The organism is Amycolatopsis sp. NPDC043887 (assembly GCF_056435665.1).
On sequence record NZ_JBWKEB010000012.1, the window covers coordinates 88853 to 132929 of the forward strand.

The 44077-nt window shown below is 68.9% G+C and carries 48 protein-coding genes; 27 read left to right on the forward strand and 21 right to left on the reverse strand.

Going from position 1 to position 44077, the window contains the following annotated elements; translation table 11 throughout:
• Positions 1–389: 389 nt before the first annotated feature.
• Complete coding sequence (locus AC069H_RS29230) at positions 390–1064, reverse strand: lysophospholipid acyltransferase family protein (protein WP_478234475.1); 675 nt, start codon at positions 1062–1064, stop codon at positions 390–392.
• Between the two features lie 51 nt (positions 1065–1115).
• Here AC069H_RS29230 and AC069H_RS29235 point away from each other — a divergent pair, with 51 nt between their 5' ends.
• Complete coding sequence (locus tag AC069H_RS29235; protein WP_478234476.1) at positions 1116–2018, forward strand: glucosyl-3-phosphoglycerate synthase; 903 nt, start codon at positions 1116–1118, stop codon at positions 2016–2018.
• Here AC069H_RS29235 and cydC read toward each other — a convergent pair.
• Genes cydC through AC069H_RS29255 form a run of 4 tightly spaced genes read right to left on the reverse strand, consistent with a single transcriptional unit; the run spans position 2007 to position 7297 of the window.
• Positions 2007–3557, reverse strand: coding sequence for a thiol reductant ABC exporter subunit CydC (gene cydC, locus AC069H_RS29240; protein WP_478234477.1), 1551 nt, complete (start codon positions 3555–3557; stop codon positions 2007–2009). The two genes, AC069H_RS29235 and cydC, sit on opposite strands and share 12 nt — an antisense overlap.
• A complete protein-coding gene (gene cydD / locus AC069H_RS29245) occupies positions 3554–5113 on the reverse strand; it encodes a thiol reductant ABC exporter subunit CydD (RefSeq protein ID WP_478234478.1) in 1560 nt (519 codons plus the stop codon). Before cydD ends, cydC begins: the two co-directional genes overlap by 4 nt.
• 9 nt (positions 5114–5122) lie before the next feature.
• Positions 5123–6115: a cytochrome d ubiquinol oxidase subunit II gene (locus AC069H_RS29250; RefSeq protein ID WP_478234479.1), complete on the reverse strand. Its 993-nt coding sequence runs from the start codon at positions 6113–6115 to the stop codon at positions 5123–5125.
• Between the two features lie 3 nt (positions 6116–6118).
• Positions 6119–7297: a cytochrome ubiquinol oxidase subunit I gene (locus AC069H_RS29255; protein WP_478234480.1), complete on the reverse strand. Its 1179-nt coding sequence runs from the start codon at positions 7295–7297 to the stop codon at positions 6119–6121.
• Between the two features lie 140 nt (positions 7298–7437).
• On the opposite strand from AC069H_RS29255, the gene AC069H_RS29260 reads away from it, so the two are divergent.
• Genes AC069H_RS29260 through AC069H_RS29290 form a run of 7 tightly spaced genes read left to right on the forward strand, consistent with a single transcriptional unit; the run spans position 7438 to position 11051 of the window.
• Positions 7438–7764 (forward strand): helix-turn-helix transcriptional regulator, encoded by a 327-nt coding sequence (locus AC069H_RS29260; protein ID WP_005155407.1) that lies wholly within the window; start codon positions 7438–7440, stop codon positions 7762–7764.
• Complete coding sequence (locus tag AC069H_RS29265; RefSeq protein WP_478234481.1) at positions 7761–8426, forward strand: permease prefix domain 1-containing protein; 666 nt, start codon at positions 7761–7763, stop codon at positions 8424–8426. Before AC069H_RS29260 ends, AC069H_RS29265 begins: the two co-directional genes overlap by 4 nt.
• A complete protein-coding gene (locus AC069H_RS29270; RefSeq protein WP_478234482.1) occupies positions 8423–9073 on the forward strand; it encodes a permease prefix domain 1-containing protein in 651 nt (216 codons plus the stop codon). The genes AC069H_RS29265 and AC069H_RS29270 overlap by 4 nt, the downstream gene beginning before the upstream one ends.
• Complete coding sequence (locus tag AC069H_RS29275) at positions 9070–9741, forward strand: permease prefix domain 1-containing protein (protein WP_478230802.1); 672 nt, start codon at positions 9070–9072, stop codon at positions 9739–9741. The genes AC069H_RS29270 and AC069H_RS29275 overlap by 4 nt, the downstream gene beginning before the upstream one ends.
• On the forward strand, positions 9738–10040 hold the full coding sequence (locus tag AC069H_RS29280) for a DivIVA domain-containing protein (protein WP_340684462.1): 303 nt from the start codon (positions 9738–9740) through the stop codon (positions 10038–10040). Before AC069H_RS29275 ends, AC069H_RS29280 begins: the two co-directional genes overlap by 4 nt.
• Positions 10037–10486, forward strand: a complete 450-nt coding sequence (locus AC069H_RS29285) for an SRPBCC family protein (RefSeq protein ID WP_478230800.1) — start codon at positions 10037–10039, stop codon at positions 10484–10486. The genes AC069H_RS29280 and AC069H_RS29285 overlap by 4 nt, the downstream gene beginning before the upstream one ends.
• Positions 10479–11051 carry a DNA-3-methyladenine glycosylase I gene (locus tag AC069H_RS29290; RefSeq protein ID WP_478234483.1) on the forward strand — a complete coding sequence of 191 codons (573 nt, stop codon included), beginning with the start codon at positions 10479–10481 and terminating at the stop codon, positions 11049–11051. Before AC069H_RS29285 ends, AC069H_RS29290 begins: the two co-directional genes overlap by 8 nt.
• 46 nt (positions 11052–11097) lie before the next feature.
• Here the strand turns inward: AC069H_RS29290 and AC069H_RS29295 are convergent, their stop codons facing one another.
• Positions 11098–11892 (reverse strand): enoyl-CoA hydratase/isomerase family protein, encoded by a 795-nt coding sequence (locus AC069H_RS29295; protein WP_126736366.1) that lies wholly within the window; start codon positions 11890–11892, stop codon positions 11098–11100.
• Positions 11893–12087: 195 nt separating this feature from the next.
• On the opposite strand from AC069H_RS29295, the gene AC069H_RS29300 reads away from it, so the two are divergent.
• Both AC069H_RS29300 and AC069H_RS29305 read left to right on the forward strand, forming a co-directional pair.
• Positions 12088–12255: a DUF3117 domain-containing protein gene (locus tag AC069H_RS29300; protein WP_005155393.1), complete on the forward strand. Its 168-nt coding sequence runs from the start codon at positions 12088–12090 to the stop codon at positions 12253–12255.
• A 90-nt stretch (positions 12256–12345) separates the two neighbouring features.
• The gene (locus AC069H_RS29305) at positions 12346–13809 is read left to right on the forward strand and encodes a leucyl aminopeptidase family protein (protein ID WP_478234484.1); all 1464 of its coding nucleotides are present in this window, start codon (positions 12346–12348) and stop codon (positions 13807–13809) included.
• Between the two features lie 7 nt (positions 13810–13816).
• On the opposite strand, the gene AC069H_RS29310 is transcribed toward AC069H_RS29305, so the two are convergent.
• Both AC069H_RS29310 and AC069H_RS29315 read right to left on the reverse strand, forming a co-directional pair.
• Positions 13817–14428, reverse strand: a complete 612-nt coding sequence (locus AC069H_RS29310) for a phosphatase PAP2 family protein (protein ID WP_478234485.1) — start codon at positions 14426–14428, stop codon at positions 13817–13819.
• 69 nt (positions 14429–14497) lie between these two features.
• Complete coding sequence (locus tag AC069H_RS29315; RefSeq protein WP_478228465.1) at positions 14498–15382, reverse strand: LysR family transcriptional regulator; 885 nt, start codon at positions 15380–15382, stop codon at positions 14498–14500.
• 105 nt (positions 15383–15487) lie between these two features.
• Here AC069H_RS29315 and AC069H_RS29320 point away from each other — a divergent pair, with 105 nt between their 5' ends.
• Positions 15488–16723 carry an MFS transporter gene (locus tag AC069H_RS29320; RefSeq protein ID WP_478234584.1) on the forward strand — a complete coding sequence of 412 codons (1236 nt, stop codon included), beginning with the start codon at positions 15488–15490 and terminating at the stop codon, positions 16721–16723.
• Between the two features lie 23 nt (positions 16724–16746).
• Here AC069H_RS29320 and AC069H_RS29325 read toward each other — a convergent pair whose 3' ends face one another.
• Positions 16747–17397: an O-methyltransferase gene (locus tag AC069H_RS29325; protein WP_478228372.1), complete on the reverse strand. Its 651-nt coding sequence runs from the start codon at positions 17395–17397 to the stop codon at positions 16747–16749.
• Positions 17398–17596: 199 nt separating this feature from the next.
• On the opposite strand from AC069H_RS29325, the gene sigE reads away from it, so the two are divergent.
• The 4 genes from sigE (at position 17597) to tatB (ending at position 21435) form a co-directional block, all read left to right on the forward strand.
• Positions 17597–18196, forward strand: a complete 600-nt coding sequence (gene sigE, locus AC069H_RS29330) for an RNA polymerase sigma factor SigE (protein WP_016331450.1) — start codon at positions 17597–17599, stop codon at positions 18194–18196.
• A complete protein-coding gene (locus tag AC069H_RS29335) occupies positions 18193–18870 on the forward strand; it encodes an anti-sigma factor family protein (RefSeq protein ID WP_478228373.1) in 678 nt (225 codons plus the stop codon). The genes sigE and AC069H_RS29335 overlap by 4 nt, the downstream gene beginning before the upstream one ends.
• Positions 18871–19409: 539 nt before the next feature.
• Entirely contained in the window at positions 19410–20951 is a 1542-nt protein-coding gene (locus tag AC069H_RS29340; RefSeq protein WP_340684455.1) for a S1C family serine protease, read from the forward strand.
• A gap of 55 nt (positions 20952–21006) precedes the next feature.
• The gene (gene tatB, locus AC069H_RS29345) at positions 21007–21435 is read left to right on the forward strand and encodes a Sec-independent protein translocase protein TatB (protein WP_478228374.1); all 429 of its coding nucleotides are present in this window, start codon (positions 21007–21009) and stop codon (positions 21433–21435) included.
• A gap of 81 nt (positions 21436–21516) precedes the next feature.
• On the opposite strand, the gene AC069H_RS29350 is transcribed toward tatB, so the two are convergent.
• The 4 genes from AC069H_RS29350 to AC069H_RS29365 form a co-directional block, all read right to left on the reverse strand.
• The gene (locus AC069H_RS29350; RefSeq protein ID WP_340684453.1) at positions 21517–22662 is read right to left on the reverse strand and encodes an Mrp/NBP35 family ATP-binding protein; all 1146 of its coding nucleotides are present in this window, start codon (positions 22660–22662) and stop codon (positions 21517–21519) included.
• A gap of 158 nt (positions 22663–22820) precedes the next feature.
• Positions 22821–23330: a DUF1003 domain-containing protein gene (locus tag AC069H_RS29355; RefSeq protein ID WP_340684452.1), complete on the reverse strand. Its 510-nt coding sequence runs from the start codon at positions 23328–23330 to the stop codon at positions 22821–22823.
• On the reverse strand, positions 23323–24621 hold the full coding sequence (locus AC069H_RS29360) for a magnesium transporter MgtE N-terminal domain-containing protein (RefSeq protein WP_478234486.1): 1299 nt from the start codon (positions 24619–24621) through the stop codon (positions 23323–23325). Before AC069H_RS29360 ends, AC069H_RS29355 begins: the two co-directional genes overlap by 8 nt.
• A gap of 44 nt (positions 24622–24665) precedes the next feature.
• Positions 24666–25577, reverse strand: coding sequence for an aminoglycoside phosphotransferase family protein (locus tag AC069H_RS29365; protein ID WP_478234487.1), 912 nt, complete (start codon positions 25575–25577; stop codon positions 24666–24668).
• A gap of 88 nt (positions 25578–25665) precedes the next feature.
• Here AC069H_RS29365 and AC069H_RS29370 point away from each other — a divergent pair, with 88 nt between their 5' ends.
• A complete protein-coding gene (locus AC069H_RS29370; RefSeq protein ID WP_478234488.1) occupies positions 25666–26502 on the forward strand; it encodes a slipin family protein in 837 nt (278 codons plus the stop codon).
• A gap of 216 nt (positions 26503–26718) precedes the next feature.
• Here AC069H_RS29370 and AC069H_RS29375 read toward each other — a convergent pair whose 3' ends face one another.
• Genes AC069H_RS29375 through AC069H_RS29385 form a run of 3 tightly spaced genes read right to left on the reverse strand, consistent with a single transcriptional unit; the run spans position 26719 to position 27935 of the window.
• Positions 26719–27360: a DUF4190 domain-containing protein gene (locus AC069H_RS29375; protein WP_478228378.1), complete on the reverse strand. Its 642-nt coding sequence runs from the start codon at positions 27358–27360 to the stop codon at positions 26719–26721.
• A gap of 49 nt (positions 27361–27409) precedes the next feature.
• Complete coding sequence (locus AC069H_RS29380; RefSeq protein ID WP_478234489.1) at positions 27410–27763, reverse strand: DUF4190 domain-containing protein; 354 nt, start codon at positions 27761–27763, stop codon at positions 27410–27412.
• A 31-nt stretch (positions 27764–27794) separates the two neighbouring features.
• Complete coding sequence (locus tag AC069H_RS29385; protein ID WP_478234490.1) at positions 27795–27935, reverse strand: hypothetical protein; 141 nt, start codon at positions 27933–27935, stop codon at positions 27795–27797.
• 244 nt (positions 27936–28179) lie between these two features.
• Here AC069H_RS29385 and AC069H_RS29390 point away from each other — a divergent pair, with 244 nt between their 5' ends.
• The 7 genes from AC069H_RS29390 to AC069H_RS29420 all read left to right on the forward strand — a co-directional run bounded on the left by AC069H_RS29390 (position 28180) and on the right by AC069H_RS29420 (position 35454).
• Positions 28180–29376, forward strand: a complete 1197-nt coding sequence (locus AC069H_RS29390; protein WP_478228381.1) for an acyl-CoA dehydrogenase family protein — start codon at positions 28180–28182, stop codon at positions 29374–29376.
• Positions 29377–29436: 60 nt separating this feature from the next.
• Positions 29437–29949, forward strand: a complete 513-nt coding sequence (locus tag AC069H_RS29395; RefSeq protein ID WP_340684446.1) for a YflT domain-containing protein — start codon at positions 29437–29439, stop codon at positions 29947–29949.
• A gap of 248 nt (positions 29950–30197) precedes the next feature.
• The gene (locus AC069H_RS29400; protein ID WP_340684445.1) at positions 30198–31520 is read left to right on the forward strand and encodes an ABC transporter substrate-binding protein; all 1323 of its coding nucleotides are present in this window, start codon (positions 30198–30200) and stop codon (positions 31518–31520) included.
• Positions 31517–32467, forward strand: a complete 951-nt coding sequence (locus AC069H_RS29405; RefSeq protein WP_478234491.1) for a carbohydrate ABC transporter permease — start codon at positions 31517–31519, stop codon at positions 32465–32467. Before AC069H_RS29400 ends, AC069H_RS29405 begins: the two co-directional genes overlap by 4 nt.
• Positions 32467–33309 (forward strand): carbohydrate ABC transporter permease, encoded by an 843-nt coding sequence (locus AC069H_RS29410; RefSeq protein ID WP_034313318.1) that lies wholly within the window; start codon positions 32467–32469, stop codon positions 33307–33309. Before AC069H_RS29405 ends, AC069H_RS29410 begins: the two co-directional genes overlap by 1 nt.
• Positions 33310–33312: 3 nt before the next feature.
• Positions 33313–34491 (forward strand): ABC transporter ATP-binding protein, encoded by a 1179-nt coding sequence (locus AC069H_RS29415; RefSeq protein WP_478234492.1) that lies wholly within the window; start codon positions 33313–33315, stop codon positions 34489–34491.
• 201 nt (positions 34492–34692) lie between these two features.
• Positions 34693–35454 (forward strand): NPP1 family protein, encoded by a 762-nt coding sequence (locus AC069H_RS29420; protein ID WP_478234493.1) that lies wholly within the window; start codon positions 34693–34695, stop codon positions 35452–35454.
• Positions 35455–35461: 7 nt separating this feature from the next.
• On the opposite strand, the gene AC069H_RS29425 is transcribed toward AC069H_RS29420, so the two are convergent.
• Entirely contained in the window at positions 35462–35662 is a 201-nt protein-coding gene (locus tag AC069H_RS29425) for a PspC domain-containing protein (RefSeq protein WP_034313416.1), read from the reverse strand.
• Between the two features lie 199 nt (positions 35663–35861).
• Between AC069H_RS29425 and AC069H_RS29430 the strand changes: the two genes are divergently transcribed.
• Positions 35862–36785 carry a hypothetical protein gene (locus AC069H_RS29430; RefSeq protein ID WP_478234494.1) on the forward strand — a complete coding sequence of 308 codons (924 nt, stop codon included), beginning with the start codon at positions 35862–35864 and terminating at the stop codon, positions 36783–36785.
• A 26-nt stretch (positions 36786–36811) separates the two neighbouring features.
• Here AC069H_RS29430 and AC069H_RS29435 read toward each other — a convergent pair whose 3' ends face one another.
• Positions 36812–37489: a TetR/AcrR family transcriptional regulator gene (locus AC069H_RS29435; RefSeq protein ID WP_478228385.1), complete on the reverse strand. Its 678-nt coding sequence runs from the start codon at positions 37487–37489 to the stop codon at positions 36812–36814.
• Positions 37490–37611: 122 nt separating this feature from the next.
• Here AC069H_RS29435 and AC069H_RS29440 point away from each other — a divergent pair, with 122 nt between their 5' ends.
• Entirely contained in the window at positions 37612–39135 is a 1524-nt protein-coding gene (locus AC069H_RS29440) for an MFS transporter (RefSeq protein WP_478234495.1), read from the forward strand.
• Positions 39136–39209: 74 nt separating this feature from the next.
• Here AC069H_RS29440 and AC069H_RS29445 read toward each other — a convergent pair whose 3' ends face one another.
• From AC069H_RS29445 to corA, 3 genes are all read right to left on the reverse strand, one after another.
• Entirely contained in the window at positions 39210–40049 is an 840-nt protein-coding gene (locus tag AC069H_RS29445; RefSeq protein ID WP_219145861.1) for a chromosome partitioning protein ParB, read from the reverse strand.
• The gene (locus AC069H_RS29450; protein ID WP_478228388.1) at positions 40046–40693 is read right to left on the reverse strand and encodes a metallophosphoesterase family protein; all 648 of its coding nucleotides are present in this window, start codon (positions 40691–40693) and stop codon (positions 40046–40048) included. Before AC069H_RS29450 ends, AC069H_RS29445 begins: the two co-directional genes overlap by 4 nt.
• Positions 40694–40870: 177 nt before the next feature.
• Positions 40871–41959 (reverse strand): magnesium/cobalt transporter CorA, encoded by a 1089-nt coding sequence (gene corA, locus AC069H_RS29455; RefSeq protein WP_340684437.1) that lies wholly within the window; start codon positions 41957–41959, stop codon positions 40871–40873.
• Positions 41960–42208: 249 nt separating this feature from the next.
• Here corA and AC069H_RS29460 point away from each other — a divergent pair, with 249 nt between their 5' ends.
• On the forward strand, positions 42209–42787 hold the full coding sequence (locus AC069H_RS29460) for a MaoC family dehydratase (RefSeq protein WP_016331476.1): 579 nt from the start codon (positions 42209–42211) through the stop codon (positions 42785–42787).
• A 33-nt stretch (positions 42788–42820) separates the two neighbouring features.
• A complete protein-coding gene (locus AC069H_RS29465; protein WP_478234496.1) occupies positions 42821–43924 on the forward strand; it encodes a DUF2332 domain-containing protein in 1104 nt (367 codons plus the stop codon).
• Positions 43925–44077: the final 153 nt, after the last annotated feature.

Genomic DNA, 44077 nt, shown 5'->3' on the forward strand with positions numbered 1-44077 from the left:
GGGGGGGGGGGGGGCGGAGGGGGGGGGGGGGGGGGGGGGGGGGGGGGGGGGGGGGGGGTTTTTTGGTTTCCAACCCAAAAACCCCCCCCACGACCCACCTGAGGGCTTCGCTCCCTTGAGTTCCGGTGAAGCCGAGTGCCGGACCGCGCCCCACGCCGCGTTCGCCGTACCCCTCACCAATCGCCGTTGCCGGGACCCTGAGGCCTGCTTGCCGTGGCTAGTGGGACTCCTGCGGGCGCGTTGCTTGTGGCGTGTGGGGTCACTGGTGCGCTTGGGGTGGCTGGCCTTCACAGCACTTCACCCAGACCAGCCGCGCCCGGCAGAGTCCAACTCCCGCGAGCAGCAGGGGAGCAAGGGACCTTTGCTACCACTTCGGCCCGGCTCGACCGTCAGGCAGCGCTCTGATCAGGCCGTTTGTGGTACGAGTCGACGTACTCCTGCCCCGAAATCTCCAGGATCGCGTACATGATCTCGTCGGTCACCGAGCGCCGGATCGCCGGCGACGAGTCCTGCCCCTCGTACCGGGAGAAGTCCAGCGGCGAACCGTAGGTGACGGTGATCTTCGCCCGCCGCGGGATCCGCTTCCCGGCGGGCTGCAGGTATTCGGTCCCGGAAAGCGCGACGGGCACGACCTTCGCGCCGGTCGCCAGCGCCAGGGCCGCGACACCGGTGTGGCCGCGGTGCAGCCGCCCGTCCAGCGAGCGGGTGCCTTCGGGGTAGATCGCGAACGCGCCGCCCGCGTCGAGCACCTTCCGAGCCGCTTCCAGCGCGGCGAGGCCGGCTTGCGCGTTGCCGCGTTCGACCGGGACGTAGCCGAGGCCGCCCAGGAAACCGGCCATCAGTTTGCCCTTGAGCCCGCGACCGGTGAAGTACTCCGCCTTGCCGAGGAACTTGACCTGCCGCATCGCCGTGAAAGTGATCACGCCGGTGTCCAGCGCCGCCCGGTGGTTGGGTGCCAGCAGCACCGGCCCGGTGGCGGGAATGTTCTCCACGCCGCGGATCTCGGGGCGGTACAGCGCTCTGACCAGCGGGCCGAGCACGAATCGGACGAGTAGCGGTAGCAAGGTTCCTCCATCGACAGGGTGTCGGACTCCAGCATGGCACGATCACTACTCATGAGTTGGTTCGAGCGGCGTACGTGGCAGAACCCCGGCTGGACGGTCGATGACATCGTCGCTGCGAAGGGTGACCGGACGGTTTCGGTCGTGCTACCGGCACTCGACGAAGAGGACACCGTCGCCGAGGTCGTGGGGACGGTCCGGCCGTTGCTGGGCACGGTCGTCGACGAGCTGATCGTGATGGATTCCGGGTCCACCGACGCCACCGCCGAGCTCGCCGCCCGCGCCGGCGCGCGCGTGGTGCACCGCGAGGACGTGCTCCCCGAGCTGCCGCCGGTGCCGGGCAAGGGCGAGGTGCTGTGGCGGTCGCTGGCCGCGACGACCGGTGACGTCGTCGTGTTCCTCGACTCCGACCTCGTCGACCCGGATCCGGCGTTCGTGCCGACCCTGCTCGGGCCCCTGCTCTGCGAAACCGGCGTCCACCTGGTCAAAGGGTTCTACCGGCGGCCGCTGCGGCTGGAGAGCAGCGGCGGCGGCCGGGTCACCGAGTTGCTGGCACGACCGGTCCTCTCGGCGCTGCGACCTTCGCTCTCCGGGCTCATTCAGCCCCTTGGAGGCGAGTACGCCGCGACGCGCGAGTTCCTCGAATCAGTGCCCTTCGCGGCCGGGTACGGCGTCGAGATCGGGCTCATTCTCGACGCCGAAGCGCGCTACGGCCTCGAAGGGCTCGCGCAGGTCAATCTCGGTGTACGCAAGCATCGCAACCGCTCACTGCTTCAGCTCGGGGTGATGGCGCGCCAAATCCTCGGGACGGCGCTCGCGCGCTGCGGCATCAAGTCGGACGATCCGGCCCAGCTCACCCAGTTCGCGCAAGTAGGTGACGAATGGCTGCCGGAGGTCGCCGAGGTGTCGGTGAGTGACCGGCCGCCGATGCGGGACGTGCGCGACCTACAGACGTAGGACTTCGTCGAACCCGGCGACCTGCGACTCACGATGCGTCACCAGGACGACGGTGCCGCGCGCGGCCGCGAGCACGTCCGCCAGGACGGCGTCGCCGTGCTCAGGGTCCAGCCCTTCGACAGGCTCGTCCAGCACGAGCACCGGCGGCGCGGCCAGCACCGCCCGAGCGAGCACGAGCCGCTGGCGTTGCCCGCCGGACAGCGAGTCGCCGTCTGAGCCGACTTCGCGATCCAGTGGCAGGTCGAAACCGGCCGTAGCGCACGCGTCGAGCAGTTCGGCGTCGGAAGAGCCGGGCTTCGCGAGCAGCAGGTTCTCCCGGACCGTCGTGTGGAAGACGTGCGCGTCCGCGAGCGCGCCCGTGATCACCGACGGCAGCAGCGTCGGGTCGTAGGTCTCCAGTGGTTTCCCGTTCAGCAGAGCGCGCCCGGACGTCGGCGCCACGGAACCCAGCAGTACGTTCAGCAACGTCGTCTTCCCGGCCCCGCTCGGCCCCACGATCCCGACCCGCTTGCCCGGCGGAAGGTCGAGGTCGACGCCGTTCAGCGCGGGGGCCCTGCCCTCGAACCGAACACCGACCCCTTCGAGCCGCAGATGCCCAGGCTCGGGCGCCACGGTGCCGCGTGCGGGCGGCGGTTCCGTCAGCAGCGAGCGCACCCGCTCGGCCGACGCGCGGACCTCGACCCAGCGCTGGGCGGCCGCGATCAGGGGGAGGACCAGCTCGAACACGGCCAGCGCCCCGAGGGCCAGTGCCGCCGTCAGCGGTGGTGAAACCCCGGCGGTCAGCGCGATCGTGACGCAGGTCAGCAGCTGAACGAGGATCCCGGCCGCGGTCAGCAGGCTCGTGCGGTTCGCTGTCGCGCGGTCCCGCACCGCCAGTGCGTCGACAGCGGTGTGCGCGGCGTCCACAGTGGACTCGTGCACACCGTAGGCGATCAGCTCCCGACGCCCGGTGATCAGCTCGACCGACCGTTCGGCGAGGTCCGCGCGGGCCGGAGCGCTCTTCTCCGCCGCCGTGCGAGTGATCCGCACGCACGACCACGGCAAGCCGATCCCCGCGACGGCGAGCCCGACCGCCAGCACGAGCCCGGCGGCCGGGCTGGCGATCAGGGCGACCGTCGTCGACGCCGCACCCACGAACGCGGCGACACCGGCGGGCAGCAGGCACCGCAGGATCGCGTCCTGCACGGCGTCCACATCGGACACCAGCCGCGTGACGAGATCGCCGCCCGAATGCCGGGAGACCCGGTGCGGCAGCAACGACGTGTACACGCGGGTCCGCAGGGCGCCGAGATACCGCAGGACGACCTCGTGCCCGGCGAGCCGTTCCGCGTAACGCAGGCCGCCGCGCAGCAACGCCAGCGTCCGGACGGCGACGATCGCCACCGTGAGCGACGCCAGCGGCGGCTGTTCGGCCGCCTTCAGCAGCAGCCAAGCGGCCATGGCCATCAACGCCAGCCCGGCGATCTCCGCCCCGGCCGCGATCAACCCCGCCCGGACCAACCGCACGGCGTCCTTTGTGGACACGCCCCAGACGTTCACACCAGTTCCCGTTCTCGTACGGCGCCCTCGTGGACTTCGAGGACGCGGGTGGCCAGCGCGGCCATCGCGGGCCGGTGGGCCACGAGCACCGCGGTCCGGCCGGTGAGCAGTTCGCGGGTCGCGCCGAGCACGGCGGCTTCGGTCTCCGCGTCGAGCCTGGCCGTCGGCTCGTCGAGCAGCGCGAGCCCCGCCTCCGTGCGGGCCAGTGCTCTGGCGAGACCCAGCCGTTGCCGCTGCCCGGCCGAAAGCGGGGCGCCCAGTTCGCCGATCCGCGTCCGGTAGCCGTCGGGCAACCCGCGCACGACCTCGTCGAACGCCGCCGCGCGTGCCGCGGCCTGGACGTCCGGTACCTGGCCCATGGCGATGTTCTCCTCGACGGTCCCGGTGAACAACGTCGGCCGTTGCGGTACCCAGGCCGTCCCGGCCCGCCACGTCAGAGGATCCAGTTCGCGCAGATCGACGCCGTCGATGAGGACCCGGCCGGACGTCGGCGTCACGAAGCCCAGCAGGACCGCCAGCAGCGTGCTCTTCCCGGAACCGCTGGGACCGACGAGCGCGACGTGTTCGCCCGAGTCGATCGTCATGTCCACTTCGGACAGTACGATCTCGTCGCCGTACGCGACGCTCACCTTCTCCAGCACGATCCGCGGCGCACCGCGGCCGGCCACGCGCGAACCGCGGACGACATCCTCCGAACGCACGGCCAGCGCCTCACGCAACGTGGCGAGCCCTTCGGCGCTGGCATGGAACTTCGCCCCGGCCGCCCGCAGCGGCAGGTACGCCTCCGGGGCGAGCAGCAGCACCAGCACCGCCGTGTGCACGACCATGCCGCCTTCGAGCAGCCGGAAACCGATCGGTACCGCGACCAGCGCCACCGAAAGCGTCGCCACCAGTTCCAGTACCAGCGCGGACAGGAACGCGACCCGCAGCGTGCGCATCGTCGCGTCGGTGTGCGCGTCCGCCATCGCCCGCACCGTCTTCGCCTGCGCCTCCGCGCGGCCGAACACCTTGAGGGTGCCGAGCCCGCGCACGACGTCGAGGAAATGCCCGCCCAGCTTGGAAAGCAGCGACCACTGCTTGGCGGTCTTCGCCTTGGTGTGCTGCCCGACCAGGATCGCGAACACCGGGATCAGCGGCAGCGTCGCGGTGATGATCAGCGCCGACGACAGATCCGCGGCGAACAGCCGGACGAGTACCGCGACCGGCACGATCGCCGACAGCACCACCGTCGGCAGATAACCGGTCAGATAGCCGTCGCCCGCGTCGATCCCCTTGGTCACCAGGGTCGCGACCTCACCGGGCTTCTCCACGTCCGCGCCGAGCAGCCGTTTACGCAGCCCGGCCTTGACCGTCGCCGCGAACCGGCCGCCGACGGAGCCCTGGACGCCCGCGAGCAACGCCCGCACCGCGATGGCGGCCACGAGAGTCCAGGTCAGCCCGCCGCCGGTGAGCAGCGTCGCGAGGCCGTCGGCCTGGACGAGGATCGCCGCGGCGGTCAGCGTTCCGAGGACGGCCAGTACGCCGAAATGGCGTCGCAGCCCGGGAAGGGGAGGCATCTCAAGCTCCTAGAAGTGCAGCAGCGAGCGCTGGTCGACCCGGCTGTCGTGCTTACGCCAGGTCACCCATTGCACGGCGGCGATCGCCACCAGGGCGGGAGGCAGGACGAAGGTGAGCAGCCCGAGCATCTCGGTACTGGTGGCCGCTTCCGTCAGGCTCAACGAGAACCCTCCGTCCACAGACGACACCAGCGCGTCCGGCAGGCGCGCCGTTCCGACGGCCAGCACCGGTGACGCGGACAGCGTCATCGTGGCGACCAGTGCCGTCTTGTGCCGTCCGGCGCGCAAGGCCGCGGCCGCGACGCCCAGCGCACCGAACGCCAGCACGATCGCGGGCAGCACGGACCATGACGCGGTGGTCTCGACGGCGCCCCAGGCGACCGCCACGACCAGGAACGCGAGCGACGGCGCGAGCAGCGCCTTGGCGATCCGGTTCGCGCGGGCGGTGAGCTCGGCCGGCGCCCGTAAGGCGAGGAAAGCCGCGCCCTGCAAGGCGAACAAGGCGACGAACCCCGCGCCCCAGAGCAGCGCGTACGGGCTGAACACCGCGAGGACGTCGCCGGTCGGTTTCCCGGCCGCGTCGAGCGGGAGCCCGAGGACGAGATTGCCGAGGAACACACCCCAGGACACCGCCGTCACCCAGGCGCCGACGGTGATCGCCAGCGTCCAGGCACCGCGGCCCGCGTCCGGCCGCCTGCTGCGCAGCTGCACCGCCGCGGTGAAGGTGACCAGCCCGAGCAGCAGGGTGACGACCGGGAGATACGCCCCGGCGAACACTTTTCCTTCCAGATGCGGGAAAGCGCCGAACAGGACACCGACCGCGGCCACCAGCCACACCTCGTTGGCCAGGAAGAACGGGCCGAAGGCGCCGAGCACGCGCCGCCGCCCTGTCTCGTCACGGCCGAGCCTGCCGAGCAGCATGCCGACGCCGTAGTCGTAGCCGGCCAGCGCGAAATAGCCGGCGGTCAGGAAACCGAGCACGCACCACCAGAGGATCACCATCGGTCAGACTCCGCTCAGGACGGGAAGCTCGGCACGGGGCGCGGCCGCCTCTTCGACGGGTTCCGGGCCGCGTTTCGCGACCCGTGACATCAGCACCCAGTCGGCGATCGCGAGCACCAGGAACAACAGGGTGAAAGCGATGAAGGAGAACAGGATCTGCCCCGCCGGGATCGCCGCGACGGCGTCGGCGGTGGTCAGCTGCCCGCGGATCAGCCACGGCTGGCGGCCGATCTCCCGCACCAGCCAGCCGAGGATCGCCGCGACGAACGGCAGCGGGACGGCCAGCACCATCACGTACAGCAGCGGCCGCACCTTGGTGATCCAGTTCCGGAACAACAGCACCGTGCCGAGGAGCGAAGCGAGGAAGGCGATGAACCCGATCTGGATCATGAAGCCCAGCGAGGCGCCGACCAGGGGATCCGCTCCGTCGAGCTTGCCGGGATGGTAGTCACCGAGCGGGCCGAACTGGCCGAAACCGAAGTTGATCACCAGTGTGCTGCCGATCAGTGAGGCGAGTACGCCGACCCGCATCGAACGCCGGAAGAACTCGATCTCCTCGGTGCGCTTGATGAAGTGGTACGCGCTGACGCCGACCACGAAGAAGCCGCCGGTCATCAGCGCCGCGCTCAGCACGTGCGGCAGCGACATCGTCAGCGCCGGGTTGGTGAACAGCGCGCCGAAGTCGTCGAGTTCGAGCACGCCGTTCTCGGCGTGCGTGCCGACCGGGTTCTGCAGGAACGAGTTGGCCACCATGATGAACAGCGCCGAGGCGTACGCGGTCAGCGTGACCAGCCAGATCAGCGTCAGGTGGACCCATTTGTTCAGCCGCCCCCAGCCGAAGATCCAGAGCCCCAGGAAGGTCGATTCGGCGAAGAAGGCCACCAGCGTCTCGATGGCCAGCGGTGCGCCGAAGACGTCGCCCGCGACCGCGGACAGGCCGGTCCAGGTGAGCCCGAACTGGAATTCCATCACGATTCCGGTGACGATTCCCAGCGCGTAATTGATCACGTAAAGCTTGCCCCAGAAACGAGTCATCCGCGTGAGTTCGGGCTTGCCGCCGAACGCGGAGCGTGTCTGCATCACCGCGACGAGTGTCACGAGCCCCAGTGTGAGCAGCACGAACAGGAAGTGGAACGAGGTCGTCGTCGCGAACTGGAGTCTCGCGATCGGGAGTGCGTCCATGTCGAGGCACTGTATACGTAGGCTGGCTACATGTAGGCACTAAATCTATGAAATCGGGGTGATCTCGGGGACATTCCCTGAGGCCGCTCCGGGAATGTCCCGGCTACCCTGGTATGCGGCGATGTATAGACTGTCTATCTATGAAGGCCGACAGTCTGCGCGGGCACCTCGACGCGCTGCTCCTCGCCGTCCTCGACGGCCGGAAGCTGCACGGGTACGCCATCATCGAGGCGCTCCAGCTCCGCAGTGACGGTGCGCTCGACCTGCCGACGGGCACCGTCTACCCGGCGCTTCGCCGCTTGGAGCGCGCCGGGTTCCTTGCCAGTGAATGGGACGTCGTGTCCGGCCGCAAACGTCGTACGTACAAGCTCACCCGCTCCGGGCAGAAGGCACTGGCCGCGGAACGGGCGGAGTGGCAGGAGTTCACCACCGTGATCGGTGGTGTCCTCGGGGGGAGCACGGCATGAGCGCGATCGACGGCTGCATCGGCGATCTGGGCAGGCGGCTGAACGGGTCGCCGAGGGCGAAGACCGATCTGCTCATCGAGGCCAGGGACGGTCTGGTCGACGCGGCCGAGGCGTATCGCGAGGGTGGCATCGACGAGGCGGAAGCCGAACGTCGTGCGGTCGCCGACTTCGGCCCGGTCGCCCTGATCGCGCGCGACTATCAGGCCGAGCTGGCGTTGCGCGGTGACATCGGCACCCTGTGGAAGGTCATCGTCGGAATCCCGTTGATTCAGGTGAGCTGGGAGCTGGCGCGGATCTGGACCTATGGGGACTGGAGCCGTTCGGGGAAGCCGAACCCGGAGTGGTACATGTCCGTCATCGAACTCTTCGGCGTCCTGGTCATCGTTCCGCCGCTGATCGGCGTGGTCGCGCTTTTCGGTGCCCGGCGGCTGGGGCGCAGGCTCGACGGCGTCAGGCTGGGGAAGGTGACGCGGTGGACGGTGGGCGCCGCGGCGAGCACGAACCTGCTGGCGCTGCTGCTGCTCACCGTGGGCACCGCTGCCCTCGATCCGTCCAGGATGAACGTGAGCCTGGCGTGCAACGTGCTGGCGGCGGGCTGGGTGGCGTTCAGTCTTTGGTTGCTCGCGCCCGCCTTCCGGTCCCGGCGCGCGCTCGCCGCATGAACGCGATCGAGGCCTACATCGGCGATCTCGACGGCAGGCTGCGCGGGCCGTCGGCGGCGAAAGCCGATCTGCTCACCGAGGCGAGGGACGGTCTGGTCGACGCGGCCGACGCCTATCGCGCGGGCGGTGCCGACCAAGCCGAAGCCGAACGCCGTGCCGTCGTGGAATTCGGCCCCGCAGACCTGATCGCTCGCGACTACCAGGCGGAACTGGGTCTCCGGCGGGACATCCGCGTGCTGTGGGAGCTGATCGCCGGTGTCCCGCTGCTGATCCTCGCCTGGGATCTGGCGCGGGTCTTCGCCGACTGGTCGCGGCTCGGCGCTCCGCCGTCCTGGTACCACCGCGCGATCGGCGTGGCCGACACGCTGGCGGCGCTGTCCCCGGCCGTCGCGATCGCCGGGCTGCTCGCGGCACGGCTGCTCTCGCGGCGGACGGCCGGTCCGCCGGTCGCGCGCGCGGTCTCGTGGACGCTGGCCGCGGCCGTGGGCTTGAACCTCGTCGCGGTCGCGACCTACGGCGGCGCGACCGGACTTCTGGAGCCCGCCCGCCTGCTCGTCAGCGTGCCGTGCGCGGTCCTGTCCGGGACCTGGATCCTGTTCAGCATGCGGCTCACGGTCGCCGCGCGGAGTTGGAGAACCACGGCATGACAGTGATCGAGGCCTATCTCGGGGAGCTGCGCACGCGGCTGGACGGCCCGGCGTCGGCGAAACGGGATCTGCTGCGCGAGGCGCGCGACGGGCTCAACGACGCGGCGGACGCGTACCGCGACGGCGGCTGGAGCGAACACGAGGCGCAGCGGCGCGCCGTCGCCGACTTCGGGCCGGTGCACCTCATCGCCCGGGACTACCAGGCCGAACTGGGCATGCACAGCGGCACCCGCACCCTGTGGAAACTGATCCTCGGCGTGCCGCTGATGCAGCTCGCCTGGGAGCTCGCCCGGAAATGGACCTTCGGCGACTGGTCGCAGCTCGCGCCGACGCCGGGTTGGTACAAGTACATCGCCCAGTTCACCCACGGTTCGGTCTTCATCGTGCCGGTGCTGGGCGTGATCGCCCTCGTCTCCATGCGCTGGCTGTCCCGGCGGATGGACGGCACCCGGCTGGTCAAGACCGCCGGCGTGCTGATCGGCGAGGCCGTCGGGCTGAACCTGCTTTCGGTGGCGCTGCTGGTGATCGCCACCGGGTTCATCGACGCGTCGAGGCTGTTCCTGTCGGTGCCGTGCGGGATCCTCATGGTGCTCTGGGTGGTGGTCAGCGTGCGACTCGCGTTGCTGGCGCGACGATCGTGGCGTTCGTGTGCCACGATCGTGACGTGACGACCGCCCTGATCTATCTCGTAGTCATGCTGCTGGTGGCCGCCGTGGTGTTTCTGCTGGCCGCCGTGGTGTTCGGCCGGGGTGAGGAGCTGGCCCCGCTGCCGCCCGGCAGTTCGCCGACCAGGCTGCCCGCCGAGGACATCACCGCCGAGGACGTCCACGCCGTCCGCTTCCAGATGGTGCTGCGCGGCTACAAGATGTCCGAAGTGGACTGGGTGATGCGGCGGCTCGGCGTCGAGATCGAGGAGCTGCGCGCCAAGGTGGCCGAACTGGAGGCAGAGCGCGAGGGCGCCAGGTGACCGATGTCGTCGTCTCCGTCGACGTCGCGGTACCGGCCGGGACGGCTTGGCTCGCCCTGACCGATTGGGAACGCCAGGGCGAATGGATGCTCGGCACCGAGGTCGAGGTCGTCGAAGGCAACGGGCGTAGCGTGGGCTCGAAACTGTCGGCGTTCACCGGCGTGGCTGGGATCGGGTTCACCGACACCATGGAGATCACCAGCTGGGAACCGCCGCTGCGCTGCGTCGTGCGGCATACCGGCAAGATCGTGCGGGGCACCGGGGTGTTCCAGGTGATCGAGAAGGGGCCGCACGCGTCGACGTTCGTCTGGGCGGAGCATCTGCGGCCGCCGTTCGGCGTCGTCGGACGGCTCGGCTGGCCGGTCGCGAAACCGGGGTTCGAACTGGGGCTGCGGCTTTGCCTGCAGAGATTCGTGAAGTACGCGGAGGGGTATCGGGTTGGCTGAGGCGGGTCTGCTGGGCGCGGACGGGATCAAGCGGTGTTCGTGGGGCAACTCGGCCCCGGACTACGTCGAGTACCACGACACCGAATGGGGTGTCCCGCTCCACGGCGACGAGGAACTGTACGAGCGTCTGTGCCTGGAGTCGTTCCAGTCCGGGCTTTCGTGGATCACGATCCTGCGGAAACGCGAGTCCTTCCGGGAGGCGTTCGCCGGATTCGTGCCGGAGAAGGTCGCCGTCTTCACCGACGACGACGTTGCCCGGCTCATGGAAGACGCTTCGATCGTGCGGAACCGGGCCAAGATCCTGGCGGCGATCAACAACGCGCGGGCGATCGAGGAACTCGACGGTTCGCTGGACGACCTGCTGTGGTCGTTCGCGCCCTCCTCGCATACGCGGCCGCGGCGGATGGCCGACGTCCCGGCGATCACCGACGAGTCGAAGGCGATGGCGAAGGAACTCAAGAAGCGCGGCTTCGTGTTCCTCGGGCCGACGACCTGTTACGCGCTGATGCAGGCGACGGGGATGGTCGACGACCACGTGAAGGACTGCTTCCGGGCCCGGTCGTGAGTGGCGATTCGGGTTAGAACCCGAATCGCCACTCACGACCCAGCGGCTACTTGCCCTGGAAGTTCGGCTTGCGCTTGCCCACGAAGGCCTCGACGGCCTCGGTGTGGTCGGCGGTCGCGCCGAGCGCGGTCTGGGCCTCGTCCTCGGCCGCCAGCGCGGTTTCGAGGGACGACTCGGCGGCGACCGACAGGACGTTCTTGATTTTCGCGTACGCGACCGTCGGGCCGGCCGCGAGCTTCGCGGCGACCTTCTGCGCGCGGGCGGCCAGTTCCTCGTCCGGGACGACCTCGCTGACCAGGCCGAGTGTCAGCGCTTCAGCGGAGTCGACCGTGCGCGCCAGCAGCATCAGTTCCGCCGCTCGGCCGAGACCGATCAGCCGCTGCAGCGTCCACGACGCGCCCGAGTCCGGGCCGAGGCCGACGTTCGCGAACGCCATCAGGAAGTTCGCCGACGTCGCGGCGATCCGGAGGTCGCTCGCGTACGCGAAGGCCGCGCCCGCGCCGGCCGCGGGGCCGTTCACCGCCGCGATGACCGGCTTCGGCATCCCGACGATGGTCTTGACGATCGGGTTGTAGTGCTCCTTGACCGTGTGTAGCGGCGCGGGGTCACCCGCCTGCAGCAGGCCGACGTGCTCCTTCAGGTCCTGCCCGGCGCAGAACGCCTTGCCCGAGCCGGTCAGTACGACCGCGCGGACGCTGTCGTCGGCCGCGGCCTCGGTCAGGCCCGCCAGCAGCAGTTCCTTGAGTTCGACGGTCAGCGAGTTGTACGCCTGCGGCCGGTTCAGCGTGAAGGTGCGCACGCCATCGGCGTCGGCGGTCAGCAGAACGTCGGATGTGGTCACGGGATCTCCTAGTCGGCGAAACTGCGGTCGGAGACGAGTCTTTCAGCCTCGCGAGCCGCATACCAGCACCGATACGGCGGCAAAAGATCGGTCCGCGTTCGCGCTCGGCCGCTGATGAGGGACAATGGACAGTAGACCCGGCTGGCTTTGACGAGCGCGACCCGGGCGCGCCGGTTGAGACGGAGGGAGCACGCTATGGCGGCCATGAAGCCCCGGACCGGAGATGGTCCCCTCGAAGTGACTAAGGAGGGGCGGGGCCTCGTGATGCGCGTACCACTCGAAGGTGGTGGGCGCCTCGTCGTCGAACTCTCCGCGGAAGAAGCGAAGGATCTCGGCGCGGCCTTGCAGGAGGTCACCGGCTGAGCCGGACCGCACCAACGTTCAACCACCCGCACCCCGGTCTCCCCTCGGAGGCCGGGGTCGCGGTTCATCTGCGCCCGGAGGTCGCTCACTGTGCGTAACCCGCTACCCCCCGTTCCGGGGAAGCTGCTCGAACTTGAGGTCTCGGACGACCTAAGGCGCGGTACGCCGCTGGCCACGCTGGTCGCCGCGCCGTCCGAAGAGGACGGTGACGCCGGACTCGCGGAGATCGGCGGCGTGCGGCCCACCGGCAAGGCCGGTGACGTGCAGACCGTGCCGACCGGCGGTGTCCGCTGGCTGGCGGGTGTCGGCGACGGTGAGCCGAAGCAGTACCGCAAGGCCGGCGCCGCGCTGGTCCGCGCTGTCTCGTCGGCGCTGGAAGAAGACGTCAAGGCTGGGCAGAAGGCGTTCCGCGCCTTCGCCGTCGAGCTGCCCGAGGACGCGGGCGCCGAGCACGTCGAGGAACTCGCGTTCGGGCTGCTGCTCGGCGGTTACCGGTTCACGGTGACGGCCGAGGACCCCAAGCCGAGCCTGCGGACCGTGCGCTTGGTCACACGTCACGAGCACGCCGTGGACGCCTTGGAGCGGGTCCGCGAACTCGCCGCGGCCGCCGCGTTCGCGCGCGACCTGGCGAACACGCCGTCGAACGTCAAAACCCCCGCTTGGCTCGCTGACACGGCCGCCCGGGCCGCCGGTGGCATCCCGAACCTGACCGTGACGGCGCGGGACGAGAAGTGGCTGGCCGAGCAGGGCTTCGGCGGCGTCATCGCCGTCGGCGGCGGGTCGGCCGCGCCGCCGCGGCTGATCGAGCTGGAGTACCGGCCGCGCGGAGCGACGACGCATCTGCTGCTGGTCGGCAAGGGCATCACCTTCGACACCGGCGGTCTTTCGATCAAACCGGCCGACGGCATGCACCTCATGCGCACCGACATGGCGGGCGGCGCGGCGATCATCGCCGCGGTCCGCGCCATCGCGGCGCTGCGCCTGCCGGTCAAGGTGACCGGGCTGGTGCCCGCCGCCGAAAACCACGTGTCCGGTTCGTCGTACCGGCCCGGCGACATCGTCCGGCACTACGGCGGCAAGACCACCGAGGTGGGCAACACCGACGCCGAGGGCCGCATGGTCCTGGCCGACGCGCTCGTCTACGGCATCAAGAAGCACAAGCCGGACGCGGTGATCGACGCGGCGACACTGACCGGCGCCATGAAGGTCTCGCTCGGCGTCCGCACCGGCGGCGTCTTCGCCACCGAAGACGCGCTCGCGGAGCGGGTCACGAAGGCGGGCGAGCGGGTCGGCGAGGCGTGGTGGCGGATGCCGCTGCTGGAGGATCTGGCCGAATCCGTGCAGGGCTCGCTCGGTGACGTCCGGCAGGCGCCGGGTGGTCCCGGCGGCATCGTCGCGGCGCTGTTCCTGCGGGAGTTCGTCGGCGACGTGCCGTGGGCGCATCTCGACATCGCCGGCCCCGCGCGGGCCGACAAGACCTACGCCGACGTCGTGCCCGGGGCCACCGGTTTCGCGGCGCGGACGCTGGTCGAACTGGTCGCTTCCTACGCCTGACCCGCGGTTACCTGCGGGGCGGGAGCAAGGGACCTTTGCTACCGCCCCGCAGGTCGACCTTGGGCATGGGCTGGGTCGGCGCGTCTCCGGCATGGGCGGTGAGCCGTCGGGCGATCCCGGTCGCCGGGCCCTTCAGGTACCGGAACACGAGCCACGCCGTGACCGACCCGAGGACGAGCCCGGCGAGCACGTCGTGCGGGTAATGCGCGCCGACGAACACCCGTGAGAAGCCCATCAGCAGGGCGCCCGGGAGCACCCACGGCGCGAGCCGGCGCCAAGCGAGTGCCAAGCCGACGGCGGCCGCCGCGGCGATCGTGGAGTGATTGCTCGGCAAGGACCAGTCGCCCGTCGGCGGGCATTCGACGAGTGTGACCAGGTGACGGCACGGCCGGTCCTCCTGGATCACGCTCTTCACCCCTTCGCTGATCAAGTACGCGATCGCGGTCGCGGCGGGCGGCAGCAGCGCCACGGCCAGCCGGACGGGTGAGGTGCGGGCCCGCCACAACAGCCAGGCGAAGAGCGCCGCGAAGGCGAGTAGTCCTGCCTCGGTGAACAGGATTCCCGTCGCCTGAAGCCAGCTCGGGCTCTCACTCGCCAACTCCACGATGTCGTCGTACATTCACCCGAAGTTAGCGAAAATGCTTCCCTGCCGGGGTGGACGAACGGCAGTGATCGACCCTGACGATCGTCACCAAGGCTGCGCGCGGACTCGCTCACGGAACCGCAGCACGGCGGGCGGCAGGACCACGTCGCGCCGCCAGGCCAGCCCGATGGTCCGCCCGACCGGCGGCACCAGCGGGACTTCGACGACCCCCGCGGGGCTGCCCGGCTCGAAACGGGGGAGCAGCGCGACGCCGAGCCCGGCCGCGACCAGCCCGCGGACTGTGTCGGATTCCTGCCCTTCGAAGGCGATCTTCGGCTCGAAGCCGGCCGCGGCGCACAGGTCGTCGGTGATGGTGCGGAGTCCGTACCCGGTTTCGAGGAGCACGAATTCCTCGTCCTTGAGGTCCTCGATGGCGGCGCTGGGCCGGTCGGCGAGGCGGTGCGACGTCGGAACGGACAGGAAGATCTCCTGCTCGGTGAGCACGGCGGCGTCGAGCAGCGGGTCGTCGACGGGTGCGGGCGCGAGCAGCGCGAGGTCGAGTTCTCCGCTGGTCAGCCTGTCGACCATGTCCTGACGTGACCCCTGGACCAGGGTGAACCGGACGCCCGGATGGTCCGCGCGGTAGCCGCGGAGCAACGTGGGGACCAGCGACCGGCCGAGCAGGTGCAGGAAGCCGAGGACGACGTGCCCGGATTCGGGGTCGACCTCTTCGCGGGCTTGGCGGACTCCGGCGTCGACGGCGGCGAGGGCACGTTCGGCGGCATCGGCCAGCAGCTCGGCGGCCCGGGTGAGCCGGATGCCGCGGCCGTCGGGGACCGTGAGAGGGGCGCCGAGGGCCTCGCCGAGCGCCGAGATCCGGCGGCTTACCGTGGGCTGGGGGACACCGAGCAGCTCGGCCGCGCGTGTGACGTTCGTCGTGCGGCGGAGTGCGGTGAGCAGCGCGAGCTGCGGGGCTAGCTGGGCGGTCATCCTTTCATTCAGCACGGTATCGATTGTGGCAGATGAGCGTATTAGACGTATCGTTTAGCTAGGCTTAGCTTCGGGACCGTGCCTGCCACCGGAACCACCCGCCGCGTGACGATCGCCGTCGCCGCGGCCGGGATCTCCTCGTTCGCGCTGCTCTACGCGCCGCAGCCGGTGCTGCCGCAGCTGGCGGAGCAGTATCACCTCGATCCCGGTGGCGCTTCGCTCGCGGTGAGTGTCGCGACCGGTGCGCTCGCGATCGCCGTCCTGCCCATCGCGGCGCTCTCCGAGGTCGTGGGTCGGCGTCCGGTGATCATCGCTTCGGTGGTCGCGTCGGTCGTGTTCGGTTTCCTGCTGCCGCTGGCGCCCAGCTACCCGGCGCTGCTCGTGCTTCGGGCGCTGCAGGGGGTCGCGATCGCGGGGTTCCCCGGAGTGGCCGCCGCCTACCTCGCGGAACGGCTCGGCAAGGCCGGGCTCGCGGCGGCGGTGGGCGCGATGATCGCCGGGAACACCATCGGCGGCATGATCGGACGGCTCGCGGCCGGGTTCACCGCCGGACCGTTCGGCTACCACGGCGCGCTGCTCGTGGTCGCGGGGATCGGGCTGGTCTGCACGGTGGTCACGGTGCTGGCTCTGCCGCCGGGGGAGCAAGGGACCTTTGCTACCACTTTCGCGGATCGTCGCAGGTCAGAGCGGTTAGGCGAGCAGGGCAGGGCGGTATTGGCCGGGCTCGGCGCGGCGGTGCGGAAGCCGGTCCTGCTGGTCCAGTACGCGGTCGCGCTGCTGGCGATGGGCTCCTTCGTCGCGCTGTACAACGCCGCCGGATTCCGCCTGACCGGTGAGCCGCTGAACCTCTCGCCCGCGATCGCGTCGCTCGTCTTCCTCGCGTACGCGATGGGCTCGGTCTCGTCGGCGACGGCGGGCAAGCTCGTCGGCCGATTCGGCCGCCGCCGGTCGCTCGCGGGTGCCCTGCTGCTTACGATCGCGGGCGCCGCGCTGACGCTGTCCGACTCGCTGCCCATGGTCGTCGCCGGGTTCGTGGTGCTGACCGGCGCGTTCTTCGCCGCGCACGCCGTCGCCAACGGCTGGGCCGCCGCGGAGGCGCCCGAGAACGCCCGAGGCCAGGTAGGCGGGCTCTACACGCTTTCGTACTACCTCGGCAGCAGTATCGGCGGCGCCGTCGGCGCGACCGTCTTCGGGCGCGCGGGCTGGACCTGGCTGATCGTGCTCACCGCCGCCTGGCTGGCCCTCGCCGCGGTGGCCGTGGTCGCGGTGGTCCCCAAGTCCGTGAAGGCCTCCTTCCCTACTTTGAGGGTAGGCAAGGAGGCCTTCACGGAACGGGTCTGAAAAGTGGTAGCAAAGGTCCCTTGCTACGCGATCGCGGCGACCAGCAGCCCGCCGCCCACCGGCAACAGTGCCGGGACCAGCCGCTCGTCCTCACGGAAGGCCCGCGCGACCTCCCGCAGCGCGAGGGTGTCCGGATCACGTCGTGAGGGATCGGTCACCCTGGACCCCGAGACGTTGTGGAATGCCAGTATCCCGCCGGGCCGGAGCAGCGAGACGGCCTTCTCGTAGCAGCTCGGGTACTCGACCGGCGCCGAATCGACGAACACCAGGTCGTAGCCGCCGGGGGTGAGCCGGGGGAGGACGTCGAGCGCGCGCCCCATGATCAGGCGGGTCCGCCCCGGCGCGTAGCCGGCCTCGCGGAACGCCGTCCGCGCCGCCCGGTGGTACTCCGGCTCGATGTCGATCGAGGTGAGGATCCCGTCGTCGACCATGCCGCCGAGCAGGCACAACCCGCTCACCCCGGCCCCGGTCCCGACCTCGACGACAGCCTTCGCCCGCAGCGTCGTGGCGAGAAAACGCAGAGTCGCACCCGCGCCCGCGCTCAGCGGACCGCATCCCAGATCGGCCGACCGCGCCCGCGCGGCGGCCAGTACCTCGTCGTCGGGGACGTATCCGTCGACGAGGTCGGCGTCGGCGGCCTCGGCAGGCGAGCCCGCATGCGTCCCGGAATTCACACGCGGAGGTTAGCGCTGCCTATCGTCAAAAGAGCGAAGACTCCCTGGTACCGACTTCTCAGCCTCCTCTCAGTCCAGTCTCACTAGAAACATAAGCAGGCCGGACAGACTGGTCCTCGACAACGGGAACACCGTGCTCATCGCCCGCGTTGGGTGGAGTAGTTGGGAGAAGACGCTGATGGAGGTGCCTACTTCCCCGATGCAGGAAACGATGCAGGACCAGCACGCGGACCAGGTCACGCCGGTGACGGTGGACGAGGCCGCATGGACGCCGCCCTCGTGGGACGAGGTCGTGCGTGAACACGCCGACCGCGTGTACCGGCTGGCGTACCGCCTGACCGGTAACGCCCATGACGCCGAGGACCTGACGCAGGAGACCTTCATCCGGGTCTTCCGCTCCCTCGCGTCCTACAAGCCCGGCACGTTCGAAGGCTGGCTGCACCGCATCACCACGAACCTCTTCCTCGACATGGCCCGCCGCCGCTCGCGCGTGCGGATGGAAGGCCTCCCCGAGGACACCGACCGCATCGTCGGCGACGACCCGAGCCCCGAGCAGGTCTACTCGGACACGCATCTCGACCCGGACCTGCAGGCCGCGCTCGACGAGTTGCCGCCCGAGTTCCGTGCCGCGGTCGTGCTATGCGACGTCGAAGGCCTCTCGTACGAGGAGATCGGCGCCACCCTCGGTGTCAAGCTCGGCACCGTGCGCAGCCGGATCCACCGCGGCCGCCAGGCGCTTCGCGCTTCTTTGGAGCGCCGTCGCGCTGCGGCGCAGGAGTCTGCGAAGGTGGGGGTATGACCGCACCGCGAGGTTGGGGACTCCCCGAGTCGCATCTGCTTCCGGACGCCATCGTCGCCTTCGTCGACGGGGAGCTGTCCCTCGGCGCCCAGGACAGGGCCTCGGCGCATATCGCCCGCTGCCAGGCGTGCGCGGCCGAGGTGACCGCGCAGCGCCAGGCCGTCGCCGCCGTGAAGCAGGCGGGAGCCCCGTCGATGTCGGCGGGTTTTCTGGCCAGCCTGTGCTCCATCCCGCAGAACACCGAACTTCCCGGCACACCGGACAACCTGGCGATGACCGCCGACGGTCAGCTGGTGGCCATCCAGCGGCCCGACCGGGTCGCCGGCCTGCGCGACACCGGGGTTTTGGGCGGTACAGCGCCGTTGGGATCAACGGCGCCACTGGGCCAGTCGCCGAACGTCCTCGGCGGCGGGCGGTTCGGTCTCGCCCGGCGGAAGTACGCGCAGGGCGCCGGAGTCGTCGTTTCGGGCCTGGTCCTGAGCGCCCTGGCCCTCGTCGCGACCTCGGGTGACGGCACCGAAGACCAGCCGACCACCGGTTTCACCCCGCCGCAAGGCGTCAACGCCGGGCTGCTGCCCGCGCAGCTGGGCGGCGGCGCCCAGCCGGAACCGCCGCGCAGCACCACGCCGACCCCGAGCACGTCCAGCGTGCCCATGCCGGTGTCCGCCCGCTGATCTGCTTCGTCAGGGCGTGACGAAGCAGATGGTCGCGCTCTTGAACTTCGAAGTCCCTTGCTGATCTTCAGCGGCGGTGGTGTCGTAATCTCGATGTCGTCGAAACACAGTCCGACCTTGGCGTTGATCGCCAGGCGCAGGGCGACGCCCTCCCCGCGCAGCGGCGTCGGGACGGCGTACTCGTAGAAACCGTCCTTGCAGTTCCAGTCGCCCTTGTCGACCCCGGTGAGCTCACCGCGTACGGCGCTTGCGGTGAATCGCACGGCGTCGGGACCGCGTCAGCCTCCTCAGCGTGATGGCCACGACGAGCGAGGCGGCGAACAGGACCATTTGGACTTTGAAAGGAGAAGCCCTCCTTCTTGGGCGGCTGCTGAGACCATTGCTGGCGAGAGACAGGCGTGAGACATAGTTGCCTCAAGTGTCACATTTCTTGCCGGTTCGGGGAATCAACGCGCACTTCACCGTGGTCACGGCAGAATCCCGGGTAAGGCCTGGCGTACTCTCGCGTCCGGCCAACCTGATCTCAGCCCCGGGGAATGATGACCGAGCAGCCGAACGCGAATCCGCAGCAGCCTGGTGACCCGGCGGGGGATCGGCTGGCGCCGCGCCCGCTGGCCAGGCCCGCCGTCGATCCGGCGCAGGCGGCCACGTTCGGCAGGCCGCACGGTGTCGATGGTGCCTTCGACAAGCTGTACCAGCCGGGCGCCAACGGGCAGTCCGCGCCGGGGCTGAACCTCGCGCCCCCCACGCCGGAATCGCTGGCCGAGGCCTTCCGCCGCCCGCCGGGCGCCGAAGGTGTCGTGCTGGAGCGGCCGCACGGGACCAACGGCTCCGCACCGTCCGCGAACGGCGCCGAAGGCCCGCTCTGGACCACGACCTCGGATCCCTGGCGTGACCCGTCGTCCGGCGCGGTGCTCGCCGGGCCCGCCGTGCACCAGGACTCGGAAGAGGAGAAGGACGCGAAGCGCCCGCAGGGTGCGCTGCTGAGCCTTCCGGAGGTCCTTTTCGGGCGGCGTGTGCAGACGAAGGCGCTGGCGATGCTCGCCGCCGTCGCGTTGGTCATCGGCGCCGCCGGCGGGCTGATCGGCTGGTGGTTCGCCGACACCGGCACCGAACTGACCGGGCAGGCCAGCATCTCCGAAGCCGACGCGGCCAAGGAGCGTCCGGCGGGTTCGATCGCTGACATCGCCCACCGGGTGGCGCCCGCCGTGGTCTCGCTCGAAGTGTTCAAACCCGGCGCCGACGCGGGCCAGCAGGGCTCCGGCGTCGTCATCGACACCCAGGGCTACGTGCTCACGAACGAACACGTGATCTCCGCCGCGACGGCCGACGCGGCCACCAAGGTCACCGCCGTGTTCTTCGACGGCAGGCGCGTCGAGGCGAAGGTCGTCGGCGCCGACCCCAAAACCGACCTCGCCGTGGTCAAGGTCGACGTCAAGAACCTGACCGCGCTGCAGGTCGGGAAGTCTTCCGACCTCGCCGTCGGCGACTCGGTGATCGCCGTCGGTTCGCCGCTGGCGCTGCAGAACTCGGTCACCGCGGGCATCGTGAGCGCGCTCAACCGCCCGGTGACCGCCGGTGGCGACGGCGGCAGCGCGCCGGTGATCTACGAGGCCATCCAGACCGACGCCGCGATCAACCACGGAAACTCGGGCGGCGCGCTCGTCGACGCGACCGGTGCGCTGGTCGGCATCAACTCCGCGATCCGCTCTTCCAGCGCCGAAGGCGGCAGCATCGGCATCGGGTTCGCCATCCCCAGTGACTACGCGGTGAAAATCGCGAAAACACTGATCAAGGACGGCAAGGTCGTCCATCCCGACATCGGCATCAACGCTTCATCGACCGTCGCGGGCTCCAGCACCATGGGCGCACAGGTTCGCAACGTCGCCCCTGGCGGCCCCGCGGCCTCCGCCGGAATCAAAGAAGGCGACGTCATCACGGAAGTCGGCGGACGGCTCGTGCGCGACTCGGCGGAACTGCTCGTCGCGGTCCGCGCTCGCGAAGTCGGCGAAGTGGTCCCTGTCCGCCTTGTCCGGGATGGGTCTTCTCTTGTCGTGGACGTGAAACTGGCCTCGGACTAGCGAGTTCGGCCGGGTACCCTGAACGGGGAAGACGCCGAGGCGGAGGTTCACACGGGTGTTCGAGAGTGTCGGCTGGGGAGAGATCCTCATCATCGTCGTCGCGGGTCTTTTCATCCTCGGTCCGGAACGGCTGCCCGAAGCGGCGTCCTGGGTGGCGAAGAGCGTCCGCAAGGTCCGCGACTTCGCGACCGGGGCCAAGACGCAGCTGCGCGAGGAGATGGGCCCGGAGTTCGATCAGCTGCGCAAGCCGCTGGAGGACCTGAGGGGCCTGCGGAACTTCGACCCGAAGCGGGTCGTCACCCAGCACCTGTTCGACGGTGACTCGGATCCGCTGGGGCTCAACAACATCAACGGCACCAATGGTGCCAACGGGACGAACGGTGCCAACGGGGCTTCGAAGCCCAACGGCTACCCGGCGACGGCTTCGCAGCCCGAGCCTCTGAAGCCGGGGGAGCGCCCGCCGGTCGACCCGGACGCCACCTGACCCCACGCATTTAGTCCTCTGAATGCGGTCCTTGCGTGTGCAAGTACCGCATTCAGAGGACTAAATGCGTAAGAGGGGGAGTCAGCGGCCGGCGGGAGTGACGTTCAGCATCATCCCGGCCAGCCCGCGTGCCCGGACGGTCAGCTTCTTCGCCGCCTCCTTGAGCACGAGCGACGCCGGGGCGTCCGGCTCGGCCAGCACGATCGGCGTCCCGGCGTCGCCGTTGGAGACCACGCGCGGGTCCATCGGGACCTGCCCGAGCAGCGGCACGGTCGACCCGACCGACTTCGACAGCGAGTCGGCCACGGACTGCCCGCCGCCGGATCCGAAGATCTCCATCTTCTGCCCGTCGGGTGTCTCCAGCCACGACATGTTCTCGATGACCCCGGCCACGCGCTGCCGCGTCTGGAGCGCGATCGCGCCCGCGCGCTCAGCCACCTCGGCGGCCGCCTGCTGCGGAGTGGTGACGACCAGGATCTCCGCGTTCGGGATCAGCTGCGCCACCGAGATCGCGATGTCACCGGTGCCCGGCGGCAGATCCAGCAGCAGGATGTCGAGGTCGCCCCAGAACACGTCGGCGAGGAACTGCTGCAACGCGCGGTGCAGCATCGGCCCGCGCCACACCACGGGGGTGTTGCCCGGGGTGAACATGCCGATCGAGATGACCTTCACGCCGTGCGCCTGGGGCGGCATGATCATGGTGTCGACCTTGGTCGGCTTCTCTCGCGCTCCGAGCATCCGCGGCACCGAGTGCCCGTAGATGTCCGCGTCCACCACGCCGACGGAAAGCCCGCGTTCGGCCATCGCGGCCGCGAGGTTCACCGTCACCGAGGACTTGCCGACACCGCCCTTGCCGGACGCGACGCAGTAGACCCGCGTCAGCGAACCGGGCTGCGCGAACGGGATCACCGGCTCCGCGGCGTCGCCGCGCAGCGATTTTCGCAGCTCCGTGCGTTGCTCGTCGCTCATCACGTCGAGCTCGACCCGGACGTCGCTGACGCCGGGGAGCTTCTTGACGGCTTCGGTGGTGTCGTTGGTCAACGTCGCCTTCAGCGGGCAACCGGCGACCGTCAGGTAGATCCCGACGGTGACCACACCGTCCGAGCCGACCTCCACGTCCTTGACCATGCCGAGTTCGGTGATCGGTTTCTTGATCTCCGGGTCGTACACGGCCTTCAGCGCGGTGCGGACATCGTCGACGCTGGGGAGTTGCTGCGTACTGGTCACCCCACCATGTTACGTACCGGTAGGCGGAGCTGGACGGACCCGCCTGGCCGAAGGCCCCGGGATCACAGCGGCAGGGCGCCCTGGCGAGCAAGAAGTGACCTGTTCGGCCAGCGTGCGCCCTGGCGATGGGATCGCGGCCGGGGGCTCATCCGCAAAAATCAAGTACCGGTAGGGGCGCGGTCGGGTTTGGCCTTGCGCGGCTTGGCGTCAAGATCCTCACGGAGCCGGTCGAGTTCGCCCCGCAGGAAGTCCCGGGTGGCGACCTCGCCGAGCGCGATCCGCAGCGAAGCCAGCTCCCGCGCGAGGTATTCGGTGTCCGCCTTCGTCTGCGCGGCGCGATTGCGGTCTTCCTCCAGCGAGACGCGGTCGCGGTCGTCCTGCCGGTTCTGCGCCAGCAGGATCAGCGGCGCGGCGTACGCGGCCTGCGTCGAGAACGCCAGGTTCAGCAGGATGAACGGGTACGGGTCCCACCGCAGCGAGACCGCGACCAGGTTCAGCACGATCCAGACGATGACGATCAGCGTCTGCCAGAACAGGTACTTGCCGGTGCCGAGGAACCGCGCGACCCGTTCGGTGAGCCTGCCGAAGGTGTCCGGATCGATGTTCAGCCTGAACCGGCTCTGGCCGCGGGGCTGGTCGAGCCGCCGCCCGGACATCAGTTCAGGCACGTTCGGCCTCCTCGGTGATCTCGCCGGTGATGTCGTGCAGCCCGGTCGAGCGCCAGTCCTCCGGGAGCAGGTGGTCGAGCACGTCGTCGACGGTGACCGCGCCGAGCAGGTGGTCTTCGGCGTCCACCACCGGCCCGCAGGTGAGGTTGTAGGCGGCGAAGTAGCGGGTGACCTCGGACAAGGTGGCGTTCGGCCGCAGCGCGGGCAGCTGGGAGTCGACGGCGCTCGCCACCATCTCCGCGGGTGGTTCGCGCAGCAGACGCTGGAAGTGCACGACGCCGACGAAGCGCCCGGTCGGCGTCTCCGTCGGCGGACGGCAGACGAACACCATGCTCGCCAGCGCCACCGGGAGGTCCGCGTTGCGGATATGCGCGAGCGCCTCCGCGACCGTGGCGTCCGGCGTCAGCACCACCGGTTCGGGCGTCATCAACCCGCCCGCGGTGTCGGAGGAGTACTCCAGCAGCCGCTTCACCGGCGCCGACTCCTCGGGTTCCATCAGCTCCAGGAACCGGTTCTGTTCGGCGGGCGCCAGCTCGGCCAGCAGGTCGGCGGCGTCGTCGGGGTCCATCGCTTCGAGGATGTCGGCTGCGCGTTCCTCGGCGAGGTAGGACAGCAGTTCCTTCTGGTCGTCTTCGGGAAGCTCCTCGATGACGTCAGCCAGGTGCTCGTCGTCCATCGCGTCGGCGACCTCGTGCCGTCGTTTGAGCGGCAGATCGCGGACCGTGGCGGCGACGTCGGCCGCGCGCATGGTGTCGAACAGCATCAGCAGCTGCGCCGCGCCCTGGGTCTGGCCGGTCAGGTCGGTGAGCCCGAGTCCGGACACCTCCGCCCACGGCAGCACCTGCATCGCCGAGCGCCGTCTGCCGAGGCCGAGCCTGCTCGACCGTTCCCGGATCGCGAGTTTCGCGAGCACCCAGTCCCGCGTCCGGGTCGGTTCCATGCCGGCGTCGACGACGGTGACCCGCGTGTCCGAGCCGGCGAGCGTGGCGTGCGCGTCGAACAGCTGCCCGACCACCAGCACCTCGTTGGGCCGTTGGTGGAACCGCCGCATGTTCACCGATCCGGTGGCGAGCGTGACCGCGCTGGGCTCGATCGAGGTCACGCGCAACATCGGCACGAACACGCGGCGCCTCGTCGTCAGCTCGACCACGATGCCCAGGATCCGCGGGGGTTGCTGGTCCAAGCGCAGGCCCGCCACCAGGTCCCGCACCTTGCCGATCGATTCACCATCGGGGCCGAAAACCGGCAAACCGGCCAGCTGAGCTGCGAATACCCTGTTCACGGCTGCCATGCCCGAAGGTTATCCGCTCCCGGGGCCCGAGACGATTCGTGTGATCACCGCAATGCCCAGGCGGCGATTCCGGGAACGGCGGCGTAGGCCGGGTCTTCGGCGAGGGTCTCGGGCGAGGCGCCCTCCGCGAGGTCTTCGTACAGCCAGATCCAGTTCTGCACCGCGCGGACCAGCGTCCACGCCCGCGCGCGTTCGGCGTCCACCCCGGCGGCCGCGGCGAACCACGCGAGCTTTTCGTCCATTGTGGACTCGTTCGCCCGGTTCCAGAGGATCGAGATCGCGCCGAACTCGAGATCACCCGAAAGCGGCTTCGGGTCGATCACCAGCCACGGTTCGCGTTCCCCGGCGAGGACGTTCTCGAAATGAAGGTCCTCGTTCACCATCAGCTCACCGGCCTCCGGTCCGAGGTTCACGCAGATTTCCACGGCGGCGTCGAGGTACTTGCGATCGAACGGTTCGCCCAGCTCGCTCCAGGTCTCCGGGAGTTCGGTGACCAGTTCCGCGGCTTCCTCGCGAAGGGATCGCTGCAGCGTTTCGGGAGCGGGGACGGCCAACCGTCGTGCCAGGGCGCCGACGGTCTCGACGGCCTCCCGGATCGGCTCCGTTTCGAGCGACCTGGTGGCGTCGAGCCGCTCCAGCAGCAGCACGCCGTCCTCAGGCACGTTGTCGTACATCAAAACCGCGCCCTGACCGGCCCAAGTGGACAGTGCGAGCGGTTCGTCATCGGATTCCTCGTGCGGCCAGCCGAGTTTGAGGATCGCGGGGGAGCCGTCCGCTCGGCGCACCGGCTGCGCGACGCCGACGAAGCCGTGCATGGCCTCGCCGTCGTATTCGAGCTGCCACTTGGCGGTGTACTTCTCGGCGAGGAACGGGAGGGAGTCGAGCCACTCGGCGGCTCCGGGGCCGAGTTCGGCGGCGCGGTCGAGGAACTTGGGCGGGATCTTGAAACCGGTCACGAACCCACCTTGGCAGGCTTGTCCACCGTGTTTCCCCCGTGACCCGCCGGGCGTACCGTGAACAGCGAGAACAACCCCGGGAGCAGCCATGGTGGTGGAGATTCTCAGTGCGGTCGCCGTCGCGGGCGGTGCGTGGCTCGCGGCCAGCCTTCGCGTGGTGAAACAGTACGAACGCGGTCTCGTGTTCCGGTTCGGGCGGGTGCGCCCGGCCATCCGGCAGCCGGGGCTCGCGCTGCTGGTGCCGATCGCGGACAGGCTGCAGAAGGTCAACATGCAGATCGTCACGATGCCGATCCCCGCACAGGACGGCATCACCCGCGACAACGTCACCGTGCGGGTCGACGCGGTCGTGTACTTCAAGGTGATCGACCCGGTGCTGGCCGCGGTCAACGTGCAGGACTACCGCTCGGCCGTCGGGCAGGTCGCGCAGACCTCGCTGCGGTCGATCATCGGCAAGAGCGACCTGGACGACCTGCTGTCGAACCGAGAACGGCTGAACGAGGGCCTGGAGCTGATGATCGACAGCCCGGCCTTGGACTGGGGCATCCACATCGACCGGGTCGAGATCAAGGACGTCGCGCTGCCGGAGTCGATGAAACGCTCGATGTCGCGTCAGGCCGAAGCCGAACGCGAAAGGCGGGCGCGGGTCATCTCGGCAGACGGGGAGTTGCAGGCATCGCACAAGCTTTCGCAGGCGGCCGCGACCATGGCCGACACTCCGGCGGCGTTGCAGCTGCGGCTGCTCGAGACCGTCGTGCAGGTCTCGGCGGAGAAGAACTCGACGCTGGTCTTGCCGTTCCCGGTGGAGCTGCTGCGTTTCCTCGACGCGAACACGCCGAAGCGGGGAGCGCCGGAAGAACCGGAGGCCAACGGTCAGGTGGCGCCGGCGCCCAGGGAACCGGGTGATGTCGGTCAAGCCTCGTGAGTGGTAAGGACGGTTCTAACCGTCCTTACCACTCACGAGACGTGCCCCACCAGGCCACCGCCGCCTTCACGCGCCGCCACTGAGACTGCTGGGCTGGTGGTGTTGCTGAGGCTGCGGATGGCGATCGCGTAGTCCGTGAAGGCCTCCTTCCCTACCTTCAGGGTAGGCAAGGAGGCCTTCACGGACCTGCGACCAACTGCCGCCACATTCCCGCTGCTAATCGAGTTGGCCGTTCACGCCCAGGATGATCATCGTGCCGCCGAAACCGACGTACAGCGCGATCACGACGTAGGCGATGATCACCGCCGCGAGCGCCATGCCACGCCCGCCCGCTTCACCGCGGTTCGCCTTCGCCAATCCGATGTGCCCCAGGATCAGCCCGACGATCACCGTCACACAGGAGCAGATCCCGATGAGCGAGCACACCAGCCCGGCGATCGCCATCCCGTTGTCCTGCGATCGCGGGGGAGCCACCGCCGCGTACGGGTTGTACGGCTGGGGCGGCGGGTACGCGGCGGGCAACGGCACGGGCGTGTACACCGGCGGCTCCGGAGTCGCGTAGGGCGGCGGCACGGGCTCGGCGGTCAGCGGGTCGATGGCCTGCCCGTACGTCTCGACCGGAACCGGAACGGAAGCCGGGTCGGGAGGGGGTACAGGGTCCGGCGCTGAGGCCGAAGGCGGCTCGAACGGAGTGGGTGGCTCGAACGGCGGAGGCGGCGTGAAGGGCGCCGGCGGCTGGAACTGCTGCGGTTCCGCCGGGCCCGACACGGTTTCGGGCGCCGAAGTCGGGTCCGAGAAGGTGTTCGAGTCGGTGTAGGACGACGTCGACGGTGTGTCCTGCGAGTCGGAACTGCTCATCCGGTTGGCCCCCTGGTTCGTGCGGGACACCACCGTATCCGGGGACGGGTCACGAGACGCCCGCGGCTCCGATCGCGAGTACGACGAAAACGAACCACAGGATGACCGGGATCAACCACAGCGCGGTGACGACGTACCCGATGATCATGCCCGCCTGGGCCATGCCCTGGCCGCCCGCTTCGCCGCGTTTGGCCTTCGAGAGCGCGATGTGCCCGAAGATGATCCCCAAGATCGCCGGGAAACACATGACCAGCCCGATCAGCGAGCACACCAGCGACGCCACCGCCATGCCCTGGTCCGGCGGCCGCACGTAGGTCTGCTGGACGTAGTACTGCTGCGGCGGCGGTTGATACGGCTGGAGACCGTAGGGCTGCCGGCCGTACGGGTCATGCGGATTCGTCATGCCGGTCCCCTCGTAGACGAGGACCGTATCGCTACCGGAAAGCCCCGTGTTTCGCGGCGATGTTCAGCGCGACGACGAACGCGGCGAGCGCCATGCCCTGGCCGCCGACCTCACCACGCCGGGCCTTCGCGAAGGCGACGTGACCCAAGACGACCCCTGGGATCACGGACACCAGTCCGATCAGCCCGAAGAGTGAAAAGATATCAGGGGGCCGGTCGCCAGGCCGGAGTCTTGCCCCGCGCCGGAGGCTGGGTTGGAAAGGCGTACTGCTGGTGCGGCGGGAATCCGCCAAAGGTCTGCCATGGTCACGGATGGCGTACGCGTGACTGCGCTCATAGCGGGGTCTCTCCGCAGGCGTCATACTCACCGGTAACCCAGCGCCGGGAGCCCGGCGCGCGCGAATTTAGGGAGCAGCGATGGCTCGCCTCGCCCAGACCGCCGGCTTGACCGACGTGCAGTCCGAAATCCTGGCCACGGTCCGCCAGTTCGTGGACAAGGAGGTCATCCCGCGCGCGCAGGAGCTCGAGCATTCCGACACCTATCCCGCCGACATCGTCGAGGGGATGAAGGAGATGGGCCTGTTCGGGCTCACCATCCCGGAGGAGTACGGCGGCCTCGGCGAATCGCTGCTGACCTACGCCCTCGTGGTCGAGGAGATCGCGCGTGGCTGGATGAGCGTCTCCGGTGTCATCAACACGCACTTCATCGTCGCGCACATGATCAAGCAACACGGGACGCCGGAGCAGAAGCAGCACTTCCTGCCGCGGATGGCGACCGGCGAGGTGCGCGGCTCGTTCTCGATGTCCGAGCCCGACCTCGGCTCCGACGTCGCCGCGATCAAGACCCGCGCCCGCCGGACCGACGACGGCTACGTCATCGACGGTTCGAAGATGTGGCTGACCAACGGCGGCAGCTCCAACCTGATCGCGCTGCTCGTCAAGACCGACGAAGGTGCCGAGAAGGCCCACCAGAACCTGACCACTTTCCTGGTCGAGAAGCCCGAGGGCTTCGGCGAGGTCGCGCCCGGCCTCACCATCCCCGGCAAGATCGACAAGATGGGCTACAAGGGCGTCGACACCACCGAAGCCGTGTTCGACGGCTACAAGATCGGTGCCGACAAGGTCCTCGGCGAAGCGCCGGGCAAGGGCTTCGCGTACATGATGGACGGTGTCGAGGTCGGCCGCGTCAACGTCGCCGCCCGCGCCTGCGGGATCGCGATCCGCGCGTTCGAGCTCGCCGTCGAGTACGCCCAGCAGCGCAAGACCTTCGGCAAGGCCATCGCCGAGCACCAGGCGGTCGCGTTCAAACTCGCCGAGATGGCCACCAAGGTCGAGGCCGCGCACCTGATGATGGTCAACGCCGCCCGCCTCAAGGACTCCGGTGAGCGCAACGACGTCGAGGCCGGCATGGCGAAGCTGATCGCGAGCGAGTACTGCGCCGAGGTCACCCAGGACTCCTTCCGCATCCACGGCGGCTACGGCTACTCCAAGGAATACGAGATCGAACGCCTCATGCGCGAGGCGCCGTTCCTGCTCATCGGCGAAGGCACCAGCGAGATCCAGAAGACCATCATCAGCCGTGGCCTGCTCCGCGAATACAAGTCCCGCTCCTGAACGTTCGCACCTTTCGCCCGTCCTTGAGAAGATGGACCAGGATGGGCGAGAGGTGATTACGTGAGTGCTCCCTTTGGCGGAAGCGGCCGGGCCGCGGGTGGGCTGCCCAGGCTGCCGACACCGCCTACCGGCTGGCCGATCGGTTCCTACGCGACGTACGGCGAAGCCCAGCAAGCCGTCGGTTTCCTCGCGGAGAAGGAGTTCGGGGTCTCCGACGTGACCATCGTCGGCGTCGACCTGATGCTCGTCGAGCGCGTCGTCGGACGGCTGAGCTGGGGCCGGGTGCTCGGCACGGGCGCGGTGTCCGGCGCGTGGTTCGGCCTGATCATCGGGTTGCTGCTGGGCATGTTCAACAACCAGGGTTTCGCCTGGCAGCCCATGATCGGCGGGCTCGTGCTCGGCATCCTGGCGTGGACGGTCTTCGCGGCGATCAGCTACGGCATGTCCCGCCGCGACTTCTCCTCCGCGAGCCAGCTGGTCGCCGGCCGCTACGACGTGCTCTGCCAGCCGCGTTCGGCCGAACAGGGGCGCGAGCTCCTCGCCCAGTTGGCGTTGGGCGGCCGTCCCACCTGATGACTCCGAGTCCAGACCACTGACATTCGGCGGTACTTGTTCACCTGTTCGTCGTGCGGTCCGCTGAATCGTTACCGATACTGCTTGCGGGCGGTGATCGCCCGGAATAGGTTGCACAACACCAGTCGGGCGGTCGCGTACTCCAGCGTGTCCGCCCGAGCACTAGCACGTCGGGGTGCTGGCGCGCGGGCTTCTTCAACGCGTCCTAGTGCCGCCGCTCCCCAGGCGTGCGCGGGTGAGGAGGCCTCATGGGGAAGAGGATGAGCGCGAGCCGGAGGGGCCGCTCACCAGGCCGCACCGGCTCGCTACTCGGCGCGGCGGCGCTGACGGCCGGCTTGCTGGCGGGTTGCGGTTCGGATGCCGGGCTGAAGATCAACGTCTACTACGCGCCCGAAGACAATTTCCAGTCCGTTGTGGACGATTGCACGAAGGCCTCGGGCGGGCGGTACGAGGTCGTGTACAACAAGCTCCCGCGCCCGGCCGACGGCCAGCGGGAACAGATGGTGCGACGGCTGGCCGCCGGGGACGATTCGCTCGACGTACTGGGGCTGGACGTCACCTGGGTCTCGGAGTTCGCCGAGGCGGGCTGGATCGACGAATGGACCGGTGAAGCCAAGGCCGAGGCGACCGCGGGTGTCCTGCCGGGTCCCCTCGAAACCGCCACGTGGAACGGAAAGCTCTACGCGGCGACCAAGAACACCAACGTCCAGTTGCTCTGGTACGACGACCGGCTGACCCCGACGCCGCCGAAGACCTGGGACGAGATGATCCAGCAGGCCCAGGCGCTCAAGGCGCAGGGCAAGCCGGCGAACGTCGTGTTCACCGGCGCGCAGTACGAAGGCCTGGTCGTCATCTACAACACGCTCGTCGAGTCGGCGGGCGGCAAGATCCTCTCCGACGACGGCAAGTCGGTCGTGATGGACGAGGGCGCGATCAAGGCGCTGGAGATGCTCAAGAAGGTCACCACGGCCGGGATCACCGACCCGTCGCTGACCAACTCCAAGGAGGACGAGGTCCGCCAGGCCTTCCAGCGCGGGAACGCCGCCTTCGAGTTGAACTGGCCGTTCGTCTACGCCTCCTACGCCAAGGAGAAGAAGGACGAGCTGAAGCACTTCAAGTGGACCACCTATCCGGAGTTCGAAGCGGGCAAGCCCGCCAAGACCACGATCGGTGGCTACAACCTGGCGGTCAGCTCGACCTCGAAGCACAAGGCCGAGGCCTACGAGGTCGCGTTGTGCCTGCGCAGCGCGAAGAACCAGAAGTTCTCCGCGCTCAAGGACGGTGTCCCGCCGACGATCGAATCGCTCTACACGGACACGCTGCCACTCGACGCGACGGCACCGCAGAGTGACGACAACCCGAGTATGGACACGAAGTACCCGATGCGGGAAACGATCCTGGAGGCCCTCAAGGACGCCGCGGTGCGGCCGCTGACCCCGGCCTACCAGAACGCCTCGACGGTGTTGTCGAAGGTGCTTTCCCCGCCGTCCGAGATCGATCCGCGGAAGACGGCGGAGAAACTCAAGGAAGAACTCGCCGACGCGCTCCAGTCGAAGGGAGTGATCCCGTGACCGTGCAGGAAACCGCCGGTACGGCGACCGGGAGCAAGCCGGGCAAGAAGGCCAGACCCGTTCTCAGTGAAGGAAAGAAGGCCGAACGCAGGCTCGGGCTGTGGCTGTGCGCCCCGGCGGCGATCGTGATGATCGCGGTCACCGGGTACCCGATCATCTACTCGATCTGGCTCTCCCTGCAGCGCTACGACCTCAGGTTCCCGGCGCAGCAGGAGTTCGTCGGCCTCGACAACTACATCGCGGTGCTGTCCAACGGCTACTGGTGGACGGCGTTCGGGACGACGATGGGGTTGACCATCGTTTCGGTGGTGATCGAGTTCGTCCTCGGCATGGGCTTGGCGCTGATCATGCACCGGACGCTCGTCGGACGGGGCCTCGTGCGGACGGTCGCCCTGATCCCGTACGGCATCGTGACGGTGGTCGCGGCGTTCTCCTGGTACTACGCCTGGACACCGGACACGGGCTACCTGGCCAACCTGTTCTACCCGGACAGCGCGCCGCTGACCGAGTACTGGCCATCGCTGGCGATCATCGTGCTGGCCGAGGTGTGGAAGACGACGCCGTTCATGGCGCTGCTGCTGATGGCGGGCCTGGCGCTGGTGCCGGACGATCTGCTGAAGGCCGCGGCGATGGACGGCGCGACGGCGTGGCAGCGGTTCACGAAGGTGATGCTGCCGGTGATGAAGCCCGCGATCCTGGTGGCGCTGCTGTTCCGCACCCTGGACGCGTTCCGCATCTTCGACAACATCTTCGTGCTCACCAACGGCGCGCAGGACACGTCTTCGGTGTCGATGCAGACCTACAACAACCTGGTCAAGGGCCTGAACCTGGGGATCGGGTCGACGATGGCGGTGCTGATCTTCCTCACGGTGGCGATCATCGCGTTCATCTTCATCAAGGTGTTCGGCACGGCCGCACCCGGCAGTGACAATGGGGGTAAGCGCTGATGGCGATCGGTGGAGCGGTCACTCCCGGCCGCAAGTTCAAGTGGGGCCTCGTCGACATCCTGGTCCTGGTGTTCGCGCTGTTCCCGGTGCTGTGGGTGGTCTCGCTTTCGTTCAAGACCAAGGAGACCTTGGACGACGGGAATTTCATCCCGTCGGAATGGACGTGGCAGAACTACGCGGACATCTTCGAGACCACGGAGTTCATCAGGGCACTGGTGAACTCGATCGGGATCGCGATCATCGCGACGGTGATCGCGGTCGTCCTCGGCACGATGGCGGCGTACGCGATCGCGCGGCTGGACTTCCCCGGCAAGCAGGTGCTGGTCGGGATGTCGCTGCTGATCGCGATGTTCCCGCAGGTGTCGCTGGTGACGCCGCTGTTCAACATCGAACGTGAGCTGGGCCTGTTCGACACCTGGCCGGGGCTGATCCTGCCCTACATCACGTTCGCGCTGCCGCTGTCGATCTACACGCTGTCCGCGTTCTTCCGGGAAATCCCGTGGGAGCTGGAAAAGGCGGCGAAGATGGACGGCGCGACCCCGGCGCAGGCGTTCCGGAAGGTGATCGCGCCACTGGCGGCACCGGGGGTGTTCACCACCGCGATCCTGGTGTTCATCTTCTGCTGGAACGACTTCCTGTTCGCGATCTCGCTGACCTCGACCGAGGCCTCGCGCACGGTCCCGGCGGCGCTGTCGTTCTTCACGGGGTCCTCGCAGTTCGAAGACCCCACCGGGACGATCTCCGCGGCCGCCGTGGTGATCACCGTCCCGATCATCCTGTTCGTGTTGTTCTTCCAGCGTCGCATCGTGGCGGGGCTGACGTCCGGTGCGGTGAAGGGCTGACCCATGGCTGAAATCGTTCTCGAAAAAGTGTCCAAGAAGTACCCCGACGGCGCCCTCGCGGTGTCCGAAGTGGACATCACGATCGCCGACGGTGAGTTCATCATCCTGGTCGGCCCGTCCGGCTGCGGGAAGTCCACGACGCTGAACATGGTCGCGGGGCTGGAGGACATCTCCTCCGGCGAACTGCGCATCGACGGCCAGCGCGTCAACGAGAAGGCGCCCAAGGACCGCGACATCGCGATGGTGTTCCAGTCCTACGCGCTGTACCCGCACATGAGCGTGCGGGAGAACATGGCGTTCCCGTTGCGGCTGGCCAAGGTCGACGACCGGACGGTACGGGCCAAGGTCGAGGAGGCGGCGCAGATCCTCGATCTGACCGGGCACCTGGACCGCAAACCGGCGAACCTCTCCGGTGGTCAGCGCCAGCGCGTCGCGATGGGGCGGGCGATCGTCCGCAATCCCAAGGCGTTCCTGATGGACGAGCCACTGTCCAATCTGGACGCGAAGCTCCGCGGCCAGATGCGGACGTCGGTGTCGAAGATCCAGAAACAGCTGGGCACGACGACGCTCTACGTCACGCACGACCAGACCGAGGCCATGACCCTCGGCGACCGGGTCGTCGTGCTCCGGGCCGGCTACGTGCAGCAGATCGGGTCGCCGCAGTTCCTCTACGACAACCCGGCGAACCTGTTCGTGGCCGGGTTCATCGGCAGCCCGTCGATGAACTTCGTGCCCGCGACGCTGGAGAACGGGACGGCCCGCAGCGCGCTGGGCGACATCCCGCTCACCGACCGGGTGCGGCAGCTGGTCGAAGCGGCCAACGCGCCGCGTGAGGTCATCGTCGGCATCCGGCCGGAGCACTTCGAGGACGCCGCGCTGGTGGACGCCGCCGCCCGCCAGGGCGCGACGTTCACCGCCCACGTCGACGTCCTCGAGTCGATGGGTTCCGAGAAGTTCGCGCACTTCTCGGTCGAGGGTGAGGCCGCGTCGTCGTCCGACCTCGCGGATCTCGCCGCCGACAGCGGTTCTTCGGACGTACCCGGCTCCGAGTCGCAGATCGTGGCCCGCCTTTCGGCGGCCTCGTCGGCGGCGGAGAACCAGAACGTCGAGCTGTGGTTCGACGCGGACAAGATCAAGCTGTTCGACGGGGCCAGCGGCAAGAACCTGACCTACACCGACTAGCTCTCTCTTGTAGCGCGTGAAGGCCCCCTTCCCTCGGCTGAGCCCAAGGGGAAGGGGGCCTTCACGCGAGTTACGCCTTCAGTCACGTGTGTGCGTTGTCCACTTCGGACATCGTGAATTCCCCACCTTCGGCGGTGTACGCCTCACAGGGCGATCGGGGATCCTCAGCCCCGCAACGGTACCTAGAGAAGGGCGCCTGCCTTGCCGAAGAAGCTGACACGCCGTCTCCTGCAGGGTCTGGCCGGCGCGGTCCTCATCACCGCGCTCGCCCCCGCCGTCGCCTGGGCCGAACCACCACAGGCCTTGCCGGCGAACGCGACCGAAGCCGACAGCAAGTGGCAGCCCGCGTTCGACTACGACACCGACGGCTGCTACCCGACGCCCGCGATCTCACCGACCGGCGCGGTCGCCACCGGTCTCAAGAACTCCGGAGCCCTCAACGGTCAGTGCCGCGACCGGTCGGACCTCGACAACACCAACTCCTACGCGCGGTCGAAGTGCAACAACGGCTGGTGCGCCCACCTCTACGACCTCTACTTCGAAAAGGACCAGGCCGTCCCGGGCATCGACTGCTGCGGGCACCGGCACGACATCGAACACGTCGTCGTCTGGGTCAACGAGGGTCAGGCCCGGTACGTCTCGACGTCAGCGCACGGCAACTACTCCACTCACGACCGCTCCAAGGTCTCCTGGGAGGGGACCCACCCGAAGATCGTCTATCACAAGGACGGCGCGAGCACCCACTGCTTCCGCATCGCGAGCGCGACCGAACCGCCGGAGAACCACTACAACGCCTGGCAGTACCCGGACCTCGTCAGCTGGGACGGGTTCCCGCCCGGTATCCGGGACACGCTCGTCCGCGCCGATTTCGGCAGCGCGAGCCTGGCGATCAAGGACGGCGCCTTCGAACACAATCTGGGGAAGGCCAAACCGGCGGGCATCCCCTTCGATCCCAACGGCTGAGGCCGGCTCAGTACTCGCTCTCGGGCAGGGCGAGCCACAGCACGAGATAGACGATGAACTGCGGGCCGGGCAGCAGGCAGGACAGCACGGCGAGCAGACGGACCTTGCCCGGCGTGGTGCCGAAGCGTTTGGCGAGACCGGCGCAGACGCCGCCGATCATGCGGCCCTGGCGCGGTCGGGTCAGGCGGGCGGCTACGGGGTTCGTCACGGTACTTCCCTCTCGGTCGTCACGGTGTGTGAAACCCATTCTCGTCTCGTGACGGCCCTGCCGCATCCCACCGCGGAACGAAACGCACCCTTAAGGGCGTGAAATCGCGGTAAGGCGGTCACCTGGGAAAACGTGGCGGCTCCTGTGTTCTTCGCCCGTAGGGGCTGGTGTTCCGCGATCTTTTGACGATACTGCTCCGGTGCCCTCGAAGAGACTCAGCGCAGTACTCTGCGGCCTGTTCCTCGCCGCGGCCTGTTCCACCCCGGAACCGGCGGTGGCGCCGTCGACCACGGCGGGTGGGGAGGCCCTGACCGCTTCCGAGGCGCTCGGGGAATACTCGTCGCTCGATTACTGCAGCCTTGTCGACCAGCGGAAAGTGATCGGCGGCGGAAACGCGGTCAAACCGCCGTTGACGTCTTTCGAGTTCTGCCGCCTCGAATTCGTCGAGGGCGCCAATCGCTACACCGTGACCACCGGCCCGATCACTTCCGGGCAGGATCCGAACAATCAGCCGTACGAATACGCCGGCCCGCTGCCGGAAGGCGTCAGCGTCCAGCGGTCGACGTTCAACGAAGACACCGCATGCACCCGGCTGCTCACCTTCGCCGACGGGATCAGGCTGTCCATCACGGTGACCTCCGACGACACGGCGCCCGCCGATCAGGCCGGCCGCTGCCGGATCGCCGACGCGACGGTCGACGGCGCGGCCGGCGTGATCGGCGCGCGCAAGGTCGGGCGGCTGAACCTCGACCAGCGTTCGTGGGGCCGGGTCGCCCCGTGCGCGCCGCTCGACCAGCATGAGCTCGACGCCGCCGCCGGTCCGGAGACCAAACCGGCCCCGGCGTTGTCCGGGCACAGCTGCATCCGCGGCAAGGTCAGCTTCTCGCTGTCGGTGGGCGCGGACACCACGCCGGGCGCGACGGAGGCGCTGGGCGGCCGGCAGGTCCAGGTCACGACGTCCGGCGCGTTCTGCCAGGTGACCACGCACCGGCCGATCCCCGGCACCCCGGACCGGGTCGAGCAGGCGATGCTCTCGGTGGTGGGCGTCGACGGGGCGCCGGAGGAGGCCACCTGCGCGGCGGCGCGAGAGGTCGCCGTCGCGGTGTTCCCGAAGCTCCCTTGACGCATTCAGAGGACTAAATGCGGGGGCTAGCGCAGCTTGGGCAGCCGGAACGAGCACATCGCCTCGTCCAGCGCCTCGACGTCCAGCGGCGGATGCGGCAACGCGGTGGCGCATCCAGGTTCGGCGCGCAGGCCGTCCAGCAGCATCGCGAGGCACCGGCGCCACAGGTCCGGCTGGATACCGTGCGTGAACTCGATGACCGAGCCGAGCATCTGGTGCAGGAGCGGTATGTCCGTCGGCACGAAATCGGCGCGGAGGGCACCGGCCGCCTGAGCCCGTTCGACGAGCTGTGTGATCAATGGCACCATGCGGGATTTCGCCTCGGCGACGCGCTCCTGGCCGAAGACGTTCGACAACATGACTTCACGTAACCCGCGGTCACCGGCGTGCAGTTCGGCCGCGCGCCACGTGAAGCCTGCGAATCCCTCCCAGGGATCTTCGGCGCGAAGCGCTTCTTCGGCGAACTCGCGGATCGTCTCGAACTGGTCGACGAACATGGCTTCGACCAGGTGTTCTTTGCTCGGAAAGCGACGATAGACGGTGCCCACGCCGACGCCCGCGTGATGCGCGACGTCGTCGAGAGTCGCTTCGAGCCCGCGCTCGCCGAAGACGGTGTGTGCCGCCGCGATGATGCGCTGCCGATTGAGTTCAGCGTCGCGCCGCAGCGGCCGCGCCGGTGCGGCAGAAGCGAGTTCCCGAGCCATTCGTCCAGCTTAACAAACGAAGTAGAGGACACTTCTCCACTTCTTGTGTACCTTGGGCGCGGAAAGGGGAGATACCTACTCCACATAGCTTCTTCGTCACTATCGGTGAGGAAACCGCCCGTATGTCTGACTCATCCACCGCTGTCGCCACGCCGCCGGGGGACGCGGCCGCGCGGCACGCCAACCCGCACCACGCCAGGAGATGGCTGATCCTGGTGATGATCGGCCTCGCTCAGCTGATGGTCGTCCTCGACGCCACCGTCGTGAATATCGCGCTGCCGTCGGCGCAGCAGGACCTCGAGTTCTCGAACGACGCCCGCCAATGGGTCGTCACCGCCTATGCGCTCGCGTTCGGCAGCCTGCTCCTGCTGGGCGGGCGGCTCGCGGATCTCTTCGGCCGCAAACGCGCGTTCCTCGTCGGGCTCGCCGGTTTCGCCATCGTGTCCGCGATCGGCGGCGCCGCCACCAGTATCGAAATGCTGCTCGTCGCCCGTGCCGCGCAAGGTGTCTTCGGCGCGCTTCTCGCCCCGGCCGCCCTTTCGCTGCTGACCACGACCTTCACCGACCCGAAGGAACGCGGCAAGGCGTTCGGGGTCTTCGGCGCGATCGGCGGTGGCGGCGCGGCGATCGGCCTGCTGCTCGGCGGCGTGCTGACCGAGTACCTCGACTGGCGCTGGTCGATGTACGTCAACATCATCTTCGCGGTGATCGCGTTCGCCGGTTCGGCCGTGCTGCTGAAGAACTCCGAAACCGACGGCCCGCGCCCGAAGCTCGACATCCCGGGCACGATCACCGCGTCGGCCGGTCTCTTCGCGCTCGTCTACGGCTTCGCGAACGCCGAGCGCGACTCGTGGTCCTCGGTCTCGGTGTGGGGTTTCCTCGCCGCCGGTGTCGTGCTGCTCGCCGCTTTCGTGGCGATCCAGCAGCGGGTCTCGCATCCGCTCCTGCCGCTGCGCGTGCTGCTCGACCGCGACCGCGGCGGCTCGTACCTCGCGATGTTCCTGCTCGCCATCGGGATGTTCTCGATCTTCCTGTTCCTCACCTTCTACATCCAGCTGAACCTCGGGTTCACGCCGGTGCAGAGCGGGGTCGCGTTCCTGCCGATGGTGGCCACCCTGATGGCCAGCGCGACATCGGCGACGGCCGTGCTGCTGCCGAAGTTCGGCGCGAAACCGTTGGTGTCACTGGGAATGCTGATCGCGGGGGCGGGGCTGTTCTGGCTCTCGGCCATCGACGTCACCAGCACGTACGCCGGCGGGGTGCTGTTCCCGCTGATGGTCATGGGTGTCGGCATCGGCCTCGCGATGGCGCCCGCGATGAGCGTCGCGACCTTCGGCGTCGACACGCACGACGCCGGTGTCGCGTCGGCGGCGGTCAACACCGCGCAGCAGGTCGGCGGCTCGATCGGGACCGCGCTGCTGAGCACGCTGGCCGGTAACGCGGCGACGTCGTTCACGGCCGGGAAGGTGCCTTCGGCGCAACTGGCGGCCGAAGCGGCAGTGCACAGCTACACGACCGCTTTCGTGTGGGGCGGGTGGATCTTCGTCATCGGTGCGGTGATCTGCGGGCTGCTGCTGCGGTCGGGTGCTCCGGCGAAGGCTCCCGAAGGCGCTTCGGAGGGTGCGCCGGTCGCCGTTCACATGTAGGGGGAGCGCTATGAAAGGCCCCTTCATTGCAAATTCTGCAATGAAGGGGCCTTTCATAGCACGCGCGGAGCGTGTCAGCGGGACTGTGACCGCACGGCCTCGAAGACCTCGTCGTCCCACCGGTGCGTCCGGATCAGCCGGTACCGTTCGCAAGCCACCCACAGGTACGCCTCGGCGTCCGTCCGCGAGCCGATCAGATCCGCCTGCCGCAGCATCGCCACCACCGGAACGAACTCCTCGTCGAACCACCGCTGCGCCAGCGTCGCACGGTCCGAGTACGCCCCTTCGTCCTGCATCAGCCGGAAACCCCACGCCTCGACGTGCTCACCGAGCCGCGCGTAGTCCCACGGGTCCGTGAACACCACAGAAGCCCGCGCGTGCCCCGAAAGCGGGACGCGTTCCAGGAACAGCCGCCGGTAGTCCTTCACGATCAGGTCGCCGCGGTACCGGATCCCGCTCGGGTCCAGTTTGGTCCGCACCTCGGTGACCATCGCCTCTATTGTGGACAGTCGCATCGCGTGCGCCACCGAAACGCGGTGGTGCCCGTCGATGATGAAATGCAGTTCGCCGACGCGGTACACCTCGATCGGCGGGATCGACTCGCCGCGCCGGGTGGCGAGCGCCAGCCGTTCCCAGCGTTCGCGGACCCGCCCGGACGTCGGGCGGAAGCGGCGGTCGAAGTCGCGGCCGCGGTCGACGCTGCCGACGATCGAATCGAGCCGGATCACTCGCGCGCCGATCTTCCGTTCGCCGAGATAGCCGAGCGCGTCGACCACCTCGTGGAACGGCAGCATGATGTTGACGTCGTCGGGCTCGCGGCGCAGCCAGTTCGCCAGCCGTGACAACACCTGACGCCGTCGCGCGCGAAGGAAGTCGTGCTCCGCGTCCGCGCGGGGAAAGCCCGTGTCCTTCATGAGAACTCCATGATCCGGTGCCCGACGACGTTGCGGACCGTGGTCCCGCCGACCACCCGGTCCGGCACGGGTTCACCGTGCGGGTGGATATGCCCGTGCAGCAACCACTTCGGGCGCAGCAACTCGATCGTGCGATGGAGACAGTCGAACCCGCGGTGCGGCGGGTCCTCGCGGTCGCCGCAATGCCGCGGCGGCGCGTGCGTGAGCAGGACGTCGACGTCCCTTCCGTCCCGCCGGCGGCGGAACCGGGCCCGGCGCACCAGCCGCCGGGCACGCCGCGCCTGCTGGCGTTGTGTCCACTGGTTCGGGCCGTCGTTGTAGCGCACCGAGCCGCCGAGCCCGGCGAACCGGAGCCCGCCGACGTCGACGATGCGGCCGTCCGCGTTCACTCCGCCCGCCGGCCCTGGCCACACGGTGGGGAAACCGTCCTTCATGGACAGTCCGCCGTAGCGCGTGTAGCCGGACAGGTCGGGGTCGTGGTTGCCGGGGACGAACACGCACGGCACGTCGAGCGCGCTCGCCAGGAACTCGAGGTAGTCGTACGGCAGGTCGCCGGCGCCGATCACGAGGTCGGCCGGGTGGTTGCGGACGGCGGACGTCCACAATCGCTCTTCGACCTCGTCCGCGACGACCAGCGCTTTCACGCGCTCCAGCGTAATGCCGGACGCGCTACTTCGGGCCGTGCGCGAACGCGGGGTCCTTCGCGATGATCGCGATCACGATGCCGAGCCAGACGACGCAGAACGCCAGCGCCCAGAACTTGAGGTTGGTCAGGATCCTTGGCATGGGGAACTCCAGGTACTACCGAAAGCGGGAAGGGGTCAGAGCCAGCGGTTCTTCCTGAATATTCGGTAGAGCAGGATGCAGACGCCGAAGATGACCGTCATCGCCACCGGGTAGCCGAAACGCCAATGCAGTTCCGGCATGTAGTCGAAGTTCATCCCGTAGATGCCGGCCAGCGCCGTGGGGACCGCGATGATCGCCGCCCACGCGGTGATCTTGCGCATGTCGGTGTTCTGCTGGAGCGTGATCTTCGCCAGTGTCGCGTCGACCAGGGTGGTCAGCAGTTCGTCGAAGTTCGCGACCCGCTCCGCCACGGTCGTCAAGTGGTCGGAGACGTCACGGAAGTACGAGCGGACCTCGTCCGGGATCAGCCGCGTGTAGCCCTCGGCGAGGCGCTGCAGCGGGGTGCCCAGCGGCATGACCGCGCGGCGCAGCTCCAGCACTTCGCGCTTCATGAAGTAGATCTGCTCGGCGCTCACCTTGGACCGCGGCGCGAAGACGTGCGTCTCCATCTCGTCGATGTCCGCCTCGATGGCGGTGGTGACATCGAGGTAGTGGTCGACGACGTGGTCCGCGATCGCGTGCAGCACCGCGGACGGCCCGAGGTCGAGCCGCTCCGGGTCCTGGTCGAGTTCGCGGCGCAGCCTGGCGAGCCCCGAGTGATTCCCGTGCCGCACGGTGATCACGAAGTCGCGGCCGAGGAAGGCCATCAGCTCGCCGGTCTCGACGATCTCGTTCGCCGTCGCGGGCGACTCGTGCTCGACGTACCGGACGGTCTTCAGCACCATGAACAGCGTGTCGTCGTAGCGCTCCAGCTTGGGCCGCTGGTGTGCTTCCAACGCGTCCTCGACGGCCAGCTCGTGCAGGCCGAAGGTGTCCGCGATGCCCTGGATCTGAACCGCGTCGGGCTCGTGGAGGCCGATCCAGACGAACCCGGCGTGCCGCTTGCGCACCTCTTTGATGGCCTCGGCGTGCGTCCAGCGGCCGGGCAGCCGCTTGCCCTCCACGTACACCGCGCAATCGACGACGTACGCCGAAAGGGGGACGGGCAGCGGGCGTTCGGGGACGCTCTTGGCGCGGCCGTTGCTCCGGCCGCGAAGGCCGCCGAGCGAGGGAATGGCAGGCATGGGATCTCCTGGGCAGACGTCGTGCGTTGATGCGCGAAGACGACGGGCCAAGCGGTCGGGGGGCCGCTCGGCTAGGCCAGCGTTCCCGGTTTCGTCAGCCCTGCCAGGTGGGGATCCGGCGAGACGTGAAGGCGGAAACGCTGCGACTACTAGGAAGCGGACTATCGCCACTCGACATCGGGTTCCTCACCTCCTTGGCTCGGCGGACGGTTACGCAGTGGTGTGGGTCGCGTTGACGACCCGACACCAATGGTCGAGGGTACTCCTCAACACGAAGGCCTGTCGTTCCAGGCTCACGCCGCGTTACTCGTGCAGGAGGAATGGGTGCAGTTCGGTCGCTATTACGAAGAGTTCGAGGTCGGTGCGGTCTACAAGCACTGGCCGGGCAAAACGGTCACCGAGTACGACGACCACCTGTTCTGCCTCATCACCATGAACCACCATCCGCTGCACCTCGACGCGCACTACGCCGAGGAGACCACCGACTTCGGCAAGAACGTCGTGGTCGGCAACTACATCTACTCGCTGCTGCTGGGGATGTCGGTGCCGGACGTGTCCGGCAAGGCGATCGCGAACCTCGAGGTCGAATCGCTGAAGCACGTGAAGCCGACCTTCCACGGTGACACCATCTACGGCGAGACCGAGGTGCTGGACAAGACGCCGTCGAAGTCGAAGGACGACCGCGGTGTCGTCTACGTCGAGACCCGCGGCTACAAGCAGGACGGCACGATCGTGTGTGTCTTCCGTCGCAAGGTGATGGTGCCGAAGCGGTCTTACGGAGACACCAGGGGCGGTGAACAGCCCGGCCGTCCTGTCCCGCACGAATAATGGGTGTCACGAACGGGAAGAGGGAGCGCGTCGATGCCCATCGGGCTGGATGAGATCAAGAGCCGTCTGCGGAAGTTCGCGACGGTCGAGGCGGCCGGTGTTTCGCCGCTGTACGAGCACCTGGCGGCGAAGGCGTCCGAGGACGACGAAGTCGCCGGTCTCCTGACCGACGCCCGCGGCGGTGAAGCGCGCGGAACGCTCCTCATGGCGACGGCGCACCGGCTCATCCAGGCCGACCCCATCCACCCGCTCTCGCGGTACTACCCGTCCGTCGGCGGTTTCGACGGCGTGGACTCGGAGACGTGGCCGCTGTTCCGCTCGTTCCTGCTGGAACGAGCGGACAAGGCCCGGGCGATCATCTCCTCGCGGTACACGCAGACCAACGAGGTCCGCCGTGCCGCGCTGCTCTACCCCGCGATGACGACGGCCGCGAAGGAGGCGGGCGGCAAGATCGCGCTGCTCGAGGTCGGCTGCAGCGCGGGCCTGCTGCTCGGCCTGGACAAATACGCCTACCGCTACCAGTGCGACGGCGGCGAACAACTCACCGCCGGGCCCGCGAAGACCGCGGTCGGCCTGCACTGCGCGCTGGACCTCGCGCCCGGCGCCGTCACGCCGAAGGTGCCGAAGAAGCTGACGATCACCGCCCGCGCCGGCCTCGACCGCGCGCCGGTGGACCTGGCCGACGAGGACGAACTGGCCTGGCTCGAAGCCTGCGTCTGGGCCGACCAGCCGGACCGGATCCGGCTCCTGCGCACGGCCGCGGCGGCGCAGGGCAAGCAACGGCCGGAGCTGATCGCGGGCGACGCCGTCGACGACCTCGCCTCGGCGGCCGCCACCCTGCCAGCCGACGCTCCGCTCGTCGTGTTGACCAGTCACGTGCTGGCGTACCTGGGGGAGCGGCGGGCGGACTTCCTCGCGGCGCTCCGGAAACTCGCCGCGGACCGGCCGTTGTGGTGGGTCAGCGAGGAGTTCTACGCCGCCGCGCTGGAGCCTTTGGTGCCCGGCCGGGCCGATCTCGCCGAACCCGTGGACCAGGCCGTGCTCGGGCTCGTCCGCTGGGACGCCGGTGTCCCGGACGTACGGGCGCTGGCCCGGACGGCGCCGCATGGACAGCGGATGACCTGGTTGCCGGTCTAGCCGGCTGTTCTCTGGCGGCTGCGGTGGCGTGGTGGGTCCGGGTGGTCGTGAGTGGCGATTCGGGTTCTCACCCGAACCGCCCCCCCCCAACCCCCCGCACCCCACCCTCCCCAATCGAGGAGCTCCCCTCCACGTGTCCTGTGAAATAACCCA

What these genes read in the sequence shown, in the direction of transcription:
- AC069H_RS29410 (WP_034313318.1), top strand. Translation starts at nt 32,467, where the DNA reads ATGGCGATCGGTGGAGCGGTCACTCCCGGCCGCAAGTTCAAGTGGGGC.
- AC069H_RS29415 (WP_478234492.1), top strand. Translation starts at nt 33,313, where the DNA reads ATGGCTGAAATCGTTCTCGAAAAAGTGTCCAAGAAGTACCCCGACGGC.
- AC069H_RS29250 (WP_478234479.1), bottom strand. Translation starts at nt 6,115, where the DNA reads ATGGTGATCCTCTGGTGGTGCGTGCTCGGTTTCCTGACCGCCGGCTAT.
- AC069H_RS29265 (WP_478234481.1), top strand. Translation starts at nt 7,761, where the DNA reads ATGAGCGCGATCGACGGCTGCATCGGCGATCTGGGCAGGCGGCTGAAC.
- AC069H_RS29260 (WP_005155407.1), top strand. Translation starts at nt 7,438, where the DNA reads ATGAAGGCCGACAGTCTGCGCGGGCACCTCGACGCGCTGCTCCTCGCC.
- AC069H_RS29310 (WP_478234485.1), bottom strand. Translation starts at nt 14,428, where the DNA reads ATGTACGACGACATCGTGGAGTTGGCGAGTGAGAGCCCGAGCTGGCTT.
- AC069H_RS29300 (WP_005155393.1), top strand. Translation starts at nt 12,088, where the DNA reads ATGGCGGCCATGAAGCCCCGGACCGGAGATGGTCCCCTCGAAGTGACT.
- AC069H_RS29340 (WP_340684455.1), top strand. Translation starts at nt 19,410, where the DNA reads ATGACCGAGCAGCCGAACGCGAATCCGCAGCAGCCTGGTGACCCGGCG.
- AC069H_RS29375 (WP_478228378.1), bottom strand. Translation starts at nt 27,360, where the DNA reads ATGAGCAGTTCCGACTCGCAGGACACACCGTCGACGTCGTCCTACACC.
- AC069H_RS29270 (WP_478234482.1), top strand. Translation starts at nt 8,423, where the DNA reads ATGAACGCGATCGAGGCCTACATCGGCGATCTCGACGGCAGGCTGCGC.
- AC069H_RS29275 (WP_478230802.1), top strand. Translation starts at nt 9,070, where the DNA reads ATGACAGTGATCGAGGCCTATCTCGGGGAGCTGCGCACGCGGCTGGAC.
- AC069H_RS29235 (WP_478234476.1), top strand. Translation starts at nt 1,116, where the DNA reads ATGAGTTGGTTCGAGCGGCGTACGTGGCAGAACCCCGGCTGGACGGTC.
- AC069H_RS29460 (WP_016331476.1), top strand. Translation starts at nt 42,209, where the DNA reads ATGGTCGAGGGTACTCCTCAACACGAAGGCCTGTCGTTCCAGGCTCAC.
- AC069H_RS29335 (WP_478228373.1), top strand. Translation starts at nt 18,193, where the DNA reads ATGACCGCACCGCGAGGTTGGGGACTCCCCGAGTCGCATCTGCTTCCG.
- AC069H_RS29380 (WP_478234489.1), bottom strand. Translation starts at nt 27,763, where the DNA reads ATGACGAATCCGCATGACCCGTACGGCCGGCAGCCCTACGGTCTCCAG.
- AC069H_RS29440 (WP_478234495.1), top strand. Translation starts at nt 37,612, where the DNA reads ATGTCTGACTCATCCACCGCTGTCGCCACGCCGCCGGGGGACGCGGCC.
- AC069H_RS29445 (WP_219145861.1), bottom strand. Translation starts at nt 40,049, where the DNA reads ATGAAGGACACGGGCTTTCCCCGCGCGGACGCGGAGCACGACTTCCTT.
- AC069H_RS29390 (WP_478228381.1), top strand. Translation starts at nt 28,180, where the DNA reads ATGGCTCGCCTCGCCCAGACCGCCGGCTTGACCGACGTGCAGTCCGAA.
- AC069H_RS29315 (WP_478228465.1), bottom strand. Translation starts at nt 15,382, where the DNA reads ATGACCGCCCAGCTAGCCCCGCAGCTCGCGCTGCTCACCGCACTCCGC.
- AC069H_RS29400 (WP_340684445.1), top strand. Translation starts at nt 30,198, where the DNA reads ATGGGGAAGAGGATGAGCGCGAGCCGGAGGGGCCGCTCACCAGGCCGC.
- cydD (WP_478234478.1), bottom strand. Translation starts at nt 5,113, where the DNA reads ATGCCTCCCCTTCCCGGGCTGCGACGCCATTTCGGCGTACTGGCCGTC.
- corA (WP_340684437.1), bottom strand. Translation starts at nt 41,959, where the DNA reads ATGCCTGCCATTCCCTCGCTCGGCGGCCTTCGCGGCCGGAGCAACGGC.
- AC069H_RS29465 (WP_478234496.1), top strand. Translation starts at nt 42,821, where the DNA reads ATGCCCATCGGGCTGGATGAGATCAAGAGCCGTCTGCGGAAGTTCGCG.
- AC069H_RS29370 (WP_478234488.1), top strand. Translation starts at nt 25,666, where the DNA reads ATGGTGGTGGAGATTCTCAGTGCGGTCGCCGTCGCGGGCGGTGCGTGG.
- sigE (WP_016331450.1), top strand. Translation starts at nt 17,597, where the DNA reads ATGCAGGAAACGATGCAGGACCAGCACGCGGACCAGGTCACGCCGGTG.
- AC069H_RS29435 (WP_478228385.1), bottom strand. Translation starts at nt 37,489, where the DNA reads ATGGCTCGGGAACTCGCTTCTGCCGCACCGGCGCGGCCGCTGCGGCGC.
- AC069H_RS29360 (WP_478234486.1), bottom strand. Translation starts at nt 24,621, where the DNA reads ATGGCAGCCGTGAACAGGGTATTCGCAGCTCAGCTGGCCGGTTTGCCG.
- AC069H_RS29255 (WP_478234480.1), bottom strand. Translation starts at nt 7,297, where the DNA reads ATGGACGCACTCCCGATCGCGAGACTCCAGTTCGCGACGACGACCTCG.